We start from the raw sequence: 42,372 nt of genomic DNA, 5'->3' as shown, positions 1-42,372 counted from the left end.
CACCCTCAGCTGGCCTTGAGCGGCGCCCCAACGCGGCCCCAAGGCACCTCTGACGACCAGCCGAGCCGAGCCGAGCGAGCCGAGCGACCGTTGCACGGAGGCCCCCAGCGATCGGCCCATGCCCGTCCGAAGTGGTCAGTGCCAGGGCTCACCCCCCCCGACGCGTATCCCGGCTGGCACTGACGCACCCCATGGCGCCCGCGTTACATGCTTGGATACCGGCCGAGCCCGATCGAGCCGTAGCCCAGACACCCAACCCAGCCACCGCAAGCCCCCGCCGAGCCAGGCCAGGCCGGGGCGGCACGGGCGGCCGAGCGAAGCGGGGCGAAGCGGGGTGAAGCGGGGTGAAGCGGGGTGGGTCAGGAGATCAGGGCGGGGCATGGGAACGTTCGTCCTCAAGTCGCCGATGCGAGGCATGGTGGAGCGAAAATCGCGGCAAAGCGGAAAGTGGCTCTCACGCAGATTGCTGATTACGACTATTCGGCGCGCGGGTTAACACTTCGCGAGACGCGTCGGAATCGCTTCCCCCAGCAGTTATTCAGCCATTCAGCGACGTGCACGAAATAGCCGCATCAGGGCACCGCCGGATGATCTTATTCGGCCAGATCTCGCGGGTGTATGCCGCTCTCGCGCCCATCGATTCGCCTGGCTGGAGCCGCCTCGCCAACCGCAACCAGGCAAGGTTTGGGGCAGGGATGGTCCACGCAGGGATCAAGCCTGACCGCCCTGCGTGGCCATCCCTGCCCCAAACCGTCCCCCTCGCGAGAGTGCGCGAAGAGCGGAGAACGGGACGCGCCCACACGGACACGGCAGACAGACACAAACACGATCGGCGCAGGCCGGGCGCCCCAAGATACGGCCGGCGCAGGCAAGGCGGGCGGAAGCGCGACCCGGCGGGCGAAACGCAGCACGGCGGGCGGAGCCGCGGCCGGGCAGGAACGGGCCGGAGGCGGAACGGGGCTGGGCCGCTCCGGAGAGCGGCCCAGAAACCCCACGCAACCCGCTACTTAGCCTCGGCGAGGGACTTGATCGTGGACGCGTCGTCCTTGCGTACGGCGGTGAACAGGGCTTTCGCCTTCGCCTTGTCCGGCAGCACCACGCTCTGGCTGCCGATCATGCCGGTGCCCTTCGTCGGGCTGGTGTAGAAGCCCAGGTTCTCGCTGCGCAGGTGGCGCAGGTCCATCGCCATGTCGACCATGTTCATGTCCTTGTCGACGCTCACCGTGTTCGTGGTCGCCTTGAGGAACGAGTTCAGCCGGCCCGGGTTGGTGAGCACGCCACCGGACACGGCCTTGTTCAGGATCGCCTTGATGACCTGCTGCTGGTGGCGGATGCGGGCGAAGTCGCCGTCCTTGAACGCGTACCGCTCGCGGGCGTAGTCCAGCGCCGCGGCGCCGTCCATCTCCTGCGGGCCCTTCTCGAATTTTCGGATGCTGTTGGCGTTCAGCGAGTGCGTCGAGGTGAACGACGTCTCGACGTCGACCTCCACCCCGCCGAGCGCGTCGACGATCTCCTTGAACCCGGCGAAGTCCACGAGCGCGACGTGGTCGATCCGGACGGTGGTGTAGTCCTCGACAGTTTGCACCATCAGCGGCACGCCGCCCCACGCGAACGCCGCATTGATCTTGGCGTTGGTGTTGCCGTGCTTGCCGTCGGCCGACTTGGGGATGTGTACCCAGGTGTCGCGCGGGATGGAGATCAGCTGGGCGGCGTTCTGGTCCTTCGTCACGTGCAGCACGATGATCGTGTCGCTGCGTGAGCCGCCGTCGTTCTCCGGGTCGCGGGAGTCGCTGCCGAGCAGCAGGAAGTTCTTGGCCTCGCCGGCGGCGGCTTCCTTCTGCGGGCGGGTCGCCTCGGGTACCTGGTCGAACGCGTCGACCCGGTCCAGGTCGCCTTCGACGGACTTCAGGTACCACGCGCCGCCCGCGAGGCCGATCCCGGCGAGGACGATCGGCACAAGCAGGATGATCAGTGCGATTTTCCACTTCTTACGCGGCTTGCGCTCCGCGTGCTTCCCCGGTTCCGGGGTGTCGACCGGCTCCATCACCGCGGTGGAGTCCGAGTCGTAGATCGGCTGTCGGGTCGGCATGGCGACGATGCTACTGACGCACGCAAGCCGGAATGGGGCCGCTCGTGGACCGTGAGCAGCGGACACCGGGCGATGCCGTGGAAAACGCGCATGCTTCGCCGGACATCAATGGTGAAGATCACACCCTTAGGCACGTTTCCGGGATGAAAACGAACTGGGCAAAGACTACAAATGCCAGGTACCGGGGTGGCATCGACTGATCTGAACCTTTACGATCCGCCTCGATCACGGTAGTCGAACCGTGTTCATCGCACGGGGGATTCGATGATCCAACACATTGGCCCGGCGCTTCCGGGCCATCAGCCAACGGAAATCTCCGCCGGCGATCCGGGCGAGCAAAGGCACAATGGCTCGTTCGGCTGGTGGACGCCGTCACAGGAGGGTCGTCAATTGTCGATCCCGGCCCAGCGCACCGGCGGCGCCGCCAAGGACGACCCGGAGACCGAGCGGCTCATCGTCCCCGACGGGGATCTCGGCTCCACTGTCGTCCTGCCGTACCTCGCCTCCGCCTCCGCCAAACGCACCCGGCCGCTGCGTGCCTGGATGCTCACCCTGCCCGGCGACCTCGTCGCCTTCCTCGCGCCGCTGGCCTGGAGCCAGCAGTTCTGGAAGGCCACGGTCGCCACCGCGTTCGTCACCGTCGGTGTCTTCGCCGTCGGCGGCCTGTACCGGGCACGCCGGCACCTGAGTGTCCTCGACGAACTTCCCAGCCTCTACCTGCGGATGCTGACCGGCACCGGCATCGTCGCCATGGTGGTGGCCATCCGGCACGACTCGATCGACAACGTGGACGGTTTCCTGCGCCTGGCCGCGATCTCCGCCGTACTGCTACTGCCCGCGCGTGCGGTGAGCCGCATGGTGGTCCTGATGGCACGCCGCCGCCGCTGGGTGGAGCACAGCGCCATCATCGTCGGCGGTGGACCGGTCGCCATCGAGCTGGCCCGGCTGCTGCGCCGCTACCCGCAGTACGGCCTGCGGTTCGGCGGCTTCGTCGACGTGGCCCGGACCGGTCACGACAGCAAGGAGAGCATGCCGTTCGTCGGCAAGCTCAACGAGCTGGAGAAACTCGTCCAGCAGACCGAGTGCGACGTGGTCATCATCGCCGACGTGGACACACCCGAGAGCAAACTCTTGCGTACGGTGCTCGCGCCCGGCCTGCGCGATTGTGACCTGTGGATGGTGCCCCGCCTGCGCGAGTTCCCGCAGGGCACCGGCGCGCCCGACCACATCGGCGCGATCCCGGTGGTCCGGCTGCGGCGCCCGGTGCTCGACGGCCCGAGGTTCGCGGTGAAGCGCACCTCCGACCTGCTTGTCGCCACAGTGGCCCTGTTGCTGCTCAGCCCGATTCTGCTGCTGTGCGCGATCGCCACGTTCCTGGAGGGCGGCCGGGGCATCATCTTCCGGCAGCAGCGGGTCGGCCGTTACGGCAAGCCGTTCAACGTGCTCAAGTTCCGCTCGATGCGGCCCGCCGACGAGAAGGAGTCGCAGACCAACTGGAACATCGGCGACGATCCGCGGGTCGGCCCGATCGGCCGGTTCATGCGGCGAACCTCCCTGGATGAACTGCCGCAACTGTGGAACGTGCTGCGCGGCGACATGAGCATCGTCGGCCCGCGACCGGAGCGGCCGTACTTCGTCGACAGGTTCTCGGTCGATTACCCGGAGTATGCGATGCGGCATCGGGTTCCGGTCGGCCTGACCGGTCTGGCCCAGGTCAGTGGCCTGCGCGGGGACACCCCGATCTCCGATCGGGCGCGGTTCGACAACTACTACATCGAGAACTGGTCACTCTGGCTCGACGTCAAGGTCGTTTTGCGTACGGTGAGCGAGGTCTTCCGCGCCGGAGGCCGCTGACCGTACCGTCGGTAGGGTTCCGCTCATGACGATGATCAACGTGCTGGTGCGTGCCGCCACGGAAGCGCCGGACCAGGTCGTTGTCCACGTCGACGGCTCCGGTGGCGAGCGGATCACCACCTACGCGCAGCTGTACGCAGCCGCTCTCCGCATAGGTGGTGGCCTCCGCCAGGCCGGGCTGTCCGCGGGTGATCCGTTACTGATCGTCGCCGACGACAGCGCCGAGTTCCTGCCGCTCTTCTGGGGCGCGGTCCTGGCGGGCGTCGTGGCCGTACCCCTGCCTCCGGAACCGGACCGCCTGGCCGGAGTCTGGCACCTGCTCGGCCGGCCGCCATTGGCCGGCGACGCCGCATTGGACGCAGCCCTGGCCGGCGCCCTCGACGGCGCCCGGCGGCTGGACCTTTCCGCGTTACGCGCCGCCACCCCGCTCGCCGAGCCCTTCGCCGCAAGCCCCGCCGACCTGGCGTTCCTCCAGTTCTCGTCGGGCAGCACCGGCACCCCCAAGGGTGTCGAGCTCACCCACGGCAACCTCACCGCCAACCTCGAGCAGGCCCGGCTCGCCGCCGGCGCCGGCCCGTCCGACGTCGTGGTCACGTGGATGCCCTACTTCCACGACATGGGCCTGATCGGCACCCACCTGGTCCCGCTCCACCTGCGGTGCAAGCAGGTACGGATCAGCCCGCTCGCCTTCGCGAAGCGCCCCGAGCTGTGGCTGCGGACCGCCGCCCGGCACCGCGCGACCATCCTGTCCGCGGCGAACTTCGCGCTCGCCCTGACCGTCCGCCGGGTGAGCGACGAGGTGCTCGACGGCCTCGACCTGAGCAGCGTCCGGCTGATGATGGTCGGCGCGGAACCGATCTCGCCGTCCGTCTGGCGATCATTCGCGGACAGGCTGAGCCGAGCGAAGCTCGACCCGCACGCACTCCAGCCGGTCTACGGCCTGGCCGAGGCGACCGTCGCCGTCTCCTGCCCGCCGATGGGCGAGCTGGCCCGCCCGCATCGGCTGAGCCGGGCCGCGCTCGCCCGTGGTGTCGCGGTGGACGCGGCACCCGGCGCGCCCGCGGTGGAGTTCATGGACGTCGGCCGTCCCGTGCCCGGCTGCGAGATCCGGGTCACCGACGACACCGGGGAGCCGATCGAGAACGGTCTCGTCGGCCACATCCAGCTCCGCGGCCCGAACGTCACCCGGGGCTATCACGGTGATCCGGAAGCCACCGCTGAGGCGTTCGCCGACGGCTGGCTGCGCACCGGTGATCTCGGATTTCTCCGGGACGGGCGACTGTGTGTGACGGGCAGGCACAAGGACGTGCTGTTCGTGCACGGCCGGAACTTCCACGCGCCCGATCTGGAGGAGGTGGCGGCCGGCACTCCGGGCCTGGCCACGGGCCCGATCGCGGTGGTCGGCACCACCGATCCGGCGACCGGCCGCGAGCGGGTCGTGCTCTTCCTGGCCGCGTCGGCGGTCCGGGCCGATCCTGAGGTTGCGGTCCGTGCGCGGTCGCGCGTGGCAGAGGCGCTGGGGTACGACGGAGTCGAGCTCGACGTCGTGCCGAACGGCGCGTTCGCGCGCACCACCAGCGGAAAGTTGCGCCGCCAGGCCCTGCGAGACCGCATCCGGCCCGAAATAGAACGAACCCAGCCCGAAATAGAACGAGCCCGGCCCGAGGTCGAAGTGCCGGCGGGCGACAGCACCGCACGACCGCACACAGCGCTGTGGACCCGCAAAGAGGTCGAGGAGACGGTCCGCGCGGAGTGGGCCCGCGTCCTGCGAATCCCGGCGGAGCACATCGGGCCCGAGGACCGCTTCCTGGCGATCGGCGGTTCGTCGCTGGCCGCCATGGAGGTGCTGGCCGGCCTCGAGGACGCTGTCGGCCGTACCCTGAGCCCGGTCTTGTTGCGCGACGGCGCGACCGTTCCCGCCCTGGCCGACCTCCTCCTGGCCGCCCTCGCCGCACCGGCGCAACCCGCCACAACATCCGGAGCGGCCGCCGGAAAAGCCGGCCGAGCCGCAACACCCGAACCGGCCGTGACCAGTACGGACATCGCGATCATCGGAATGGCATGCCGGTTCCCCGACGCTGACACACCCGAGCAGTTCTGGGCGAACCTCCTCGCCGGCCGCGACAGCGTCACCCCGGTGACCCGTTGGTCCGGCGGCGGCCACGGGGCGTTCCTGTCCGATCCGGCCCAGTTCGACGCCGGCTATTTCGGTATCAGCGACGCCGAGGCCCGCCACCTCGACCCGCATGCGCGGATCTTCCTGGAGCTGGCACACGAGGCGCTGGAGCGCGCCGGATACGCGGGACCCCGCCGCCACCAACGCCGGATCGGAATCTTCGCCGCCGTAGGCGAAAGCGGCTACCCGGAGCTGCTGGCCGGCGCCGACCCCGGCCCGCACGCCCTCACCGGCACGCTGCGCAACCTCACCGCCGCCCGGGTGGCGCACCTGCTCGACCTCCACGGACCGGCCCTCGCCGTCGACACCGCCTGCTCGTCCGCGCTGATGGCCCTGCACCTGGCCCGCCTGAGCCTGACCGCCGGCGACTGCGACGTCGCGGTGGTCGGCGGCGTCAACCTCAACCTGACCGCAACCGGCGAACGCCTGCTCAGGGCCGCCCAGGCGCTCTCACCCACCGGCCGATGCCGAGCGTTCGACGCGGACGCCGACGGCTTCGTACCCGGCGAGGGCGGCGCCGCCCTGGTACTGACCCGCCTCACCGAAGCCGAAGCCGCCGCCGGCGCCGACGCCGACGCCGACAGGGGTGCCGGCAGCGCCGAGGTGCTCGCCGTTGTTCGCGGCACCGCTGTCAACAACGACGGCCGCTCACTGAGTCTGATGGCGCCGAACCCTCTCGTGCAGCAGGAAGTGATCGCCCAGGCGTACCGGAACTCGGGTGTAGATCCCGCACATGTCTCCTATGTGGAAGCCCACGGCACCGGGACCCCCGTGGGTGACCCGATCGAGGCCAGATCGCTCGCGCACGCCTTCTCCCCACTGCCCGGCCACCGGAAGCGCCTGCTCGGCTCGGTGAAGACCAATATCGGTCACCTGCTGAACGCCGCCGGTATGCCCGCGCTGGTCAAGGTAGTGCTCGCACTGCACCACCGAGAGCTCCCACCGTCGCTGCACCACGAACGCCCGTCGGACCGATTCGACCTGGCCGCCGCCGGCTTCGAAGTGGTGACCCAACGGCGCCCCTGGGACGGCCCTCTAATAGCCGGCGTCAACAGCTTCGGCTTCGGCGGCACCAACGCCCACGCAATCCTCTCCGCCGCCCCGCAGACGCAGCCAGCCCCGCAGACCCAGCCCACCCCGCAGACGCACCCCGCCGGACCCCATCTGCTCACCCTGTCGGCCCACTCCCCCGACGCCCTGCAGGCCGCCGCCACCAACCTCGCCGAACACCTCCACAACCACCCGGAACTACACGAATCCGACGTGTGCGCAACCGCCTCCACCGCCCGCGACGACGGCCCCTACCGATTCGCCGCAATCGTCCAAGGTGACTTGGCCGACCATTTGACATCCGTCCCCCGGGTAGCGCCGATCGGGCGCGCACCCGAGGTCGCCGAGCTGCATGCCGCCGGTTACGACAACGCAGATGTACGCCCAGCCGGCACCACCACCCACGCCCTGCTCTCCACAGCCGCCCACCTGTGGCTCCGCGGCGTCCCCCTCGACCGCACCCACCTCGACAAGGGCACCCGCCGCGTCCCACTACCCACCTACCCCTTCCAGCGCCGCCGCTACTGGATCACCGACCCCACCCTCTCCCTCCCCCGATGGGTAGATGCCCCAGCCCTGTCTCCCGCCCCGAACCCCGCCCCCGTCACCGTCCTGACCGCCACTCCCGCCGACAGCTCCACACCCTTCGGCACCGTCGTAACCTCCGCGGCCACCGCGCTGACGACCGCTCCCCGATCCGGCCATCTCCTGGTGGTCACCCACGACGTCCACACCACCGGCGCAGGCGCCGAAACCCCAGACCCCACCCACGCGATCTGGTCCGGCTTGGTGATGGCCCTGGCCGACGAAAATCCAGATCTCGGCGTACGCCTGATCGACCTCTCCTCAACCGACACCCAAGAACTCCACCGCGCCGCCCTGACCCAGGAGGCCGCCGATCCCCCTCACCCCGGCCCCGCCCAACTCGTAGCCTGGCGCAACGGCCGCCGCCTGACCCGCGACTTCGCCGCCCCTCCGACAGCCGCCCCTCCGGCAGCCATCCCTCCGACAGCCACCCCCGTCACCCTCCCCCTTGACGGCCGCTACCTCATCGTCGGCGGAGCCGGAGCCACCGGCGCCACGATCGCCCGCCACCTGGCCCGCCGCGGCCACCCCCACCTCCTCCTGACCGGGCGGTCCCCCGCACCCACCGGCCTTCTCGCCGAACTCCGCACCCTCGGCGCGACAGCCACCTACCAGGCAGCCGACATCACCGACCCCGCCGACGTGACCGCCCTGACCGCCGGCCGCGAGTTCGACGTCGTCATCCAGGCAGCGGGGGTGGTCCGCCCCGGCAGCCTCCGCTCAAAGACTCCCGCCGAGATCACCGACAGCCTCGCCGCCAAGGTCCACGGCACCCGCCTCCTCACCGAGGCCCTCCACGGGCAGAACCCGCTGTTCATCGCTCTGTCCTCGATCTCCTCCGTCCACCCGGGCCTGGCCGGAGCCCTGGGCGACTACGTAGCCGGCAACGCCTACCTCGACGCGTTCGCCGCAGCCGAACAGAAAGCCGGCCGCCGCTTCGTCTCCGTCAACCTTCCACCCCTCTCCGGCGGCGGCATGGCCGTGACCGGCATGCAAGCCGGCGGCAACACGCTGCCCCTCGACCAGGTTCCGGACATCCTCAGCGCCGCCGCCGCCCTCAACACCCCGCAGGTGCTGGTCACCGCGACAACGAACCAAAGCCCAGGACAGGCCGAAGAGCCCGCCGCACCCCCGGCGAAGACCGCACCGGCAACCACACCCACCGGAGCCGGATACGACGAGATCGTGGCAATCGTCCGGGAGCTCCTGGCCGACCCCCTCGAACGGCAGCCGGAGACCATCGGACCCGACGAACCGTTCCTGGCGCTCGGCCTCGACTCCCTGACCGCCGTCGACCTGGTCAAAGCCCTGGAGACCCGGCTCGGCCGAACGCTCTCGACCACCCTCTTCTTCGAGCACCGGACCACCGCCGAGCTCGCCCGCCACCTGACCGGCGGGCAGATCTTCCCGCTGAGCCCGGTTCAGCTTGCCTTCCACACCACCGGGCGTCTTTACCCCACAGTGCCGGCGTACGCGTACGTCAGGCAGACCGTGACCGGACCTGTCGATCCGGACCGGCTGGGTCGCGCCTTCGCCGAGCTGGAGCGGCGCCATCCCATGCTGCGGGTGCGGTTCGGGCCGGACGGCCAGTATGTCGCGGCACCGGGCAGCGGACGGCCGGACTGGTTCACCGAGACCACGCTGACCGGGCCGGTCGAGGAGCTGGACGCCGTACTGCGCAACCGGACCTTCGACCTGACGCGGGAGGCTCCGATCCGTGCCGTGCTGGCCGCTGACCGGAGCCGGGCACACGTGATCCTGGTCGTGCATCACGCCGCCGCCGACGGGTACAGCATCGCGGTCCTCGGCGACGAGCTCTGGTCCCTGTACGCCGGTGCTGAGCTGCCCGAACCGCCCCGTGCCACGTTCGCCGATCACGAGGCGGCGCGCACCGCACCGGCGGAGGACGATCTCGCTTTCTGGCGGGAGAGGCTCACGTCGTACCCCTGGCTGGGTCTTCCTGTCGATGGTGACCCGGAAGCCGGTCCGCAAGCGCCGTACGCCGTACATCAGGAGGAGGCCGACCCGGCACTCACCGCACTCCTGACCGATAAAGCCCGCACCGCCGGTGTGTCGTTGTTCCATCTTCTCCTGGCCGGTTACGTCCGCTGCCTGGCGCGGTGGAGTGGCCAGGCGGCCGTGCCGGTCGCGGTGGCTCGCGCCGGGCGCACCGCTCGCCTGGCCGGAGTGGACCGGATGGCCGGGCCGTTCGCGGACACCCTGCCGATCCTCGCCCACGTCTCCGCCGACGAGCCGGCCGAGGCACTCGCCGATCGGCTCCGTCAGGCGTGGCTGGCGGCTGAGCAGCACGGTTCGGTCTCCACGGTGGACATAGCGCGGATGCTGGCGGTGGGAGGCGCCGGACCGCGGACCGCGAGCCCGGCGAGTTTCAGCTTCGCGAGGTTCCCCGGCGCGGGTGCGACAGCGGAGCACGTGGTGGCGACCACCGCCGGTACAGCGTCCGCCGCGACCCGCCTGGGCTTGGTCTGTTTCGAGGCGAGCGGCGCCCTGCACTTCTCCTGGAACTACCCGGAGTCGCTGTTCCAGAGGGCGACAGTGGAACGCCTGGCTGCCGACCACCTGGCCGAGCTGACCGCTATAGCCCATGCCACGCCGCCCTCGCGGGAGACCGTGCCGATCGTCGAGCGCATCCGTGCCCAGTGCCGCCTCACCCCCGAAGCGACAGCGGTCCTCACCAACGGCACCCCGCTCACCTACCTCGAGCTCGACCTGGCCTCCGACCACCTCGCCGCCCGCCTGACCGCCACGGGCGCCCACTCTGCCTCCACCGGCGCCCGCCGGATCGGCCTGCTCACCGGGTCGGGAGCGGCGACCGTCATCGGCGTCGTCGCCATCCTCAAGGCCGGCGCCGCCTGGGTTCCGCTGGACGCCGCCCACCCGCCGGCCCGCCTGTCCGCGCAGCTGACCCGCGCCGGCGCCGACGTGGTCGTCGGTGATCCCTCCACCCGCGACGCGGCCCGGGCTCTCGGCAGCTTCACCGTCGTCGAGGCCTCCACCGAAGCCGGCACCGCATCCCCCGCCGCGCCGCCCCCGGTGGCCACGCGCCCGGAGCAGACCGCGTACGTCATCTTCACCTCCGGTTCGACCGGCCGCCCCAAGGGTGTGCCGGTCACCCACCGCGCGATGGCGAACTACCTCGACTGGTCCGTGGCGACCTTCGGCTACCGCGCCGGCGACCGGCTCGCGCAGACCGCGTCGATCTGCTTCGACGCCTCGGTACGGCAGCTGCTCGCCCCGCTGCTCGTCGGCGCCACCGTCGTCGCCTGGGACCGGGACGTCGTCCGCGACCCGGCTGAACTGCTGGCCCGCGTGCAGAGGGACCGGGTCACCGTCTGGAGCTCGGTACCGACCCTGTGGGAGCGGCTCCTCATCGCCGCGGAGAAGCAGAAGCCGGACCTGTCCGCCCTGCGCTGGGTCCACGTCGGCGGCGAAGAGCTCTCCCCCGCGCACGTGCGCCGATGGTTCGACCTGTTCGGCTCCGGTCAGCGGATCGCCAACCTCTACGGCCCGACCGAGACCACCATCAACGCCACCTACCACGTGATCAGCGAGCGTCCCGGTGACGACGTCCTGCGCCTGCCGATCGGGCGCCCGGTCGGCGGTGCCCTGGCCGAGGTGGTCGGCGAGGACGGGCGGCCGTGCGCCCCGGGTGAGGCCGGGGAGCTCCACATCGGCGGGATCGGCGTGGCTGAGGGGTATCTGGACGATCCGGAGCAGACGGCCAGGGCTTTCGTCGAGCGGGAGGGGCAGCGCTGGTACCGCAGTGGTGACCTGGCGGTGCGGGACGAGGACGGGCTGTTCTGGTTCCGTGGCCGGGCCGACGACCAGGTGAAGATCCACGGGTACCGCGTCGAGCCGGGTGAGGTCGCGGCCGTCCTGCACGGGCATCCGGCCGTGGACCGCACCGCCGTACGCGTCGACGGCTCCCGCCTGGTCGCCTGGGTCCAGCCCCGTGAGGGCACCGATCCGAGCGGGGCTGAGCTGCGCGCGTACCTCGAAGGCCTGCTCCCCTCCTACCTGGTCCCGGCCCGCTTCGAAATCATGCCGGCTCTCCCGGAGACCCCCACCGGCAAGATCGACCGCACCGCCGCCAAGATCGATCATGCCGTCACCGCGACCGAGCGGCTTCTGGCCCAGGTCTGGTCCCGTCAGCTCGGCCTGGAACAGGTGAGCCGGGACGACGACTATTTCGCGCTCGGCGGTGACTCGATCGGCGTACTGGAGATGTTCGCCGCCCTCGAGACCGACCTCCCGGCCCTCCCCCGGCCGACCGTCGTCTACCAGCACCGGACCCTCGCTGAGCTGGCCGCGATCATCGACGCGACCGCCACCCCCACCGCCACCGCCACCGCCACCGCCACCGCCACCGCCACCGAGCAGCCGGAGCCGACCACGGCCGAATCCGCCGGCGCCTACCCGCTCACCCTCACCCAGCGCGGTTTCCTCCTGGCCGACGCCATCGGCACCCCGTCGACCTGGCTGGCAGCACCTCGCCTGCACGGCCCCCTCGACCCGGACCGTTTCCAGCAGGCCGTCGACGTACTCGTGGCCCGGCACCCGATGCTGCGCACCGTCTTCCACCCACCGCTCCAGCAGGAACTCCCCCACATCCCCCGCCTGCTCGTCGGCTACGAGCCGAACCCCGGACCCGTGGACGAGGAGATCACCGCCGAACGGGCACACACCTTCGACCCGGCGTCCTGGCCGCTGGTCCGGCTACGCCTGCTGCGCCTCGGCCCGGACGAGCACGTCCTGCTGACGCACGCGCACCATCTGATCGGCGACGGCTACAGCGTGGCGCTGCTGCTCCGTGAACTGCTGACCGTTTATGACGGCGGCACGCTCCCCCCGCCGCGCTCCACCTTCCGCGACTACGCCCGCCTGCTCAGCGCCCTGACCCCAACACCCGTCCCGCAGGACCGGATCAGCTTCGACACCGGCCCCGTCACGTCAGTCGGCGCCACCCTCGGTCCAGCCATCGTCACCGCCCTACACGAACTGGCCACCGCGGCGGGCGTGACCCCGTTCGCGCCAGTACTCACGGCTTACCACCGCGCCCTCGCCCGCCTCACCGCTCCGCCCCTCACCGGCCACACCGATCCGTCTCCCGCCGACCGTGACCCGGTCGTGGGTGTCGCGGTCACCGGCCGCGACCATGCCCTGTCCGATCTAGCCCACCTGTTCGGCCCGTGCGCCACCGCCGTCGCTGTCCGCCCCGGCCCACCCACCGAGTTCCCCGCCGACCTACGCCGCATGGCCGCCGCCGTCACCGAAGCCCGCTCCCGCGTCTTCACCGCCCCCGAAGGCTGGCAGTACTTCTTCACCTACCTCGACTTCGACGCCCTCGGCCCGATCCGCGGCGACACCCTCCACCTCTCCTGGCCCGAATCGGACACCGACCTCTCCCCACCCCCCGGCACCGACGTCCTGCTCGCCGTCCGCCCCACCGCCGCCGGCCTACGCCTGAGCCTGCGCGGCCGAATCCCCCCGGCCCTGCTCAACCGCCTGCTGACCGACCTGCGCACCGACCTCGAAACCGCCGCGGCGCGCCATCACCAACCGGCGGAGCCCGCCGCGCCACCCACGCGCCAGGCAGCGCAAGCCGCGTCGCCTGCTGATCAGCTGGATGCCGCGCTGATCGGTTACCTCCCGGCCCCCGCGCAACTCGCGGCCCTGGCCACGGACCTGCCACCAGAGGTACGCACCCTGCTGCCCGGCCTCGACCGCGAAACCATCCGGGCACTCCTGTTCCCGGACGGCTCCCCACGACTGCTGGAAACGGTCACCACCCCGCTCGGCCGCTCCGCCTTCGTCTGCGTACCCCGGTTCGCCGACGAACTCGGCGACGGCCTCGCCGCTGACACCGCCGCCGCCGTTGATCTGGCCGCCGCCCACGGCGCCCGTACCGTCTCGCTGGCCGGCATGATCCCCGCGAGCACCGGCTACGGGACCGCCGTCACCGCCCTGGTGCGCTCCGGCGTCCGGGTCACCACCGGCCACGCCGTCACCGCGGCCTCGGTCGTCCGCACCACGTTCGCCGCACTCACCGCCCAGGACCGGAAACTCCCGGAGTGCGTCCTGGCCGTCGTAGGCGCCGGTTCGATCGGTACGTCCTCCCTGCACCTTCTCCTGTCCCGCGCCGCACAGCCACCAGCCGCGCTCGTGCTCTGTGACCTGCCGGCCGCAGCCACCCGGCTCACCGCCCTCGCCGCCGAACTCCGGACCGCCGGCTATCCGGGCCCGATCACCGTCGTGGCGGCCACGCCGTCCGCTCCGGACGAGGTCTACGCCGCCGACCTCATCGTGGCGGCGACCAGCGGCGGTCCCGGCACCGTGGACGTCGACCGGCTCCGCCCAGGCACGATCCTGGTGGACGACTCCTTCCCACACTGCTTCGACGCCAGCCGCGCCCTCGCCCGGATGCGGGACTTGGGAGACGTCCTGGTAGTCGGCGGCGGCCTGCTGGACTGCGGCCCCACCGACCGCGCGATGACACCGGGCCTTCCACTCTCGACCCGCCCCGGCCTGCCCGGCGCCATCGCCTCCTGCCAGCTCGAATCGCTGCTGCAAGCGGTCACGCCGGACCTCCCGCTGGTCTCCGGCCCGGTCGACGCTCACCTTGCCGACGCCTACTGGGCAGCACTCGACGCGGCCGGCATCCGAGCCGCACCGCTGCACCTGCTCAGCCACCGGCTATGACCCGGCGCACGCCACCCCCAACGTGGAAAGGTGCACCGCCACACCGTGCGGAGGTGCAGCGCCACACCGTGCGGAAGCGTGCGCTGCGCGGGCTGCCGGTTGCCGGGTGCCGGTTGCCGGTTGCCGGGTGCCGGGTGCCGGGTGCCGGGTGCCGGGTGCCGGTTGCCGGTTGCCGGTTGCCGGTTGCCGGTTGCCGGTTGCCGAAGCGTCAGGTCGTCAGGTAGCGCACGTCGCGGATCACCTCCGAGACGGCGATCGGGCCCAGGTCGGTGAAGGCGGCCGGTTGTCCGCCGCCGTTCAGGACCCGGACGCCGGTAAGGTGCTGGGGCGCGTCCGGGTCCTGCCAGTGGTAGCCGGGGCCGAACCCGATCTCGGCGGTCCGGCTGCCGGGCCAGTAGCGGAAGAGCGCGCCGTGGCCGCTGCTGAAGTCCCAGCCGAGCGCGGTGAGCGTGAACAGCTTGCGGCCCTCGACGGGCGCACCGGCCCAGGACGCCGGGTCGGCGTCGGCGGCGGTGAACAGCTCGCGGCCCACCTGGGGGAACGGCTGGATGATGGCGTAGTCGGCGAAGAGCTCCGCCCAGGCTGACCGCTCGGCCGCGAAGTGCCACGGGTGGGCCAGGCCGACAGTCGCCTCCCCGTCGAGGATCCAGGTCTTGTCGTCGACGTCGGCGAAGGTGCGGTCCTCGGCGGCCCGGAAGGTCGCGATCACCGCACCCCGCTCGTCGAAGGTGGCCCACAGCAGCCGGCGGGTGAGCTGCCACATCAGCGGGTGCCGCACGAGGAACCGCTGGAAGTCCGGCGCTGCCCAGCGGCGCGCCATGACCATGGCTTCCTCCAGGGCGCGGGTCCGCTCGGCGCCGAGCGTCTTCAGGTCCTTCTTCAGCTCGGCGAAGCGCTGGTAGGAGGCCGCCGCGAGTGGCCGGTCGTCGGCGGCGGCCGGCCGGGGCAGCCGGGAGAACGCTTTGCCGGCCTGGTCGGTGAGCAGCGGCTGAAGCTGCTCGTCGAGGCTGACGGTGAACCGGCGGGGGCCGTAGTCGAGGGTGGTCCGGCCGTCGTCGCCGAGGCCGAGGTCCGGCACGATCCGGTCGGCGAGTTCCTCGGGCCGCAGGCTCCGGGCGGTGGCCACGGCCCGGAGACGCTCCTCGGCGAACCGGCGGAAGCCCGCTGTCCGCGCCTTGCGGGACAACCGGTTCAGGTGGGTGAGGGCGAGGTCGGTGCCGATCGCTGCGAGAACGTCCATCCCGGTACGCACGCGCATGCTGCTCGACGCCCACGACGGGAAGAGGGCCACCAGGCCGGGCACTGTCGAGTCGTCCCCGAACAGGGCCAGCGCCACCATCGCCAGGTTGCTCTTCGCCGGGTACTGGGCGGCCTGCCACTGCTCGAAGATCTCCCACGCGAAGGCGGCGAGATGTTCCGGCTCGCACAGCGCGCGCACGTCGGCGATACCGGGGGCGGCCTCAGCGATCTTCGAGACGGCGAGCAGCCCGCACAGCGCCCGTGCCGCTTCCCCCGACAGCACCTCCCCACTGTCGCGAAGGACGACCGCGGGCAGCCGCGGCACCACCAGCCACTCCGGCAGGTCGGGCACTCGGATCGCCCGGCCGTTCGCCCGGCGCGGCGGCACCGCAAGCACCTCCGGAGTAACACCCGCCGAAGCCACACCGTGCGAGACCACACCGTCCGACACCACACCGTCCGGCACCACACCGTCCGGCACCACACCGTCCGGCACCACACCGTCCGGGACCGCACCGTGCGAGGCCACACCGTGCGAGGCCACCTCCGGATACGTGAGCAGATGGTCCCGGAGCAGCTCCGGAGCGACCTCGGACCCCTCCGCTTTCGCTTCCAGCACCCGCAACGCCAGCCGGGGGTCACGCTTGGCGGCGGTCAGGAACGCCGGCCGGAAATACTTCACGTCGATGTGGTCCACCACCAGACCGAGTGCTTCCTCGGTGGGCACCGCGGCCAGCGCAGCGATCGCCCGCTTCTCGTCATCCGCCGTGTCGAGCTCCTGGCCCTGCGGCCCGCGGCGCCGCAGCAGCCGCACCCAGGTCGATCCGATCCCGGCACCGCCGGTCGCCACGATCTCTTCCGCCCGGGCCAGGACCGGCGCCGGCAGCGACGGCGCGGCCGCCGGAAGGAGCCGCGGCTCGCCGAGCACCAGCCCACCGAGCAGATCCGTATACAACGGGTGGACCGGCTCCCGCTCGCTGAGGATCCGCAGGGCCCGGACCGGGAAACGGGTAAGTGCCCCGGACTTGAGCAGGAGACCGGCCCGGTTGCGGCGCGCCTCGACGGTTTCCCGCAACAGCGTCCGGAAGGCCTCGTCCGTCGGGACCGCCGCGAGCAACCGGACAGTCTCCGCGTTCAGCCGATCGCGACGGGACGGCTTCCCGAGGTGCAGCCACAGCAGATCGCGGTAGAAGGGATCGGCGACGAACGGTGCGGCATCCGGCCCGACACCCTCCATGAACGTGCCCACGATCCCCGCGGTCTCCAGCCCGAACAGGGACAGCCTGAAGGTGCCACGAAGCTGTTCGAGGTGGCTGACCCGGCTGGCGGCAAGCAGCAGGACACAGACGAGGTGGCGGTGATCGCCCCAGCCGAAGCGCTCGCCGCCGGTTTCGTCGGCCGCCCACTCCGCGGCCATGGCGACATCCGCGTCGACCCAGTCGAGGCGGGTCGGGATCAGGTAGGACGTCGCGATCCGGCCGACCGGTGTGGTCCGGCACCGCTCGAGGATCTCGGTGGCCCGCTCGTAGTCGGCATCGGAGGCCACCGCCAGGCGGGACCGCACGACAGCCGCCAACCAGTAGAAGCCCTCCAGGTCGTTGCCGCGCCACATTCGTTCATAGTTTTTCACCGGGACCGGATCGACAGCCCAGAGAGCACCCGTGGTGATCAGCCCGATCAGTTCCACGGCGACCCGGGTGGTGAACTCGATGCCGGACCGGGACACCCACAGATCGACCAGCTCCCGCGCGGTCCCGCCGTGCCGGCTGCTGGTGAGCATGGCGGCGACGGCGGCCCCGCGCGGATCGGGATCGGTGTCCGACTCCCAGCCGTCCAGGTAGCGATGCCCCGCGGCGACAAGCGCCTCGTCGAAGATCACGGTGCGCTCCGACATGCGGCGCCTGGTCTTCACGACGCTTTCGGAGCTCAGCCGATCTCGCAGCCGGACGTCCGCGCCGGTGGGAATCGGGTCCGGCACGACCTGACCACCACGGCGGTGATGCAGACCCTGGCGCCAGGCCGGCGGCAGCACCCAGGCGTCCTCGTCCGGCAGCACGAACTTCCCCACGGCATCTCCCTTGATCGATGGGCGCCCGGAACGCTAGACCATCGGTACGACAATTAAGACCATTCACAGTCGTCGATCAGCCTGCTAGCGTCACCCCACGTTGTTGTGTGACCACCCAGCGTGGGGAGGTTCAGGTGAGGACAACCATTCGCCGAGGGGCCGCGGCTGCGGTGACCGCCGCGCTCGCGGTCTTCGGACTGTCGACCGGTGCACAGGCGACACCCGCGGAAGCCGCCGTGCTGGCGGTACCCGGAGCCGAGGTGGTGCCCGACAGCTACGTCGTGGTGCTGAAGTCCGGCAAAGCCCCGCGAACCGTGGCCGGCCGGCACGAGGCGGCCGTGCTTCACTCGTACACCAAGGTCTTCAACGGTTTCGCAACGAGCATGACGGCGCGCAAGGCGCGTCAGCTGGCGGCCGACCCGGACGTCGCGTTCGTGCAGCCCAACGTGATCCACCGGATCTCCGACACGCAGGCGAACCCGCCGTCCTACGGCCTGGACCGCATCGACCAGCGCAATCGTCCGCTGAACGCGGCATACACCTACAACACGACGGCGTCGAACGTGCACGCCTACATCGTCGACACCGGCATCCGCACCTCACACCAGGACTTCGGCGGGCGCGCGGCAAGCGGATACGACGCGGTCGACGGTGGCACCGCAGACGACTGCAACGGCCACGGTACGCACGTCGCCGGCACGGTCGGCGGCACCGCCTACGGTGTGGCGAAGGGCGTGCAGCTGGTGGCCGTACGCGTGCTCGACTGTGAGGGCAGCGGCACCACCGCCCAGGTCGCCGCCGGCATCGACTGGGTGACGGCCAACGCGGTGAGGCCCGCCGTGGCGAACATGAGCCTCGGCGGCAGCGCCGACACGGCCCTCGACAACGCGGTCCGCGCGTCGATCGCGTCCGGCGTCAGCTACGCGATCGCCGCCGGCAACGGCTTCCTCGGCCTGTTCGCGCTCGACGCCTGCACCCAGTCGCCGGCCCGCGTCCCGACCGCCATCACCGTCTCCGCCACCAACAACACCGACGCGAAACCGTCCTGGGCCAACCGCGGCACCTGCGTCGACGTCTTCGCACCCGGAATCAACATCACCTCCACCTGGTCCACGAACGACACCGCCACCAACACCATCAGCGGCACGTCGATGGCCGCACCGCATGTGGCCGGCGGGGCCGCCCTCTACCTGGCGAACCATCCCGAGGACACACCCGCGCAGGTCCATGCCGCGATCGTCAGCAACGCCACCACCGGTGTCGTGACGAGTCCTGGTTCCGGCTCACCCAACCGCCTGCTCCACACCGCCAACTTCTGACACCACCACCCGGCAGGTCCGGGGCGTTCGGCGATGTTGTCGCCACCATGCCCCGGACTTCCGTGATCGCGGAAACCGATGGTGGTAAGGCGCGCACGCAGGGGCGCGGCTGGCAGCGGGGCGGTCAGTGGGTGGCGGAGGAGGTGGCGGTGGAAACGGGGGTGGGGCGGCGGCTGTTGGCGCGGCCTCGGCGGGTTACGTCGAGTTGCCAGTGTTCGGGGAGGCGGGTGCCACAGGAGTCGAGGAAGTGGGCGTTGAGGACGCGTACGGTGTCGCCGGTCGGCAGCGTGATGCGGGATCCCGGTGGGGCGACCGTGTCCGGGGGGCAGAAGACTGTGCTGTCGGTGACTACGCACGGTCCGACCTGGACGGGTGCGGAGCCGGTGGCTGCCCGCACCTCCACGGCACAGGGTTCGGTCGTGTGCAGCAACGAGAATTCCAGCCAGTTCACTGTCGCTTCTCCCGATGACCGATGGCGGATGACCGATTCCGGTAGGTACTGCACTGTGGACATTTCCCATCAGCGCCCCGCCTAATCCCGGCGAGCCGCGGCCGGTGATCATTCCAGGTCTTCCCGGGGCACCCCGCCGAGGAAGCCGGAACCCGCGGGAACCATCACCACGCACTCACCCCAGGCGAAACACGCACATAAAGGCGCCGCTGCGAATTCCACGGGGGAAGAACTCGCAACGGCGTTGACAGAACGTTATCGGACGACGACCGCCACGTCCAGCCATGATCCGCACTGTGATGCGAGAAAAACTCAGCGAAGCGGGAAAGCCCAGCAAAGCTGGAAAAAAGACACGCCGGAAGCTCAGCGCAACAGCGGGAACAGCACCCCGGTCGCCAGCGCCCCCACCACCGCCCCCGCAACAACCTGCCCAGCGGTGTGATCCCCCAGCCGCACCCGCGACCACCCCACCGCCGCGGCAAACGGCCACGTACACACCAGCACCCACCCGAAAACCACAGCGAACGTCACCGCCGTACCGGCCGCCACCAGGCTGTGAATGGAGATCTTCCACCGCAGCACCAGCGTGATCGGGATGGCCACCACCAGTGCGGCGGCCATGCAGGCGATCAGGGCGAGCAGGTCGCGGGGTGCCCCGGCCGCGTACAGGGCGAGGGTCCCGGAGGCCGTCGAACCCAGGCAGACCAGCAGTGGCAGGGTCCGCTGGGACCGTACACCCACGTGCCGATCGGTCCAGGCGCCGCGGCGTACGCCGTGCAGGATGTACGCGATCGGCAGGAAACTGGCCGCCGCCGCCGCGATCACGCCCCAGATCAGAGCGGTGAGCGGCGAGTCCGCGGCATGCCACGCGACAGCGATCAGCACAGCGGCCACCAGCACCGCCGGCGACAGGATCTCGGTGAGCACCCGGGCCGCCCGATCCGCGGGCCGGCGTTCAGCGAGCGTCGTCATCAACCCTCCCACCATCGAGCCCGTGCCCACCATCGAGCCCGTGCCCGGCCTCAAGCCCGAGCCCGAGCCCGGACTCGCGTGAGTGCGCAGCCTCGAGTGAGAGCCCGGACTCGCGTGAGAGATCAGCCGCGAGCGCAGCCGGGAACATCCGCGACACAGCAGCCAGATGCCGCACGCTGACGTCCAGGTCGGTCTCCTCCATCAGGGCGAGCCCGCCGCCGGGACGTGGCGGGCGGCGGGACGCTTCCGGCGTACGAGAAAGGTAGTTGACCATGGCAGCGATGCTGGCGGCGTCTCCCGCGGCTCGCGCCTCCGCTGGTGATCGTCCGGCGGCGGAGGCCGCGCCGGCGGCTCGTTCGCCCGCTTCCGGGTCGAGGTATCCGTCGTGCCGGCGCAGCCCGTCGAGGATCTCGATGACCCGGCGGTAGGTCTCGACGCCCAGTGTGGACAGTGGCGGGCGGCGGTGTGGCGGGTTGAGGTTCGCGGTGCTGTCGATCTCGTAGAGGGCTCGCCAGAGCGGATGCATGGCGCGGTAGAGGCGGTACTGGCCGGGCCATTGTCGCAGCGCGGTCGCGGCCTTGGCGGTCGACGGAATGACCAGCCCGGCGCTGACCAGGACGATGCCCAGGACGATCAGCACCTTGGAGGCGGGCCCTTCCGGCCAGGGCATCGTTCCGCCGAGCGAGACGACGAGGATGAAGCTCGCCTTGTGCAGCACGTAGATCAGGCCGACCATCGCGCCGGCGGTGAGCACGCGCAGACCGGTGCGCAGTGCGGAGGCCGGCAGCTGCCGCGAGTAGCGGATCGACATCCGCATGATATCGATCATCGCGAGCGCGAGGTAGGCGAGGAAGCTGAGCATGTACTCGCGCATCCAGGGCGCCGCGGCGTAGCGATCGGCGAAGTTCTCCGCGTCCTCGACGGAGAAGCCGGCGGCCAGGAAGGTGGCGGCCATGATCGCCGCGATCAGGGCGAGGAGCAGCCAGCGGTGGGCGGCGCGCCGGCGGGCCGTCCGGGGATCGCTCAGATGCAGAAAGAGCGACTGTACGGCGGCAGCAGCGACCAGCGCACACAGATGCATCAGATATCGGGCGAGGTTCGGGACGCCGCTGAGCTGTCCGATGGCGTGGTAGACGGGTCCCCAGGACACGACTTCGGCGACACCGAGGCTGGCCAGGACCCCGCAGGTGGCGCGCAGAGCCGGGTTGCCCGGGTCGCGCAGCAGCTGCACGCTCTTCGGCACCAGGGCGAGGAAGGCGATCAGCGCGGCGACGAGCGGACTGTGATCGGTCACTGCCCACTCCAATCGGCGGCAGAAGCATCGCCGGCAGCAGGATCAGAAGGATCGGCCGCCGGCGCGTCGGTCATCTTCCAGCTCCGGTCGGCGGCCAGCGCGGAGCTGACCCGGTCGAGGGCTGCCGTACGGGTGTCCTCCTCGTCGCGCGGGCGCGGCACCGGTGACCGGCGGGCGGCGAACCGGCTGATCACGCTGGCCACCCCCTCGGCCTCGCGCTCCTGGCCGTCGGGATAGCGGCTGGTACGCCCGAGCACCCGCTCCACCATCGCCGGGTCGAGGAAGTCGAACGACAGGTCGGCGGCGTCCAGTTGGAGGCGGCCGGTGTGGTCGCAGAGCATGTGTGCCAGCTCGTGCAGCAGGATGTGCTCGCGCAGCACGGCCGGGGCCCGCTCGTCGACGACGATGTAGTCGGCCCTGTCGGTGGACAGCCACAGCCCGCACGGCGCCACGGCGTCGCTGGTGTCCATCGGCAGGATGTGCATGGGCCGGCCGCGTTTCTCGGCGATGTGCTCGCCGAACGTGCGCGCGTCGAACGGCACCGGGATCGTGATGTCGAGCCGGCGCAGGATCTGCTCGTAGCGGCGGATGTCGCGGGCGCGCACCTAGTCCAGACCCTCGATCTCGCGGACCTGGTCGAGCATCGCCGACACGAGCTTGAGGTGTGACGGCGACAGGCCCCGGGCCTTGAGGGCGACCACCCGGACGCCGGGGTCGTTCATGGCGTCGTCGGCGGCTTGAAGCTTCTCCTTGAGGACGACGGCGGCCCGGAGCCGGTCGAGTTCCCGGCTGACCTGGCCGAGGTCGCCCTCGCCGAGCAGGAACGCCACCGGCACGCCGAAGAAGCACGCCAGGGCCCGGACCTGCTGGACGCCGGGGTTCTCCCGCTCGCCGGTGCAGATGTAGTTGATGTAGGCCGCGGAGATGTCGAAGTTCTGGTCCCGCTTGATCGCCTCGGCCACCTCGCGGACCGAGTAGCGGGGTTTTCCGGCCGGCCGCACGGTCTCGAACAGGTAGTTCAGCCTGTCCCGCATGCTCGTGAGTGGACGATCGCCGGGTGCACTGCTCAACGTCGCCTCTCCTAATGTCAACCGAAGGCCCGATCGGTTGACACGGATCAAGCGATCATGCGTATGCTCATCATCGCTGTCAACCAATGGGACGCGCACGCAGCGTACCTGATTTCATCAGTTGACATTGATGTGTGTTCCCGGTGTCCACCGGGGAGGTTCGGCGTGTCGGTCTCATCACGGGGACGAGGGACGGCGCTGCCCCGCGGCGCCATGCCTTCGGCAGATCATGCGCCGCCTCCCCGGTGGGAGGGAAACGACTCAGTGCTGCGACAGGCTCAGTGCAGCAGGATGTCGTCGACCTTCACGTCGACGTTGCTGACGTGCAGGCCGTACCGTTCGACCGCCTCGATCACCCGGGTCCGGACCTCGGCGGTCACCTCGGACTCCACCTCGCCTGCGGCGATCACGAGCACCACGGTGACGGCGACGTCAAGGCCGTCGACCTCGGCCGACACACCGCGGGTGGCGTCGCCCACCTTGTCCAGGCCGACCCGGTCGAGCACCGCGTTGAAGAAGCGGGCCACGTCGCCGCCGAGCTCGGCGACACCCGGCACCGACCGGGCAGCCGCGGCGGCCACCTTCTCGATCACCTCGCGCTCGAACTTGGTGGCGCCGCGGTAGGCGGCGACCTCCACGACCTCGGCACCACCGTGCTGCGGAGGGTGGGCCGGTACCACCGCGGAAACAAAGATCTCCTGTGTCCGGTCGGGGTGGAACTCGGCCTCGTCGCTCATGTCCGGGAGCCTACTGAGGCGATCATTTACGGTCCGGGGCGGGTGCATATCCGGGTGGTTGCACCGGTGGCGGCAGGATCGGTTCCAGGCGTACGACGGGACGCTCCACCGGCTCGTCCGCGGTGACCTCGACCTGCTCGTCGTAGAGCACGATCGGCAGTTTCGCGGCGTGGCCGTCGCGCAGGCTGACCCGTACCGTGTCGTGGTCGGCCTCGACCAGCAGCCGCACCCCGCTGTGCCGCACCCGGAACCGCAGCCCGGTGATCCCGGACGGCAGCCGTGGCGCCAGGGCCAGCACGTCGTCGCGTTCGCGCAGGCCGCCGAAACCCTCGACGATCGCCGACCAGGCACCCGCCAGCGACGCGATGTGCAGCCCGTCGCGGGTGTTGCCGTGCACGTCGCGCAGGTCGACCATGGCCGCCTCCCACGCGTAGTCGTGTGCCAGTTCGAGGTGGCCGACCTCGGCGCAGAGCACCGCCTGGGTGCAGGCGGACAGCGACGAGTCCCGTACCGTGATCCGCTCGTAGTAGTCGACGTTGCGCGCCTTCTGCTCGGCGGTGAAGTCCTCGGCGCACCAGTGCATGGCGAGCACCAGATCGGCCTGCTTGACGACCTGCCTGCGGTAGAGCTGGAAGTACGTGGCCTGCGTCATCAGCGTGTCGTCCGAGCGGGTCGCCGGGAAGTGCCACGGCGCGTACCGGGTGAAACCCTCGGACTGCGGGTGCACGCCGAGCCGCTCGTCGTACGGGATGTGCACGCTGTGCGCGCAGGCCCGCCAGGTGTCGGGCTCGTCCGGGCGCACGCCGAGCCGCTTCGCCACGTCCGGGCGGCGGGTGCAGGCGTCGGCGGCGGCGCGCAGGTTCCGGGCGGCCATCAGGTTGGTGAAGACGTTGTCGTCGGCGACGGCGCTGTACTCGTCCGGGCCGGTGACGCCGTCGATGTGCCAGGCGCCGTCGGCGTCGTGGTGACCGTGCGAGACCCACATCCGGGCGGTCTCCACCAGGATCTCCAGGCCGCACTCCTCCTCGAGCGAGGTGTCACCGGTGATCCGGCGGTACCTGTCGACGGCGCGGGCGATCACGGCGTTCAGGTGCAGCGCGGCGGTACCGGCCGGCCAGTAGGCGGAGCACTCCTCGCCGCCGATGGTGCGCCAGGGGAACGTCGCTCCCTCGAGGCCGAGGGTGCGGGCCCGGTCGCGGGAGTGCCCGAGGATCGAGTGACGCCAGCGCAGCGCGTCGGCGGCGGCCTGCGGGCAGGTGTACATGAGCAGCGGCAGCACGTAACCCTCGGTGTCCCAGAAGGCGTGGCCGTCGTAGCCGGGACCGGTCAGGCCCTTGCCGGCGATGGCGCGCCGTTCGGTACGGGCGCCGGCCTGCAGCACGTGGAACAGTCCGAACCGGACCGCCTGCTGCAGGGACGGGTCACCCTCGATCTCGACGTCGGCGGCGTCCCAGAAGTCGTCGAGGTAGGCGCGCTGCTCGGCCACCAGGCCGTCCCACCCGGTGTAGCGGGCCCCGGTGAGCGCGGCGGCGACCTCGTCGCGCAGAGCTTCGGTGGAGCGGGAGGTGCTCCACCCGTACCCCAGGAATTTGATGATCCGCAGGCGCCCGCCGGGCGGCACCACGGTGACCACCGTCGTGCGTGCCCAGTCCTCGCGGACGTCGGTCTCCTCCTCGAAGTCGCCCGGCGCCTCGACCAGATGGTCCATGCCGGCCGCCATCAGAAGGCCGCTGCCCTTCGTGCGGTGCAGCAGCACCGCACCGTGCTGTTCACGGTCCTGCTCGACCGCCTCCAGGGGCCTGCCCAGCGCGGCCGCCACCCGCGGGTCGTCGGAGACCTTGACCTGTTCCTCGTTCGCGGCCAGCCCGGACTGCACGGTGATGCGCACCTCGGCGTCGACCGGCTCGATCTCGTAGCTGATCACGGCCACCGACCGCTGCGTGAACGAGACCAGGCGCTCGCTGCGCACCCGCACCCGCCGGCCGGCCGGCGACTCCCAGTCGACCTCGCGGCGCAGCACGCCGGCACGCAGGTCCAGCACCCGCTCGTGGGCGTGCAGCACACCCTTGTCGACGTGGAACTGCTCGTCGTCGACGGTCAGCCGGATCAGCTTGCCGTCGGTGACGTTGACGATCGTCTGGCCCTGCTCGGGGTAGCCGTAGCCGCCCTCCGGGTAGGGCAGCGGCCGCTGCTCGTAGTACGAGTTGAGGTAGGTGCCGGACAGCCCGTACGGTTCGCCCTCGTCAAGGTTGCCGCGCAGGCCCAGGTAGCCGTTCGACAACGCGAAGACGGATTCGGTCTGTGCGAGCAGGTCCGGGTCGACACGCGTCTCCCGGACCTGCCACGGTTCGGTCGGCAGGGTTCCCTCGTCGATCACGACCAAGAGACTTGCCGGAAACCCTCAGCCGAAACTTACTCTCAGTGAAGTCTCAGTAATTGCCGTTGTTCTGGAAGTTCCGCCACGCGCCGCACGGCGTCTTGTACCGGCCCTTGATGTAGCCGAGGCCCCACTTGATCTGGGTCGCCGCGTTGATCCGCCAGTCGTCGGCCACCGAGGCCATCTTCTTGCCAGGCAAGGCCTGGGGGATACCGTACGCCCCGGAGCCCTTGTTCTCGGCCAGATGATTCCAGCCGCTCTCCTTGTTCCACAGGTTGTTCAGGCACGGGAACTCGGCGATCTTGAAGCCCTTGGCCAGCATCAGCGCACACCCGGTCGCACGGTTGCCCTTGAACTCGTCACAGGAGTCCGGAATCGGCCCGTCGAAGGGCACTGAGCCAGTGGTCTTCTCCACGTCGGCGGCGGCCTTCTTCTCCTTGCGCTTCTTCTCCAGCGTGCGCGCCTGCCCGGCGGCAACCTTCACCTCGGCGGACGCCTTGGTCGCCGCCTGATCCTCGGCCGCGGTCCGAAACGATCGGGCCGCCACCTGCCGGGCATGCCGCTCCTTGATCAGCAGCGTCTCGTCGACGGCGACGGTCTCCTGAGCGGTTTCCCGCTCAGAACCGAGGTAGACGCCGCCGGTGGCACCCGCTACCAGCAGGACCACCGCGATCGCCCTCCACCACACCTTCGCCACATTTTCCTCCCCGGCACTACAACGTTCGCGGCCGCAGGATTGTGGCAGCTACCGATCGCCAATATCAATCGAGCCCCGCACCGACCGGGTCCGGCTCGTACCTTTGATCAAGATGTCCGGTGAACCGTCCGCTTCGGATCCCGGTACACCCCCGCAGCAGGTAAGTCCTCCGCTGCGCCGGGAAGGCCCCTTCCTTGAGTTATCCGCTGGTGGCCGAGGCCGCCGATTCCACCACCGGAATCAGCGGTCTCGGTCTGGTGGAGGACGTTCGCCAGATCACCGACGGCATCCGCAGCCGCGAGTGGGTCGACACGTCACTCGGCGGGCTCGGTGTCTCCATGGAGGCCCTGTCACTCGCGTTCGACCCTCTGAGCGGCCTGGTCAGCTGGGGCGTCGGCTGGTTGATGGAACACGTCCGGCCGTTGCAGGACGCGCTCGACTGGCTGGCCGGCGACGGCGACGAGGTCGCCGCGCATGCCGCCACGTGGGAGAACGTCGCCGCCGTCATCGGAACCGCCCGCGTGGAGTACGCCGAGCGGCTCCACGCCGAGGCCGCCGGCTGGTTCGGGGCCTCCGCCGACGCGTACCGCGCCCACGCCGGCGAGCATCTCGCCGTGCTCGAAGGCCTCACCACCGCCGCGACCGGTATCTCCTCAGCGGTGGAAGGCACCGGACTGCTGGTCGGTCTCGTCCGGGAGATTGTCCGCGACCTGATCGCCGAGTTCGTCGCCACCCTCGCGGCGCGGTTACCGCAATGGCTTGCCGCCGAGGGCCTCACCCTCGGCATCGCGACTCCCCTGGTCGCCGGCCAGGTAGCTTCTCTCGTCGCGGCTTGGGCCACCAGGATCCAGCACTTCATCATGGGGCTGCTGGCGAGCCTGCGCCGTCTCCTTCCCGGGGTCACCCGACTCGAGGGGGCGCTGGGCGGACTCCTCGGGATGGCCGAGCAACTCGCGCGTGCGAAGCCTCTGCATCGGGCGGAGCCCGGCCCGGGCTCGGGTTCCGTTGCAGGCGGTCACGCGGACGGCTCACCGAGCAGTTCCGCGCTGCCGCCACCGGGGCCGCCTTGGCGTGGCCGCGACGACATCGCGGGGCCCGCTCGCGGGAAGGACCTCGATCCGCCGAACAACCGGCATACCCTCGCCGGCGTCAAGCATGGCCTGGTCCGGCCGGAGAACAGTGTCATTCTGCGCGGCAACGAGGACGCCGTCCGCGGCGACGTCAGAGAAATAGCCGCCGGGAATGCCGCCTGGAACCCGCAGACTGGACGCTATGAAATAAATGGGCGTTCGTACGGCATCGAGCCGAGCGGCACGGTCTTCCCGGATTCCGGTCCAGGTATCGCCCGCCTCGACCGTAACGAGTACGCGGCCCTCAGGGAGATCGCTCGCGCGGACGGCGACGTGGAGAAGGTGGCCGCGTTCCAGCGGGATCCCCGGTTCCTGAACAATCCCGAGGCGATCGTGAAAGCCAAGTCCATCTACGACGGGACCTACACGCCATGACCTACGACCTGCTGGTGGTGGGCGCCCTGGACGGCTCCCGGCTGAGGGCCGCCCTCGCCGGCCTCGCGTCGGTTCCGGCGGACGCGGTGGAGGTGAGTCCCGCGGACGCCGCGGAGCGGAATTGGGATGCGGACGTGCTGTGCACGATCGCGCCGATTGACGGCGACGTCTCCTGGTCGCTCGACGTCTACCTGCGCGAGCCAGGGCCGCCCGCCGACCGGGCGGCGGCCCACCTGGCGGCCACCCTGGGCGTACTCGTGCTGTATTCGGCCCAGGATCATCCGCCGAGCGCCTACTGGCTGGTGGAGCCGGGCGGCTCGCGCACCAGAGCCCGCGTCTATGAGCAGGACGGCACGGACTCGGCGAGGCTCGTCATCGACGCGGTCGAGGAACCGGTGGCGCTGCTGCCGGACGTCCGGGTCGCGGCTCTGCCGGAGGTGATCCGGGAACATCGCATGCCGACGCCGATCACCGGCGGGCTTCCCGATCTGCCCCGGGAGGTGGCCGCCCGGCTCGGGGCATGGGAGGCCATGGTCCGGCGCATGACAGCGGGCTGGCCACCGGACGGCTGGTATCCGGCCGAGTACTACCAGGAGGACCTCTGCACCCGCGACGAACTCGCGGAGGACGCGCGCCGCATGCCGGAGGAGACAGCCGGCCTGTTCGGCTCGGCCCTGGCTCGCATCGACGACGCATTCCGGGCGGCGACCCGGGAGGTGCCCGGCGAACCCGGTGAACAGCGCTGGTGGCGACTGCGAGCACCGGACCCGCCCGTAACCGGTTCCTGACCGTGTGCTGTAGCGGGGCGATGGATTCGAGGAGCTGGTCGGCGATCTAGGCCCAGACGTGGCTGGCTCCCAGTGCTACCTCACGGCCTCGGACACAGCACTCACCCCCCAGCCGGACCTGGGCCGGCCCGCAGGCGAGCCGCCACCCTGACGGGTGCCTGCACCAGCAGGCGCGCACGGTGAGGTTGCGGGAGAGCGGGTTGTCGCCCCGGCGTGGGTAGAAGCGCACGGTCGGGTTGTGTGCGAGCCGGCTATCGCTGGGAAGCGGGTGCGGACGCGCACGGCCGCGTCGCGTGCGCGCCTACACCCGCCTGCGGCCGTCTCTGCCGCCCGCCACCCGCTCAGAAGCAGCTCTCCGCCCCTCGCGAAGAGAGCGTCTAGTGATCGTCGATCTCGATCGAGACGCGGTGGGTGCTTGATCGCCAGTTCGGGACCGGGAGGTGGGTGAAGCCGCCGCCCCGGCTCTTGACGACGATCGGCACGGTGCCGAGCCGACGCTGCGCCGCCGGGATGAAGACGTCCATTCCGGTCATGAAAGTAACGGCGAAGATCTCCGGGATCGGCGCGGTCAGGTCGGTGACGCCGTCGCTGCCGTCGTCGAACGCGAACACGCCGATCACCCGCTTGGCCCGCGGAGCGTTCGCGCTGTTCAGGATGTTCGTACCGTTGATCCAAAGGTGATCACCCTGGTCGCCCCACCACTCCTTCTGCCGCTGGAAGGTCAGCGCGGTGTGCCGGTCGCTGGTGTCGACCAGGGCGCCGATGCCCTCACCGGGACGGCTGGTCAGCAGCCGCACGAAGGAGTCCGAGCGGCGGAACGGCTCGAAGTAGAAGTGGTGGGTGGCCTGACCGTCACGGATCAGGGCGAACTCGTACCTGGCGTGCGGTTGCAGGGGCACCCGGGTGAACGTGCCGTCCGCGCCGATCGGCCGGATGTGGGCGGGCTTGCGCCCCAGACGGCGGCCGGTGCGCGGGCTCACCGGGTAGACCTCCAGCTTCGCGCCGGTCACCCCAGCGTTGCTGGGAAAGAGAACGGCACGACCTGAGATGTACGCGGTGCGCTGCGCGACAACCCTGTCGGTGCGGGGTTCGCGGCCCTGGAGGAAGCGGTAGATCTCCCGGAACGACTCCACCGACGACACCGTCTGGGTGTGCGACTGGTCCGGGAAGTAGACGTTCGTGGCGCCCGTGACGGCGCGCGCCGGGTCGCCCTCGCCCCAGATCGCCAGCGTCGGCACCCCTGCGGGCAGCGCCGCCGCGGGCCGGCCGTCGAGGTTGACGTAGTGGGCGACCCGGGCGGCACGCTCGGGTGAACTGGTCAGATAGCCCTGGGTGACGAAGGTGCCGAGCGAGTGCGCGATCAGGTCGACCCGGTCGGCGCCGGTGGCGGCGAGCAGCCGGGTGATCCGGTCGTCCAGGCCGGCGTAGACCGCGGCCAGGATCGTGGCGATGTTCGGCGAGTCGTACTCGTGGGCCTCGATGGTGTCGATCGGGTAACCGTTGCTCGCCAGGCGCTTGGCCTGGGTGCGGAACTGCATCGCGGAGCCGGCGCTGCCGTGGATGAAAATGACCGGCCGGGTCTTCCGGCCCCCGGCCTCGGCCGGCGTGGCCAGTCCGGCGGTCGTGGCGGCGAGCGCGGCCGTCGAAATCAGGGTGCGACGAGTGATCCCCATTGATTCTCCTCTTTATGCACTGACTGTGTGAATACTGCCGGTCCGCGGGCCACGGCACAACGCTCTAGCATTGGCGACCATGCGGTGGTTGCGATTCGGACCGGGTAAGCGGCAGGGTCAGCAGGACCCGGGCCGGCAGCAGGAGCTGCTCCACCAGGCGCGGCAGCAGTTCGGCCCTCAGGTGCAGGCGCCGTTCGCGGCTCAGGCCGACGCGGCCGCCGGCCTGCTCGGCGCCGACGACGACGGGCTGGCAGCGACGGCGACGATCCTGCGCGAGTTCGCCGACTCGGCCTACGCGGAGATATATGCGCAGGCCGCAGCGCTGGGGCGCCCCGCCGACCGGATGAACTACCGCCCGCTGTGGCAGAACGCCGGTGGGCACCTGCGGTGGCCGCTGTTCGCCCTTCCGTGCGGCTTCCACCCGTACATTCACGTCACGGCGGCCGCCCACGTGCTCGGCGCGCAGGGCCGTCAGGCGGTCGGCGCCGCGGATCCGGACCAGCTGCTGGACCACCTCTTCGAGATCCTCGACCTCACCCTGGACGGCTGGGAGTTCGCCCGCGTCCGCATCGACGCCGACGCCGCCACCCTGGCCAGCCGCCTGATCACGGCAGCCCGCGAGATCCGCGCCGCGATGGGCAACCCGCCCCCGCTGCCGGCACCGGCCCGCGAGTGGATGCGCCGCAACCTGACCGTCCAGGTCCTCGACCCCACCGGCACCCAGCCGATCGGCGGCTGGAACCCGGGCAAGGAGATGCGCGAGTCCCTGCTCGCCTGACCCATTCCTCCGGTCCTGCGCCGCTGTCACCCTCGACGTCCCGTGGCGGGCGGTTGATGACCCGTAGGCTCGGGCATGTGGGGTACATGGATGAACGGGCCTGGCTGGACGCGATGCGGCGGATCCTGGACCGGTCACATCTGTGGAAACCGGACCAGGTGGCCGAAACCGTCGCCGCGACCATGGAGCGGCTGGGCATCACCACCACGATCTACCTGGTCGACCACGAGCAGCATGCCCTGCAGCCGTTGCCGGTGCCCGGCCGGGAGACGCCGGATCCGGCTCAGATCGACGATTCGCTCGCCGGGCGGGCATTCGCGCTGGTCCGCTCGGTCCCGGACGGTTCGGGCCGCGCAGCGCGATCACACTGGTGGGTGCCGGTGGTCAACGGGACCGACCGGATCGGCGTGCTCGATTTTCTCCTGCCCGAGGGGCTGGATCCGCAGGCCGAGGCGCTGCGGGAACGCTGCGAGCTTCTCGCCGGCCTGGTCGGCCACCTGATCTCCACCTGCCGTCCCCGGGGGGACAGCCTGGAGCTGGTACGCCGCTCGCAGCCCATGTCGGTGGCGTCGGAACTGCTGTGGCAGGTCCTGCAACCGCTCACCGCCTCGAGCGACGAGCTCGTCATCACCGCGGTCCTCGAACCGTGTTACGCAGTCGGCGGTGACGGCTACGACTACGCCGTCGACGGCATGTCGGCACAGTTCGCCATCCTCGACGGGGTGGGCCGCGGCCTCAGCGCCGGCCTGGCGACAGTGGTGGCCCTGGCGTCGATCCGCGCCGCCCGGCGTGACGGCGGTGACCTGGTCGCGCAGGCCCGCAGCGCCGACGCCGCGCTGTTCGCCGAGTTCACAGACGCCCGTTTCGTCACCGGGTTCCTGGCCGAGCTGAACCTGGAGACCGGCCTGTTGCGCTACGTGAACGCCGGGCATCCGGCGCCGGTGCTGCTGCGCGGCAAGTCTGCCGTCGCCGAGGTCGGCGGCGGTGGGCGGATGCCGCTGGGCATCGCGGACCTCCGCACCGAGATGGGCGAGCAGCAGCTGGAGCCCGGGGATCGGCTGCTGCTCTACACCGACGGCATCACCGAGGCCCGCGACGCCGGCGGCGAGCAGTTCGGACTGGACCGCCTGGTCAAGCTGGCCGAGCACCACGACGCCGCCGGCCTGCCCGCACCGGAGACCCTGCGCAGGCTGTCGCACGCCGTGGTCGAGCACCAGCACGGCCTGCCCGAGGATGACGCCACGCTGCTTCTCGCCGAGTGGTCTCCGGGAAGCGCGCGGCGTACCGTGCCATGATCCGTGTGTCCTACTTCGAACGGAGCGCATGGCGATGGCATCCGACATCCTGACCGTCACGGTCAAGGACGTTCCCGGCGCCGGCACGGTCATCGCCGTGGCCGGGGAGATCGACCGGGACAGCCGTGACGAACTGCGCCGCGCCGCCGACATCGCGCTGCTGGCGGGTCATCTCCGGCTGATCCTGGATGTGGGAGCTGTGACGTTCTGCGACTCCAGCGGCCTGAGTTTCTTCGTCGACCTGCACCGGCAGACGCAGGCTCAGGGCGGCTGGCTGCGGCTGGCCGGGGCGTCCCCCGACCTGCGCTCCATGCTGACCGTCACAAACCTCGACCACCTGCTCGCCGTCTTCCCCACCGTCGAGCAGGCCGGACAAGCCTCCGAGCAGGCTTGATCACACCCTCCGAGCAGGCCGGACAGGCCTCCGAGCAGGCTTGATCACCCCTTCAGACCGGTGTGGGCGAGCCCCTCGATGAACTGGCGCTGGGCGATCACGAAGACGATCAGCACCGGGATCGCCGTCATCGACGCCGCCGAGAGCTGTACGTTCCACAGCTGCCCCTGATAGGCGTCGGTGAACTGGGTCAGCGCCTGCGGCAGCGTGTACTTCGTCTGCGAGGAGATGTAGACGACCGGCTCCAGATACAGGTTCCAGCTGTGCAGGAACGTGAAGATGGCGACCGCACCGAGCGCCGGTTTGGCCAGCGGCAGCGCGATCCTGCCGAAGATGGCGGGCCGGCCCAGCCCGTCCATGCGGGCCGCCTCCTCCAGCTCGACCGGCAGGGTGATGAAGAACTGCCGCATGATGAAGGTCGCCAGCACGCTGGGCGGCCCGAGCATCGGCACCAGGATGAGCGGCCAGTGCGTGTCGACCATGCCGAGGCTGTTGAACATCCGGAACAGCGGGACGATCGTCACCTCGCTCGGGATGAGCAGGCCGGTGAGCACGACCAGGAAGAGCGCGTTCTGGCCGGGGAAGCGGATCCGGGCGAAGGCGTAACCGGCCATGGCCGCCACGACGAGCGTGCCCAGGGTGACGACGACGGCGATGTAGGCGCTGTTGAAGTACTGCTGGGCGAACGGCTGCATCTCGAAGACCTGCCGCCACGGATCGAGCGTCCAGTTCCGCGGCGCGAAATCGAAGGAGAAGATGTCCGCGTTCGGCTTGAACGAGCTGGTGATCATCCACCAGGTCGGGAAGACGAACGGCACGCAGAGGACGAGCAGTAGCCCGTACAAGAAAATCTTGGTTTTAGGACTCATGAAAGACCCACCTCTTGCGCATCTGCCACTGGAGCACGGTCAGTGCCAGGACGATGAGGAACAGCAGGACGGACAGGGTGGAGCCGTAACCGAAGGCGTGGAACTGGAACGCCTGCTGGTACAGGTAGTAGACGAGCACCGTGGTGGAGGTGCCCGGACCGCCCTGGGTGAGCACGCTGATCTGCGCGAAGACCTGGAGCGACCCGACCACGGTGATGATCGAGGTGAGCAGGATGGTCGGGCTGATCAGCGGCAGGGTGATCCGGCGGAAGACGGTCCACCGGCCGGCGCCGTCGGTGCGGGCCGCCTCGTAGAGCTCCTGCGGTACGCCCTGAAGGGCGGCGAGGAACAGCACCATGTTGAGGCCGACGTTCTTGAAGACCTGCACGACGACGACCGATGCCATCGCGGTGCCGCCGGAGCGCAGCCAGTTCGGGCCGTCGACGCCGATCGCGGCGAGCAGGCCGTTGATGCCGCCGTTGTCCTGCAGCAGGAAGCCCCACACGATGGTCCAGGCCAGCAGCGACACCACGACCGGCGAGAAGAACAGCACCCGGAAGACGGTCGTGCCGCGCAGCTTCTGGTTCAGCAGGACCGCCAGGAGCAGGGCGAGCGTCAGGTTGAGCACGACGAGCCCGATGGAGAAGAGCCCGGTGGCGCGCAGCACCGCCGGGACGTTCGGGTCGTCGGCGAGCTTGCGGTAGTTCTCCGCGCCGACGAAGTCGAACGTGTCGGCGAGGACGTTCCACTCGTGCAGGCTGTACCAGACAACCAGCACGAGCGGAACGAACACGAAGGCGATGGCGCCGATCAGGGCCGGGGTGATGAAGAGATATCCGGCTATCTGGTCACGCCGCCGCGTCGTCAGGAACGTCATTTGGCCAGCAGTGGGGAGATCGCGGTGCACACGCCGCGCAGCACGCCCGTCACGTCCGCGCCCGGCTTCCACAGCGGGTCGAGCGCCGAGCGGACGGCCTGGTTGATCTCGGCGCTGCCGGTGTGGCTGGGCTTGACCACGCCGTCGGCGATGCCGTCGATCACCACGTCCTGCAGCTGTTCCGGCTTGAGCAGCGGGTTCGCCTTGGCCAGGGTCTCCGCGGTGAGCTGGGACTGACGCGGCGGCGGGAAGAACTGGGCGAGCTTGGCGGAGTTGGCCGGGCTGGTGAAGAACTTGACGAAGCCGCGGGCGGCGTCGGCGTTCTTGCCCTTCTTCAGTACGCCCAGACCGCCCTGGCCGATCACCGAGTACTCGCCGGACGGCCCGGCGGGCAGCGGCACCAGGGTCCAGCCGAACTTGGCCTCCTTGAGCAGCGAGGCCCGGGAGATCTGGGCGATGGTCATCGCGGACTCACCGGCGAAGAAGTCGGCGGCGACACCGGGAGCGGGCAGCGCCTTGCCGGTGAAGGTCGCCTTGTGCAGGAACGTCATCGCGTCGATCATCGGCTGCTGGTCGAAGCCGCAGGTCCTGCCGTCGGCGCTCCACGCCTCGGCGCCCCAGCCGCGGAAGACGGTGGCGAGGTTGGTCCAGTCCTTGTAGTCGAAGTCGCGGATCACCAGGCCCTGCTTACCGCTCTTGGCAGCGGTCGCGGCGGCGACAGCGGTGGCGCTGTCCCAGGTCCACCTGTCGCCGGCGGGCATGGTCTGCCCGGCAGACTTGAGCATGTCGGTGTTGACGAACACGCCGAACGGCGAGGTGGAGAACGGGTAGCCCATGAGCTTGCCGTCCTGCTTCCACAGCGCGGTGGCGCCCGGTGCCAGGTCGGCCGCCTCGTCGATGCTGTCGTCGAGCGGGACGAGCGCGCCGGAGGCCACGAAGTCGGGTGCGGCCGCCTCCAGGATCCAGGCGATGTCGGGCGGGTTGCCGCCGGCGATCTGGGTGGTGACCGTCGTCGTGTAGTTCTCCAGCGGCAGGGCCTCGAAGGTGACCGTGACGTCGGGGTTGGTGGCCTTGTAGTCGGCGGCGATGGCGTTGAACAGCTCGACGTGGGCCGGGTTCGCCGACCAGGTCGTCATCCGCAGGGTGGTCGGCCCGCCGGCCTCGGTTTCGCCGCCACCGCAGGCGGTGAGCGCGGCGAGCAGGGCGACGGTGGATATGACGGAGGGGAAGCGTCGCATCAAAAACCCTTTCTCAATAACCGCTGACGTCGGGCCAGCGCAGCTCGACGCCATCGGCGCTCAGGTGGTTCTGGAATTCGGAGAGCAGCTCAGGGGTGTTGCGGACGGCTCGCGGGGACACCGCGCGGGTGAGGCAGAAGGCGGCGAGCGCCCCGGCCACCTCCCCGGCGTTCCACTCGACCGGGTGCAGCCGGTAGGAGCCGTTGGTGATGTGGGTGGTGCCGATGTTCTTGCCGGCCGGCAGCAGGTTCTCCATGCGCTGCGGAATCAGCGCACCGAGCGGGATCTCGAACGGGCAGGAGGCGACGTCGATGTAGTTGTCGCCGCCGGTGGACGGGTGCAGGTCGATGCGGTACATGCCGACACCCACCGAGTCGGCGTACGACACGGCGCCCTTGTCACCGCGCACCTGCAGGGACAGGTCCTGCTCGACGACGGTGTACTCGGCGCGGATGCGGCGGCTCTCGCGGACGTACGGCGCCATCGCGAGCCCGTCGGCACCGCCGGTGACGTCACCGCGCAACCGCAGGCCGGGCCAGCCGGTGCCGCCGCTTGCGCGGGGCGCCTCGGTCTGGAGCCAGTAGAGCACCGAGAACGACAGCTCCCGGGCGGCGCGTTCGACGGCGGCCGGGTCCGGCGCGCCGACGTACGGCTGCTCGAAGTAGTCGATCATCGGCCAGTTCACCAGGCAGATGTCGCTCGGGTACAGCCCGCCGGTGAAGTTGCGCCGGGCGGCGATGCGCCGGAACGTCCACAGGTTGCCGTCGCCGGGGTTGACCCGCTGGTCGGCGTCCACCAGCCACGGGTCGTCGTCGGGGTTCGGCGTGAACGAGCGGGTCGAGCTCCGCAGGGTTCGCGGGTTCGGTGTCGTCCAGGACAGCATCGGCGCGCCCCAGAACGGCGGCTCGTAGGAGCGCCAGAAGTCGTAGGAGGCGGGCCTGTCGATGGTGTGGTCACCGTCCACGTGGTCGATCGCGAAGCACACCGACAGCGCCTGCATGTTCGCCGGATCGCCGGTCTCCGGCGCGCTGGGCTCACCCGTCTCGGCCTGCGACTCGGCGCCCGTCACATGTTCGGTTCCGGTCATCGGCAGCAGCTCGCCGGTCTCGGTGGCGTCCAGCACGTAGGGCGCGGTCAGCACCAGATCCGAACCCTGGAAGGAGACGGTCACCCCGGTGACCCGGTCACCGTCGGTGTGCGCGGCCACCGGCACCGCCGGTTGCAGCACGGTGAGCCGCCCCGACCCCCGGTAGGGAGCGAGCATCGCCTCGATCACCGCGACGGCGACCCGCGGCTCGTGGCAGAGCCGGCTGACGTGCCCGGCACCCGGGTTGAGGTCGCGGGTCCGGCGGGCACGGTCGGTGAGCGGGTAGTGCGCCCGGTAGTAGTCACGGATCCCGTCACGCAGCGCGCGGTAACTCGCCGTGACACCGAACCGCTCCACCCAGCTGTGCTCGTCCGGCGGCACGGCCTGGCTGGTCAGCTGTCCACCGAGCCACTCGTACTGCTCGGTCAGCAGCACCGACCGCCCGGCACGCAGCGCGGCCAGCGCCGCCGCCACCCCACCGAGGCCACCGCCGACAACCAGGACGTCGGCATGCAACTCACGCACGAGCCACCGCCAGCGTCGCACCGGTCACCGGCTCGCACGGCAGCAACCGCTGCTGCTCCCCACCGGTGCCGTCCAGGATCGCCGACAGCACCTCCACCGCCTGCCATCCCATCGCCCGCCGCGGAATCCGGAAACCGGTGAAGTCCAGGTCCGTGCTGGCCGGCCGGGTCGGATCACCAAGAGCCACAAAAGAAAGATCATCTGGTACGCGCAGAGCACGGCGCTCGGCTTCCTCCGCGAGCATCGCCCCGTCCGCGAACTCCTCAACAAAAATTGCCGTGACCCCCTGGTCTCGCAGTTCATCCATGACTTGGGCGGCTTCGGTGAACCGCACGTGCACCCCGGTGATGCCGGCCTCGGCGACCGCGGCGGTGAAGCCGAGCAACCGGTCGGCGTGCGACTCGGCCCCCGCGCCCTCACCCACGTAGGCGATCCGCCGGTGCCCCAGCTCGACGGCCCGGCGCACCTGCGCCGCGGTCGCCGCCGGGTAGTCGGCACCCACGTAGGGCACCGGCCCGCCCGCGTCGTCACGGCGGCCCACGCTGACGAACGGCTGCCCCTCCGCCAGCAGCCGGGCCAGTTCCGCCGGGTCGAGCCAGCGGCCGAGCAGGATGCAGCCGTCGGCCAGCCGCAGCCGGTTGTCCTGGTGGAAGATCCGCCGCCGGCCGTCGACCACCGGCGCGCTGGTGAACAGCAGCAGGTCGCAGCCGATGCTCTCGGCGCACTCCTCGATGCCCACCAGGAACGGGTGGTAGAAGTCGCCGAGGCCGGCCGGGAACACCGGCTCGTAGGTGAAGACCCCCAGGAAGCGGTTGCGCTGGGAGGCCAGGCGGCGGGCGATCGGGTCGGCCACATACCCGGTCTTGCGGATCGCCTGGAGCACCCGCTCACGGGTTTCCGGTGCGATGCGGACCGCCGCGTCGTCGCGCTCGTTGAGCACGATCGACACCGTGGTCTGGCTGACGCCGGTCATCCGGGCGATGTCCTGCTGCGTCACCCGCCTGTTGCTCGATGGCACGTTCGGGTCCCCTCTGTTACGCCGCTAATACGCATTAACAAACGTGGGGAGATCGTGGGGTACCGGATCGGCGCCCGTCAAGGCTCCGAAGCAAGAAACCCCAGCACTAATAGGTATTAGCACCTTGACCGGCGGTGTTGACAATGGCGAAACTTCGATCCACCAGCCGTACCGTCAAGGGGGTTTTGTTGTGAAACGCCGCTCTCTGCTCCAAGGCGCCGCCGCGACCGGCGCCGCCGGCCTCCTCGCCCTGCCGAGCGCCGCCCGCGCCGCCGGCCCCGCGGGCATGCCGACCTACACCTACCTGCGCGACGCCCTCAAGATGCCGCTGAGCTACAACCCGACCGGCGAGTTCATCTTCCCGTGCATCCGCGGCGTCTACGACAAGATCAGCGGAGCCCGCGGCCGCTACTACCTGTACTACGCCCCGCACGAGAAGCCCGGCGGCATCTGCGTGGCCTGGGCCAACTCACTAGCCGGCCCCTTCACCGAGTTCACCGGAAACCCGGTCATCGACAACGTGCTGCCCAGCACCACGGTCTCGCACGTGTCGTCCCCCCACGTCACCTGGGACGCGGCCACCCGCCAGTTCTTCCTCTACTACCACGGCGAGAACACCACGACCCGCGTCGCCCGCTCCTCCGACGGCCTCACCTTCCGCGACGAGACCCCCATCCTGAGCACCCGCCTCGTCCCCGGCCTCACCGAAACCTCGTACGCCCGGGTCTTCGCACACAGCGGCCGCTACGTCATGGTCTACATGGGCGTCCTCGCCGGAAAACGCCGCATCTACCACGGCTGGTCACCCAACGGCTGGGACCAGTGGCTGTTCGCCCAGACCCCACTGATCAACCCCGAACCGGACGGCCTGACCGACATCTCCGGCCCGTCGGTGGTCACCCGCAACAACACCACCTACGTCGCCTACCACGGCAACGACGGCAGAATGCGCATCACCGAGGTCGGCAACGCCTTCAACCGCGAAACCCACCTCGGCGTCTTCCACTCCCCCGGCCCCGCCGACAACGGCCGGGTGGCAGCACCGTCCTTCGGCACCGACGGGGGCGTGGAGTACATGTTCTACGAGGCCGGCGCCCGCCTCAACGCCCGCATCTGCATCGCCCGCGCCACGTGAACGCCCACATCTGCATCGCCCCGCGCCACCTGATCGGTGTGGCACGCGGCCTGATCCGGCGGCGGCCTTGATCTCGCCGGGCTCGCCCGATCTTGTTGACGGATCGGGTTACCTTCGCGGGTATGGATTCGTCGCGTTCGTACCCTCGCGCCGTTGCTATGGCTGCGCTGCAGGCCGCGCTCAGTAGCACGTGGATTCTGGCCCGGGAGCTGTCGCCGGCGAAGCGGCGGCTGGCTCGGCTCGGGACTGTCACGGCCGTGGCAGTAGTCGGGTGGGTGGTGGCGCCGTCCGAGGCGTCGGACGAGTCCGAAGGGGCCGGCGTCGAGCTTGTTGTGGGGGCGCGGCCGATGCTGGTGGCTGAGGGTGGGCCGGTGGTCGATCCGGAGGCGCAGCCGGAGAAGACGTTCGACAAGCGGAAGGCCGCAGTGACGGCGGCCGCTCTGGGGCTTTCGGTGGCGGCGGTGATCGGGCGGCGGCAGCTGGAGAAGCGGTGGCTGGCGCGACTGACCCGTAACGGTCATCCGCGGCCGACCCGTGGGCTGGCTGTGCGGATGGCCGCGGTGGAGTTCACCGGGCAGTTGGCGTTGCAGCTCGCCGACATGCACAAGCCTGGAGCACCGAAGCGCTGACGCCGCCCGTCGCAGAATCCGCGGCGGTGATGGCGGATCCCGATCTCGGCCCCCGGGTGCGGGCCGAGATCGGGGACGTCACGATCCATCTGGTACGGCGTGCCGACATCCGGGCTCGTCGCGCGCTTCCGGCGTACCAAAAAATGATCTGACTCGGACGGGCGCGCCTGCCGCGACCCTCGCCTGGTGTGCGGCTGTATCCCGCGCGGCTATGTCCCGTGCGGCTACGTCCGATCGGACTCCAGCGTGCCGCCGTTGGCGACGTCCTGGCGCTCGATCTCGTCGAAGCGGATCCGCACCGCCGCGCGCCGCGCCTTGAGGATGTCGACCGCCGCTGCGGTGACTGCCTCGGCGAATTCGCGCCGCTGGTCCAGCGTGCGGCCGGACAGCAGTTCCACGGTGATGTTGGGCATGAACCCTCCTGTTTTCCGTTGGCCAGAACATTGTCCCGTAACGCGGAACGCCGTCAAGACCTCTCCCATGACTCATGCATAGATGAGGATCGCCGTGTTCCGTGTATTGACAAGCCGTTCCGTGTAACGAAACATGCTTGCAATGTCCGCGTTACGGCACCGGAGGGAGGGCACGTGACCACGCTTGATTGGCTGGTTCTCAGCGGGTATTTCGTGGTGATGGTCGGCATCGGCCTATGGGCGAAGGGGCGGATTCACACCGTCGCCGACTTCTTCACCGCGAGGGGGATGATCCCCTGGTGGCTGGCCGGAATCTCACACCATATGTCCGGTTACAGCGCCATCATGTTCGTCGCCTTCGCGGCCGTGGCCTACAACTACGGCCTCGCGATGTACGTCTGGTGGGCTCTGACGATCGGTATCGGCGTCGGGATCGGCGCCTTCGTCTTCGCGGCCCGCTGGAACAGGCTGCGATCCAAACACGGGGTGGCGTCGCCGCTGGAGTACCTGGCCCGCCGCTACAACGTGCCGACCCAGCAGGCGCTGGCGTACAGCGGTGCCCTGCTCAAGGTCGTGGACATCGCGGCCAAGTGGGTTGCCATCTCCGTGCTGCTCAAGGGCTTCGCCGGCGTACCCATTCTCTGGGGCATCCTGATCACCGGAGCCGTCACCCTCGTCTATATCACCGCCGGCGGCCTCTGGGCCGACGTGCTCACCGACTTCGGTCAGTTCGTGATCCAGGCGGTGGCCGGCTTCGCGATGTTCTTCGCGTTCCTGTCGCACCTCGGTGGCTTCTCGTCACTGTGGACGATGTGGGACGATCTGCCCCCGGGTCGCGGCGACCTGTTCAGTGGGCCGTACACGCTGACCTTCTTCCTGGCTCTGCTCTTCATCAAGACGTTCGAGTACAACGGCGGCATGTGGAACCTCGCCCAGCGGTACATGGCCGCGCCGTCGGGCTCGGCGGCCAAGCGGTCGGCGCTGCTGTCCAGTGTGCTGTGGCTGGTCTGGCCGCTGATCCTGTTCATGCCGATGTTCGCCGCGCCGCTGATCGTCCCGGGGCTGGCGAACGCGGAGCAGGCCTACGTCGAGCTGGCCAAGACGCTGCTGCCGCCGGGCCTGATCGGCCTGGTGCTGGCGGGCTTCTTCTCGCACACGATGGCGATGGTCTCCTCGGACGCCAACGTGATCTCCTCGGTGGTCACCCGCGACATCGCCCCGGTGCTGGTGCGCGCCGTGCGTAACCTCAGCGATCGGGCCGCCCTGAGGTTCGCCCGGATCACCACGTTCACCTTCGTGCTGATCAGCATGATCATCGCGATCAGCACCGAGGGCCAGGGTGTGGTCCTGAAGATCGTGGTCGACCTGGTCGCGGCGACCATGGGCCCGATCTCGATCCCGCTGATGCTGGGCCTGCTGCCCTGGTTCCGGCGCAGCGGACCCACCGCCG

28 protein-coding genes (1 of these 28 running past the window's edge) are annotated in these 42,372 nt (G+C 70.2%); 11 read left to right on the top strand and 17 right to left on the bottom strand.

The genetic code is table 11. The annotated features are described in order from the left end of the window. Positions 1-1,003 precede the first annotated feature (1,003 nt). Positions 1,004-2,089, bottom strand: a complete 1,086-nt coding sequence (locus ACFQV6_RS34970; RefSeq protein WP_378031948.1) for an LCP family protein — start codon at positions 2,087-2,089, stop codon at positions 1,004-1,006. 390 nt (positions 2,090-2,479) lie between these two features. Here ACFQV6_RS34970 and ACFQV6_RS34965 point away from each other — a divergent pair, with 390 nt between their 5' ends. Further along, complete coding sequence (locus ACFQV6_RS34965) at positions 2,480-3,943, top strand: sugar transferase (RefSeq protein WP_378031947.1); 1,464 nt, start codon at positions 2,480-2,482, stop codon at positions 3,941-3,943. Between the two features lie 25 nt (positions 3,944-3,968). Next, the gene (locus ACFQV6_RS34960; protein ID WP_378031946.1) at positions 3,969-14,474 is read left to right on the top strand and encodes an amino acid adenylation domain-containing protein; all 10,506 of its coding nucleotides are present in this window, start codon (positions 3,969-3,971) and stop codon (positions 14,472-14,474) included. A 208-nt stretch (positions 14,475-14,682) separates the two neighbouring features. On the opposite strand, the gene ACFQV6_RS34955 is transcribed toward ACFQV6_RS34960, so the two are convergent. Next, positions 14,683-17,781 (bottom strand): DUF4132 domain-containing protein, encoded by a 3,099-nt coding sequence (locus ACFQV6_RS34955; RefSeq protein WP_378031945.1) that lies wholly within the window; start codon positions 17,779-17,781, stop codon positions 14,683-14,685. Positions 17,782-17,915: 134 nt separating this feature from the next. Here ACFQV6_RS34955 and ACFQV6_RS34950 point away from each other — a divergent pair, with 134 nt between their 5' ends. Further along, the gene (locus ACFQV6_RS34950; RefSeq protein ID WP_378031944.1) at positions 17,916-19,100 is read left to right on the top strand and encodes a S8 family peptidase; all 1,185 of its coding nucleotides are present in this window, start codon (positions 17,916-17,918) and stop codon (positions 19,098-19,100) included. 124 nt (positions 19,101-19,224) lie between these two features. Here ACFQV6_RS34950 and ACFQV6_RS34945 read toward each other — a convergent pair whose 3' ends face one another. The 8 genes from ACFQV6_RS34945 to ACFQV6_RS34910 form a co-directional block, all read right to left on the bottom strand. Continuing rightward, positions 19,225-19,551, bottom strand: a complete 327-nt coding sequence (locus ACFQV6_RS34945; protein WP_378031943.1) for a hypothetical protein — start codon at positions 19,549-19,551, stop codon at positions 19,225-19,227. 363 nt (positions 19,552-19,914) lie between these two features. After that, positions 19,915-20,523, bottom strand: coding sequence for a phosphoesterase PA-phosphatase (locus ACFQV6_RS34940; protein WP_378031942.1), 609 nt, complete (start codon positions 20,521-20,523; stop codon positions 19,915-19,917). Further along, the gene (locus ACFQV6_RS34935; RefSeq protein ID WP_378031941.1) at positions 20,507-21,817 is read right to left on the bottom strand and encodes an MAB_1171c family putative transporter; all 1,311 of its coding nucleotides are present in this window, start codon (positions 21,815-21,817) and stop codon (positions 20,507-20,509) included. Before ACFQV6_RS34935 ends, ACFQV6_RS34940 begins: the two co-directional genes overlap by 17 nt. After that, entirely contained in the window at positions 21,814-22,422 is a 609-nt protein-coding gene (locus tag ACFQV6_RS34930; protein ID WP_378031940.1) for a hypothetical protein, read from the bottom strand. The genes ACFQV6_RS34935 and ACFQV6_RS34930 overlap by 4 nt, the downstream gene beginning before the upstream one ends. Next, complete coding sequence (locus tag ACFQV6_RS34925) at positions 22,423-22,851, bottom strand: XRE family transcriptional regulator (RefSeq protein WP_378031939.1); 429 nt, start codon at positions 22,849-22,851, stop codon at positions 22,423-22,425. A gap of 314 nt (positions 22,852-23,165) precedes the next feature. Continuing rightward, positions 23,166-23,624, bottom strand: a complete 459-nt coding sequence (locus ACFQV6_RS34920; RefSeq protein ID WP_378031938.1) for an Asp23/Gls24 family envelope stress response protein — start codon at positions 23,622-23,624, stop codon at positions 23,166-23,168. Positions 23,625-23,646: 22 nt separating this feature from the next. After that, positions 23,647-26,001, bottom strand: a complete 2,355-nt coding sequence (locus ACFQV6_RS34915; protein WP_378031937.1) for a glycoside hydrolase family 65 protein — start codon at positions 25,999-26,001, stop codon at positions 23,647-23,649. A 52-nt stretch (positions 26,002-26,053) separates the two neighbouring features. After that, positions 26,054-26,698, bottom strand: a complete 645-nt coding sequence (locus ACFQV6_RS34910) for a lytic transglycosylase domain-containing protein (RefSeq protein WP_378031936.1) — start codon at positions 26,696-26,698, stop codon at positions 26,054-26,056. 194 nt (positions 26,699-26,892) lie between these two features. On the opposite strand from ACFQV6_RS34910, the gene ACFQV6_RS34905 reads away from it, so the two are divergent. Together ACFQV6_RS34905 and ACFQV6_RS34900 are read left to right on the top strand one after the other, a co-directional pair. Continuing rightward, complete coding sequence (locus ACFQV6_RS34905) at positions 26,893-28,203, top strand: hypothetical protein (RefSeq protein ID WP_378031935.1); 1,311 nt, start codon at positions 26,893-26,895, stop codon at positions 28,201-28,203. Continuing rightward, positions 28,200-28,991 carry a hypothetical protein gene (locus ACFQV6_RS34900; protein WP_378031934.1) on the top strand — a complete coding sequence of 264 codons (792 nt, stop codon included), beginning with the start codon at positions 28,200-28,202 and terminating at the stop codon, positions 28,989-28,991. Before ACFQV6_RS34905 ends, ACFQV6_RS34900 begins: the two co-directional genes overlap by 4 nt. A gap of 377 nt (positions 28,992-29,368) precedes the next feature. On the opposite strand, the gene ACFQV6_RS34895 is transcribed toward ACFQV6_RS34900, so the two are convergent. Next, positions 29,369-30,664 carry an alpha/beta hydrolase gene (locus ACFQV6_RS34895; RefSeq protein WP_378031933.1) on the bottom strand — a complete coding sequence of 432 codons (1,296 nt, stop codon included), beginning with the start codon at positions 30,662-30,664 and terminating at the stop codon, positions 29,369-29,371. 79 nt (positions 30,665-30,743) lie between these two features. On the opposite strand from ACFQV6_RS34895, the gene ACFQV6_RS34890 reads away from it, so the two are divergent. From ACFQV6_RS34890 to ACFQV6_RS34880, 3 genes are all read left to right on the top strand, one after another. Beyond that, entirely contained in the window at positions 30,744-31,442 is a 699-nt protein-coding gene (locus ACFQV6_RS34890; RefSeq protein ID WP_378031932.1) for a hypothetical protein, read from the top strand. Between the two features lie 86 nt (positions 31,443-31,528). Beyond that, complete coding sequence (locus ACFQV6_RS34885; RefSeq protein WP_378031952.1) at positions 31,529-32,737, top strand: PP2C family protein-serine/threonine phosphatase; 1,209 nt, start codon at positions 31,529-31,531, stop codon at positions 32,735-32,737. 28 nt (positions 32,738-32,765) lie between these two features. After that, positions 32,766-33,131 carry an STAS domain-containing protein gene (locus tag ACFQV6_RS34880; RefSeq protein ID WP_378031931.1) on the top strand — a complete coding sequence of 122 codons (366 nt, stop codon included), beginning with the start codon at positions 32,766-32,768 and terminating at the stop codon, positions 33,129-33,131. Between the two features lie 44 nt (positions 33,132-33,175). Here the strand turns inward: ACFQV6_RS34880 and ACFQV6_RS34875 are convergent, their stop codons facing one another. The 5 genes from ACFQV6_RS34875 to ACFQV6_RS34855 are packed head-to-tail and all read right to left on the bottom strand — an operon-like array spanning position 33,176 to position 38,724. Beyond that, on the bottom strand, positions 33,176-34,000 hold the full coding sequence (locus ACFQV6_RS34875) for a carbohydrate ABC transporter permease (protein WP_378031930.1): 825 nt from the start codon (positions 33,998-34,000) through the stop codon (positions 33,176-33,178). Beyond that, complete coding sequence (locus tag ACFQV6_RS34870; protein WP_378031929.1) at positions 33,990-34,877, bottom strand: carbohydrate ABC transporter permease; 888 nt, start codon at positions 34,875-34,877, stop codon at positions 33,990-33,992. Before ACFQV6_RS34870 ends, ACFQV6_RS34875 begins: the two co-directional genes overlap by 11 nt. Further along, positions 34,874-36,115 carry an ABC transporter substrate-binding protein gene (locus ACFQV6_RS34865; protein ID WP_378031928.1) on the bottom strand — a complete coding sequence of 414 codons (1,242 nt, stop codon included), beginning with the start codon at positions 36,113-36,115 and terminating at the stop codon, positions 34,874-34,876. The genes ACFQV6_RS34870 and ACFQV6_RS34865 overlap by 4 nt, the downstream gene beginning before the upstream one ends. Positions 36,116-36,128: 13 nt before the next feature. Then, positions 36,129-37,727, bottom strand: a complete 1,599-nt coding sequence (locus ACFQV6_RS34860; protein ID WP_378031927.1) for an FAD-dependent oxidoreductase — start codon at positions 37,725-37,727, stop codon at positions 36,129-36,131. Continuing rightward, positions 37,720-38,724: a LacI family DNA-binding transcriptional regulator gene (locus ACFQV6_RS34855; protein WP_378031926.1), complete on the bottom strand. Its 1,005-nt coding sequence runs from the start codon at positions 38,722-38,724 to the stop codon at positions 37,720-37,722. Before ACFQV6_RS34855 ends, ACFQV6_RS34860 begins: the two co-directional genes overlap by 8 nt. Before the next feature lie 211 nt (positions 38,725-38,935). Here ACFQV6_RS34855 and ACFQV6_RS34850 point away from each other — a divergent pair, with 211 nt between their 5' ends. Both ACFQV6_RS34850 and ACFQV6_RS34845 read left to right on the top strand, forming a co-directional pair. After that, entirely contained in the window at positions 38,936-39,880 is a 945-nt protein-coding gene (locus ACFQV6_RS34850; protein WP_378031925.1) for a hypothetical protein, read from the top strand. Positions 39,881-40,038: 158 nt separating this feature from the next. Further along, entirely contained in the window at positions 40,039-40,509 is a 471-nt protein-coding gene (locus ACFQV6_RS34845) for a hypothetical protein (protein WP_378031924.1), read from the top strand. A 224-nt stretch (positions 40,510-40,733) separates the two neighbouring features. Here the strand turns inward: ACFQV6_RS34845 and ACFQV6_RS34840 are convergent, their stop codons facing one another. Beyond that, positions 40,734-40,922 (bottom strand): tautomerase family protein, encoded by a 189-nt coding sequence (locus ACFQV6_RS34840; protein WP_378031923.1) that lies wholly within the window; start codon positions 40,920-40,922, stop codon positions 40,734-40,736. Between the two features lie 174 nt (positions 40,923-41,096). Here ACFQV6_RS34840 and ACFQV6_RS34835 point away from each other — a divergent pair, with 174 nt between their 5' ends. Continuing rightward, positions 41,097-42,372, top strand: partial view of a sodium:solute symporter family protein gene (locus ACFQV6_RS34835; protein ID WP_378031922.1) — the 5' portion only. Its footprint extends 224 nt past the window's final position; only the first 1,276 of its 1,500 coding nucleotides appear in the window; it begins with the start codon at positions 41,097-41,099; the stop codon falls past the right edge of the window.

The sequence above is a fragment of the Actinoplanes sp. GCM10030250 genome, assembly GCF_042666575.1.
Classification (GTDB): domain Bacteria; phylum Actinomycetota; class Actinomycetes; order Mycobacteriales; family Micromonosporaceae; genus Actinoplanes.
This window is presented reverse-complemented; position numbering and strand designations above follow the sequence as displayed.

Excerpts from the sequence above, each read along its gene's own strand:
- ACFQV6_RS34925 (WP_378031939.1), bottom strand. The coding sequence starts at position 22,851 with ATGCGGGACAGGCTGAACTACCTGTTCGAGACCGTGCGGCCGGCCGGA.
- ACFQV6_RS34920 (WP_378031938.1), bottom strand. The coding sequence starts at position 23,624 with ATGAGCGACGAGGCCGAGTTCCACCCCGACCGGACACAGGAGATCTTT.
- ACFQV6_RS34890 (WP_378031932.1), top strand. The coding sequence starts at position 30,744 with ATGCGGTGGTTGCGATTCGGACCGGGTAAGCGGCAGGGTCAGCAGGAC.
- ACFQV6_RS34885 (WP_378031952.1), top strand. The coding sequence starts at position 31,529 with ATGGATGAACGGGCCTGGCTGGACGCGATGCGGCGGATCCTGGACCGG.
- ACFQV6_RS34870 (WP_378031929.1), bottom strand. The coding sequence starts at position 34,877 with ATGACGTTCCTGACGACGCGGCGGCGTGACCAGATAGCCGGATATCTC.
- ACFQV6_RS34875 (WP_378031930.1), bottom strand. The coding sequence starts at position 34,000 with ATGAGTCCTAAAACCAAGATTTTCTTGTACGGGCTACTGCTCGTCCTC.
- ACFQV6_RS34865 (WP_378031928.1), bottom strand. The coding sequence starts at position 36,115 with ATGCGACGCTTCCCCTCCGTCATATCCACCGTCGCCCTGCTCGCCGCG.
- ACFQV6_RS34970 (WP_378031948.1), bottom strand. The coding sequence starts at position 2,089 with ATGCCGACCCGACAGCCGATCTACGACTCGGACTCCACCGCGGTGATG.
- ACFQV6_RS34940 (WP_378031942.1), bottom strand. The coding sequence starts at position 20,523 with ATGACGACGCTCGCTGAACGCCGGCCCGCGGATCGGGCGGCCCGGGTG.
- ACFQV6_RS34880 (WP_378031931.1), top strand. The coding sequence starts at position 32,766 with ATGGCGATGGCATCCGACATCCTGACCGTCACGGTCAAGGACGTTCCC.
- ACFQV6_RS34895 (WP_378031933.1), bottom strand. The coding sequence starts at position 30,664 with ATGGGGATCACTCGTCGCACCCTGATTTCGACGGCCGCGCTCGCCGCC.
- ACFQV6_RS34840 (WP_378031923.1), bottom strand. The coding sequence starts at position 40,922 with ATGCCCAACATCACCGTGGAACTGCTGTCCGGCCGCACGCTGGACCAG.
- ACFQV6_RS34845 (WP_378031924.1), top strand. The coding sequence starts at position 40,039 with ATGGCTGCGCTGCAGGCCGCGCTCAGTAGCACGTGGATTCTGGCCCGG.
- ACFQV6_RS34960 (WP_378031946.1), top strand. The coding sequence starts at position 3,969 with ATGACGATGATCAACGTGCTGGTGCGTGCCGCCACGGAAGCGCCGGAC.
- ACFQV6_RS34900 (WP_378031934.1), top strand. The coding sequence starts at position 28,200 with ATGACCTACGACCTGCTGGTGGTGGGCGCCCTGGACGGCTCCCGGCTG.